The sequence below is a fragment of the Microcoleus sp. Pol1C5 genome (assembly GCF_036701115.1).
Classification (GTDB): domain Bacteria; phylum Cyanobacteriota; class Cyanobacteriia; order Cyanobacteriales; family Microcoleaceae; genus Microcoleus.
Map to the genome: position 1 here is coordinate 1 of NZ_JAUBQE010000062.1, position 42,728 is coordinate 42,728.

The following is a 42,728-nucleotide window of genomic DNA, read 5'->3' on the forward strand; positions in this document are numbered from 1 at the left end:
CAGAGATTTTTGAGAAGAGTTATAATTCGCAAAGCCTTTGCCAGATAAGCTTTGCGAGTTTTGGGAGATGTCTATTGTCGATCGCCCAATTCACTTAAGGCGTTTTCATGGGGTCCAATAGTTGCCAACCCTGCATTGGATTGACTTTGACCATGACGAATAATCCAAATAGACACGGTTTGATATTCCCTCTCATTTAGGGTAAAAATCACTTCTAGGGCGTTGATGAATCACGGGATGAAAATAGATAACTGGGAAATTCCGAAAATGTTCTGAAGCGCGGGAGCATCTCTTATTTGTAAAAACACTTCTTCTGGCTCCATCCTTCTTCCTTCTTCCTTCTTACTCTTTCCTCCTGGCTCCTAACTCCAATTTTGGGCTTGGCTGCTTTCCTTGAGATGCTCCCTGAAGCGCTTGTTTCATTTTTTGCAGATTGAGTTGTTCATACCATAAATCCGCAACGCAGACTATTAAAATTGGCAGGTTTAAATAAATCACTTGAGACGATTCAATTGCTCGATCCGGTTCCTCAATAACTTGTATAAAAAGTTTAATCAGTCATTAGTTAACAGCGAAAAACTAATAACTAATGACTAATGACTAATTAATCTAAGAAGCCCATTAATGCCGAGCTATCGTCAATTTCGTTTGAGGCAATAGGGCGGTTTCCTCCCATTGTGGAGTAAACTTCATCAATGTGCAGAGTGCTGATGCCAATAGGGCGGGCACCGGACATACTGAACATTTCGCTGACTTGCATGGCGCTGGAACCGATCGGGCGATTGCCGAGTGTAGCAACCACTTCAAAGTCGCTGGATTCGACCGGGCGATTGCCTACAATGCCGTAGGTTTCGCTGATGTGCAGGGTGCTAGTGCCGATCGGGCGCTCCCCCGATATCGAGACGATCTCGCTGATGGTAAAATCGTCTGGCCCCACGGGGCGGTTGTCATGCAGGTGTGGCGGCTGATAAAGTTGAATTCCTGTTGCTTTGGCATCCGTGGGTTCTGTCGGTTGGCTTTTGGAACCTCCTTTGCCGCGGCGGGCGATCGCTTTGCCTTTGCCTGTACCTGTGCTCCTCGTATCCATAATTCTTTTCCTCGTTTATTGCTGTTGATTGCTGGGTTCGGACAACTGCTTTTGTGGGCTTTCTGCTTTCTATTTCGGCCGATGATTAAAATAATATTACAAAGTCTAACTATTTTTTTAACGAAATTGCAGAATCTCTGCATTTTTGTTAAGATTTATGGGTAATAGCTACATTTTCCTATGGTAACTGCGGCAGCATCTTTTCAATTGCAAGCGCCCTTCCAGCCCACAGGCGACCAACCGCTAGCGATCGAGCAACTTGTCAAAGGCATCGAAGCCGGGGATCGATTTCAAACCTTACTCGGCGCTACAGGTACGGGCAAAACCTTCTCCATTGCCTCGGTGATTGAAAAAGTTGGCAGACCCACCTTAGTCCTAGCACACAACAAAACCCTGGCAGCTCAACTGTGCAACGAACTGCGAAATTTTTTCCCGAACAATGCAGTCGAATACTTTGTGAGTTATTACGACTACTACCAACCTGAAGCATACATCGCCGTCACCGATACTTTCATTGAGAAAACAGCAGCAATTAACGACGAGATCGATATGTTGCGACACTCAGCCACGCGATCGCTCTTTGAACGCCGCGACGTAATTGTAGTTGCTTCAATTAGCTGCATCTACGGTTTGGGAATGCCCGCAGAATACCTGAAAGCGGCTATTCCTTTGCGAGTAGGAATGGAAGTCAACCAGCGACAAGTTTTGCGAGATTTAGTCAACGTTCAATACAGCCGCAACGATATAGATTTAGGCAGAGGCAAATTTCGCGTCAAAGGCGATGTTTTGGAAATCGGCCCCGCTTACGAAGATAGAATTATTCGCGTCGAATTCTTCGGCGACGAAATTGATGCCATTCGCTACGTTGACCCCGTAACAGGTAAAATCCTGCAAAGTTCAACGGCTTTAAATATTTATCCAGCGCGCCACTTTGTCACGGCAGAAGATAAATTAGAGGCTGCTTGCCAAGGGATAGAACTCGAATTAGAAGACCGACTGGCAGAATTTGAAAAACAGGGTAAACTATTAGAAGCTCAGCGGTTGGAACAGCGCACGCGCTACGATTTGGAAATGCTGCGCGAGGTAGGTTACTGCAACGGAGTCGAAAATTATTCGCGGCATTTAGCAGGGAGAAATGCGGGGGAACCGCCAGAATGTTTGATTGATTATTTCCCGAAAGATTGGATGTTGGTGATAGATGAATCTCACGTCACAGTGCCGCAAATTCGGGGGATGTACAACGGCGACCAAGCGCGCAAAAAAGTATTGATCGAACACGGTTTCCGCTTGCCCAGCGCGGCCGATAACCGCCCTTTAAAAGCAGAGGAATTCTGGGCAAAAGAGAATCAGTGCATCTTTGTTTCTGCTACGCCTGGCGATTGGGAAATGGAAATATCCGAAGGCAGAGTTGCAGAGCAAGTAATTCGCCCTACCGGAGTAGTAGATCCGACAATTTTTGTGCGCCCGACGGAAGGACAAATTGATGATTTGTTGGGGGAAATCAAGGAGAGAGTAAGTCGGGACGAGCGAGTGTTGGTGACGACTTTAACGAAGCGGATGGCGGAAGATTTAACCGAATATTTGCAGGAGAGGGCTATTAAAGTCCGGTATTTGCACTCGGAAATTCAGTCGATTCAACGCATCGAAATTATCCAAGATTTGCAGGATGGTAAATTTGATGTATTGATTGGTGTTAACTTGCTGCGGGAAGGTTTGGATTTGCCGGAAGTTTCGCTGGTGGTAATTTTGGATGCGGATAAAGAGGGGTTTTTGCGATCGGGACGTTCGTTGATTCAAACGATTGGAAGGGCGGCGCGGCACGTTCAGGGACAGGCTATTTTGTACGCGGATAATTTGACGGATAGTATGGTTAAGGCGATCGACGAAACGGATCGACGCCGGGGGATTCAGCTAGCGTACAATAAGATGCACGGGATTACGCCGCAGCCGATCGCGAAAAAGCGATCGAGTAATGCGATTTTGGCATTTTTAGATGTGTCGCGCAAGCTGAATTCTCAGCAGTTGGAGGAGGTTTACGAACAGGTAAACGAGTTATCTTTGGATGAGATTCCTCAGTTAATCGGGCGGTTGGAAGCGCAGATGAAGGCGGCAGCTAAGAAGTTGGAGTTTGAGGAGGCGGGTAAATTGCGCGATCGGATTAAGCATTTGCGGGATAAGCTATTGGGACATTAAGCTTGTTGTCAGGGAATTGAGGGGGATTTTTAACCGCAGATGCACGCAGATAAACGCTGATGAAGGGAGAATTTAAAAGCCTAACATGGCTTTTAGTCGATTGACGATCGGCTGATACTCTTCTGCGGTTAAATCTCCTCGGTAGCCCAAAACACGCTTTATGTCTACAGCGCGTATTTGATCCAGCAACACAGTAGAGTCATAGCGTAGGTTTCCCATTCCCGCCTGAAGCTGCGGATATAGCGTTGAGTTTCGTGTCGCCCAATCTCCTTGTTGTGTCGTCAAGGGAACAACTATTACCAACGAAAACCGCGTTATTCCTGTGACATTTGGCAAAGCTACAATTACCGCAGGTCGAGTGTTTTCCTGTTCGCGACCGGGGGGAATTTGAGCCGGGAAGTTAACTAGCACTACAGCCCTCACCTGCAAAAAATTAGGTGGCTGACTCACAAATTTTCTCTACCTTTTTATTGCCAAGGTCGATCGGGTTTGTTTCTTTAATCCGCCACGCAGCATAGGCTAGAACTTCTTTAAAGTCTTCTTCTTCAAGTTCTGGATAAGTTTGGCGTATTTCTGCTATCGAATAGTGAGACGCCATCATTGAGATGATAGTTTCAATTGGTATGGGTAAGTTGCGAATGCAAGGTTTTCCCGCCATGAATTGTGAATCGGAGGTAATTCTAGTAAATTGCTGGGTATCTTCTTTGCTAGTCGTTGCACTTTGATTGTCGAGAATTACCATTCCAACTCCCGGAATAAAACGCACAGGCTTTGTGCCTTCGAGGGGGTCTACATCTCCCCAATCATAGGGGGGAATTTCATTATCGACGAGGTAAAGTTGACGCCAAGGCGATTTTGCCAATGCTTCCTCGGAAATGTCAGGAAAAAATATTAGCACTTCTGCGATGCCAACGGGAAAACCATTGAGTTTGCTCAACCCATCTATAATGGCGGCTAGGACGGATAAGTTTAGGTGGCTGAGGTTTTCGGCTTTTTCGATCAGTTGGTATACGGTTTCAGGATTGAGTGTTTCGCCCACAGCTTCGACTAAGTTTTCGGGGGTGAAACCTCGACATTTCAAGTATTCGGCTAGTTGTAAGCGAATTGTACTCATGGGTTTAGTTGAGAAAGATTTTAGGGTGAAGTGCGATCGCCCTTTATCATTGTCGTATTTTTTGGATGGGAAGGGCGATCGTACTTTTTACCAGCTTCCTAGTTCTTCGGATGAATATTCGCGTTCCAAGGAGTCCGCTTTTGATGAACCATTGTTATCCCAGGAATCTGACTCGTATTCCCATCCACGGTTTTTATCTTTCCGATCCTCATCCTCAGAGTGTAAGCGTTCTAAGGTAGTCACTCTGTCTTTGAGTTTTTGCATACCGCGCTGAATGTCCGAGAGTATAAGCTCTTGACTAGGGTATGACCCATAAACCATACGGGCTATCTCCCAACCATGAGGATGATCGAGCAGCTTTTCGAGTAGCGTTCGCGCGTGATTTTGTGGTATCATTATTTTGCATAAATTAAATAACATCCAGAATCCTGAGAACGGGTTAATGCAGTTCAATACTACAGTTCTAGAATTCATTGTTTGAATAGAGCGTCCTTAACACCTCCAAGTAGTAGGGACGTTCTTTATTTATTATTAGCACATTAGCTGGCTAGTAGTCAACAAAATTTTTGCGATAAATTATCAATCTTTTTTGTTTATCCTGTGTTATCAGTACAGGAAAACGGGATAGAGAAAAACGAAACAGGATAGGAAATGAGATAGTAATTGAATGTGAGGTATTAATTAACTTAATTAAGGAGTGAAACCGCAAAGCGGGTATTTAGCGTTAAATCCTGCATAGCCACAATTACCCTAAATCCCCATTAGGGATTGAAACAGCTTTATTCTCTGTCAAAAGCGCACCGGGGTGCGTTTTTGAGTGGCAATTAACTTAAATCTCTATTAGGGACTGAAACCGATACATTTAGCAAGATGTGGGACGGAACTTTTAAAAATGCAGTTAACCTAAATATTTATTAGGGATTGAAACTTGTCCGTCATTATTTTAAAAAAGGCCGAGCGCCCTTAACACCACCCAAACCAACTACTTGCTCAATACCACAGCATCCGTACTGCTAGCAAAAGCCGGACGAATAAATTCCTCCTTCTCTTCCAGCGTGATGTAACCCTTATCTACAGCTAGCTGCATCACTTCCTGAAGAAAACCTCTCAGCGCATCTAATACTTGAGTGCGATCGCATTCAAAAACCTTTTCCCAACCAGAAGTTGCAAACTTCCTCAACTAAAACTTACGCAGGGGAACTCAGAAACCGGGTTTTTTGCGATAAAACTTCGTTACAGCTCGCAGATTCACTAAAAAACCCGGTTTCTTGGGCGGAGTGCGTAAGTTCTGTTTATGTAATTTTCGGATATTAAAGTGGTAAGTTGGGTTTTGTTACCTAAACCCAACCTACTAATAAACTTACGGTGTCGGATTCGGATACTTAGCGTGCACCGCATCGATTTCCGCTACAATCTCCCGATCCAAATTCACCTCCAAACTACCGATATTTTCCTCCAACTGTTCGAGACTTGTTGCACCGATAATTGTGCTCGTAACAAACCAGCGCGATCGCACATACGCCAAAGCCATCTGCGCCGGACTTATCCCATGTTTCCCCGCAATCTCAACATACGCTTTCACCGCATCGTTCAGATTAGTTTTATCGTAACGCTGACCAAATCCCGCAAATAAAGCCAACCTAGAATTTTCGGGAATTCCATTCAAGTATTTACCCGTTAACATCCCAAACCCCAAAGGACTGTAAGCCATCAATCCCACATTCTTAAAGCGGCAAGTTTCTGCTAAATTTAGGTGAAACGTCCGATTGCTCAAACTGAAAGCATTCTGAATCGAAACAACTTTCGGCAAACCGTGTTTTTCCGCCAACGTGCAAAACTCGCAAACTCCCCACGGCGTCTCGTTGCTCAAACCCAAATAGCGAATTTTGCCAGCTTTTATTAAGTCAGCAAATACTTCTAACTGTTCCAAAATCGGTACAGTTTCGTGCTCTTGGGCGATGTCGTAATCCGGCGCGCCAAATAGCGGCACGTAGCGATCGGGCCAGTGGATCTGATACAGGTCGATGTAGTCAGTTTGCAAGCGCTTCAGGCTGTCATTCAGGGCTTTTTCGACATTTGGGCGATCGATCTGATTTTTCCCTTCCCGAATCCACTTTAATCGAGTGCTTCTGCCCGCCACTTTAGTCGCTATAATGACTTTATCCCGCTGCTGTTTCGCCAACCATTCGCCGATATATTCCTCTGTTTTTCCCTGAGTTTCCGCCTTTCCAGGGACGGGATACATTTCTGCCGTATCGATAAAGTTGATGCCTCTATCGATCGCAAAATCGAGCTGTTGGGCCGCTTCCTCAACGGTATTCTGCTGGCCGTAAGTCATCGTGCCCAAACAGATTTCCGATACTGATAAGTCGCTGTCGCCGAGTTTTTTGTATTCCATGATTGCGATTGCTTGCTGCAAAATTATCTGCTTCTATATTACCGAAAAAAAATCATTTATTTGCTGAGTCAAAAAAAGTACATGAGGCGCAGCTCTTCCGTAAAAAATCTCCATTTCCCCTCTGCTACTGTGCGCCCTCTGCGGTTAAAATATTTTAAAAGCTATTTGCCCTTAAATGTTAATATAAATAATTAGGTTCCGATAGTTTATGAGTAAGCGCCCGCCAAAAGTTCCGTTTGTAAATCTCTCCCTGCAACACCAGCCAATCCACTCCCAAATAGCAGAAGCTATTGGAAAAATTATCCAGGAAGGAGACTTTATTTTAGGTCAATCACTGACAGAATTTGAAACAGCATTTGCAGCAGCTTCAGGAGTAAAATACGGCGTAGGAGTGGCTTGTGGAACAGATGCGATCGCTCTGGGACTCCAAGCTTGCGGCATTAATCCGGGCGACGAAATTATCATACCCGCTAACACTTTTATCGCCACCGCGATCGCCGTCCTCCAAGCCAAAGCTGTACCTATTCTTGTAGATTGCGACCCCGAAACCGCCCTGATTGACCTCACAGCAGCCGAAACAGCAGTTACCTCGAAAACTAAAGCAATTATACCCGTACACCTCTACGGTCAAATGGTATCGCCAGGGCAGCTTTTAGATTTTGCGAATCGCCACGATTTAATCATATTTGAAGATGCCGCCCAAGCGCATCTAGCTTCCAAAGAAGGATACCGCGCGGGTTCCATTGGTAAAGCAGCAGCGTTCAGTTTTTATCCCAGCAAAAACCTCGGTTCTTTTGGCGACGGCGGGATGTTAATTACTAACGATGCACAACTCGCAGAAAAAATGCGAACTCTCCGCAATTACGGAGCACCCAGTAAATATTTGCACACAGAAATCGGTACCAACAGCCGCCTCGACAATTTGCAAGCCGCCGTGCTCAATATTAAATTACCTTACTTAGAAAAATGGAATCGCGATCGCACCGACGCTGCCCAACACTACAATACTCTACTAGCACCATTGAAACACAAAGGCATTGTACCGATCGCCAACCACAGCAGCAGCGGTCACATTTATCACCTCTATGTTATCAAAATTACTGAGGAAAGCTCGATCGACCGGAACACCCTTCAGGAAAAACTCGCCCAACACGGCATTCAAACAGGCATACACTATCCCCTACCTTGTCACCTGCAACCCGCCTACCAAAACTTAGGCAATCGGGGCGACTTCCCCCGCGCAGAAACCCTGTGCCAACAAATTTTATCATTGCCAATGTATCCCGGATTGAGCAATACTCAGATCGAGCAAGTTGTTCGGGCGATCGTACTATCATTGAATTGCTAATTGTTCATAAAATTTATGCTGGAGGTGTTTCAAGCAGTAGGGTGCGGTTCTCAAAGCGTTTTGGTGTGGAATTAACAAATCTTTAACTCACAGTTTAAAACCCGAAAGCGTTGCGAATCCAGCGCGGCAATCTTAAAACTTCTCAAACCATGCACATCCAGCGCAAAATTCGCATTGTTTTCAAGCGATACCTACTGGCGGAAGGTATCACGGTTCTCCTAGTGCTGCTGTACGCCCCCCTGCTAGTACACTGGTACGACGGCTGGCTCAACAAAAGCATCAGCCTCGAACACGAATATTTCAGCCACGGACTAATTGGTTTGCCCTACGCAGGTTATATTGCTTGGATGAACCGAAAGTGCTGGCGCAGCTTGCCCAACTCACCGCATCCTTTGGGAGGCTTTTTGCTGGTACTAGCCACGCTTTTTTATCTGAGTCGCTTGAGCGATTTAGTAAATTTATCCCTCCCCCTAATGCTGGCCAGCATTTGCTTATCTTTAAAAGGAATTCCCGGCTTACAATTGCAGGCGATGCCGCTTTTGTTCGTATTTCTGGCCTCGCCGAACCACATTCCTTACCTCATAGAACCCTACGCCTTGCCCTTACAGCAATTCATTGCTGAAGCATCAGGCTGGATATTAATTAAGATTGGTATCAACGTGAGAGTGGAAGAAATTTATCTGTACGTAAACGAGCGCATTGTAGAAGTTGCTCCACACTGTGCAGGCTTGAAAATGCTGTTTACCAGTCTTTACGTCAGCTTAATTCTGCTGGATTGGACGGGAGTTTGGAACTCTCGCAAAAAAAGTCTTTTGTTTTTAGTGATTACATCCATTCTTAGCATCACTTCCAACATTTTTCGCAATACTTTGCTAACTTACTTTCACGGAACCGACAGAGAGGCGCTTTTTATTTGGCTACACGCCGGATGGGGGGGAGATTTATATTCTGCTTGTATACTAGGGTTATTGGTACTTCTCCTCAACGGGATGGAAAAGTATTTCCCAAGTCAGTCTGGCAATTAATGAAACAGATGATTTCAGCACAGAAACTACTGCGGCGGTATCAATTATCTAAAATTATGGTACTGGTGTTTTTGCTGGTATTAGTTGGGGCAGTAGCAATTCCCGGCTACGCGACGGGAAGGTGGCCTTGGACAAACCCGCCAACCCTTGCCAACCTCAAGCAATTAAGAAGTGTGCGCCAAAACGGGATAAAAATTCCTGGGTGGCAGGTTATAGCCGTTCAGAATAACGTCCAAATTGGCACTCACAGATGGTTAGTGGAAGAAATTAAAAAGGATAAAACAATTGCCATTTTATTGCTGTTGCCTCAAAATTACCCCAAAAACCAGCCCCAAGTGGAATGGCTAGATATCGATGGATTTCACCGATGGCAAACCGATTCTCATCGTACTTTGAGGTTTACAGTTAAATTAGCACCAATACCCGACCAGCCACCGCCTACTGTCGAGGCGAGGTTTTTCCGAAGCTGGACTCCCCAACAAACTTTTGCTGTCGTGCAGTGGTACGCTTGGCCTAACGGGGGTTCTCCAGCAACCAGCCGCTGGTTTTGGGAAGACAGCATTGCTAGACTCTCGAACCGCCGCGCCTCTTGGGTTGCTGTCAGTATCATCCTTCCCATTCAACCGCAGGGCGACATTAAGATAGCTCAACCCTTGCTCGAATCTCTCGGTGAAAGTGTTCAGGCTAAATTAATTACAGAAACTTTTCGGTTTGAGTAAGCAGGTAGGTGCAAATAAATCAGCCTAGGGCGTGAGCCGATTTTGCCAAAATCAATTGCTTCCTAGTAAATATCAGGATTCAACTCGCCCATAAAATATCTTATTGTTTTTTCTCCTCGCTATATTTAGATGAAACTTACAACTCACGTCATTATTCAAAATAATACTTTTTTAAATCCTCTGAAAATGCGGGAAAAATCCACAATGAAAAATCGCCTCGCTTTTTCATTGGCAGGCCTGTATTCAACTGCTTGGACTATATCTTTTGCTGCTGTATTCTGGGGTTTTAATAGCAAAAATTTTTCGGAAACGGCTTTAGCTCAATCTGTTGTTCCAAGAGACGAGCGGCTTGTGGCGCCACCGCCATTGCAGGTCCCGCCACCCCCGCCTGCCAATTTCAACCGGGATATTAACCCAGCTTTTCGGAATCGGCCCTACCGCCTGGGCCCGGGAGACCAGATTGCTGTTCAAGTTCAGCGCTTCCCAGAGCTAGGTTTTACAGGTCCAATCAGCCCTGAAGGCGTAATTGTACTGCCGCTAATCGGAACAGTAAATGTGCGCGGTCTTACCGTCGAAGAATCACAGCAGCGCCTCCGGGAGCGCTTTGGTCAATTTATTAAAAATCCTCAAGTCTCGGCTGCTTTGCTGGTTCAGCGCCCCGTAGTGGTGACGGTGACGGGGGAAGTGGCAAGACCGGGTTTTTATCCGCTGCAAACCCCCCAGCTTCCTGCGGCTCTGGCGGCGGCTGCTGGGACTAATCCTACGGCGGAACTGCGGGCGGTGCGGGTGCGGCGGACTCTGCCGGGAGGTGCTGTCGCTGAACAAGTTGTTGATATTTTGACACCGTTGCAAACTGGTATTGCTCCACCGGATTTGCGTTTGGAAGATGGAGATGCGATCGTCGTACCATATAAACAGGTTACGCCCGATCGCAAATCCGATCAAGATTTAGCATCTAGGTACAGCCTCGCTGCTGCTGCTGTCCCCGTCCAAATCACTGTTACCGGAGAAGTCAGCAAACCTGGTTTTTACACGCTTCCGGCGGGTTCGGGTCGAATTTCGGCTGCTTTGGTGATTGCGGGGGGAGTGACGGGAAAAGCCGATTTACGGGAGGTAAGAGTGCGGCGGACGCTGATGGACGGTTCCTCGGTGGAGGAACCAATCGACCTCTACACTCCCCTAGCAAACGCTAACGATTTGTTCGATTTTCCTTTGGCATCAGGAGATGTGATTGTCATCCCGGAATTGGACGCTAGTACCAAAAACCTAGATTACGACCAAGCTCTTGTTTCGCGGTCTACTCTGATTAAACCCAGGATCTACGTTCGAGTTTTGAGTTACGCTAGTGGTGGTTTGACCTCGTTCTACGTAGAAAATGGCAGCAGGTTTTTGGATGCTCTCAACAACTTGCCTGTTAATCTTGCTAACTTGCGGAAAATAGCCCTGATTCGGTTCGACGAAAAGCAAGGTAGAGCAATCAACCGTTCGATAGATGCTAAAGCTGCTTTGGAGGGCAATGTTTCTCAGAACCCGATGCTCGAAGATAATGATGTGATTGTTATTGGTAGGAATTTGGTAGAGCGCATTGGTTATGTAATCAATACTTTTACTCGACCATTCCGGGATACTTTGGGATTTATTCTGTTCTTTGAGCAGTTGAGAAATGGGGTAACAGATTTGTTCGGCCCGTCACGTAATGATAGGTAGTCATACCATTTTATATTGGCGATGGGCAATGATTTATAGGATACGAGTTTAGATCACGAACCTACGGTTGCAGGTTTTTAGGGGATTGGTAGAATTAGTCAGTAGTCATTAGTTATCGTTAACAATTAGCAATCTAAAATCTAAAATCTAAAATCTAAAATCGTCATGACTTTATCCGTTGTCAAACGTTATTTAATTGCTTTCGACCAATACAAATGGGTGGGACTGGCTACTTTCGCGGTGACTGTGGGCGTGTCGGGAGTAGTGGCCCTGCAGCCAAAGGCAGCGCCAGTTTACGTTGCAATAGGTACGCTGGCCTACGACAGACCGAGCGTGATTTTTTCATCGACTACTACTAAAATTCAACAGGAAGGACAAGAAATAACTAAAGATATGCTGCTGGATACAAGGGTGGTTGAACCAGCAGCAGAAAAACTCATCAAACCGGAACAAAAATTAAACAAAGAAGAAGCGGCAGAAAAAGTACAAGCTTTGGCTAAAAAGCTGGCAAAAGATGTGCAAGTAAAGATGCCCAGTAAGAATAATGACCCCAGCGCTTTGATTCAAATATTGTACAAAAATGCCGATCGTAAACAAGCAGAAGCGGTAGTAAAGACGCTGATGAACGAAATGGTCCAACACAGCAAAAGTATTAATACTTCTAGACTGCGAGAAACGATCACCCAAATTAACCAGCGTTTGCCAAAAGTAACTCAGGAACTCAGAGAGACGGAAGCAAAACTGGAAGCCTACGAAAAACGAGAAGGAACTTCAATTTTAGCTGCTCAGAGCGGTGCTTTGCCGCTAGCGATTACCAGCAGCCAACAGGAGCAGCGGCAACTCCGCGTGCAGTTGGGAGGAATTGAAGCTCAAATTAACAGTTTGCAGGAGCGCTTGGGATTGAATGTGGAGCAAGCTTACGTCGCTCAAGCACTCTCTGCCGATCCAATTATTGCCCAACTGCGAGTACAATTATTTTCGATCGAATCTCAGCTCAAAATTCTCCGCAGCGACTTGCAGGAGGAACACCCGAAAATTGTAGAATTGCTCAAACAAAAACTTGCTTTTGAGCAGCAGTTGCAGCAGCGGCAATCTGAGGTACTCGGCGGTAACGGGGTGGCTGCTCCGCTCAGAAGTGCCGCTCGAATTCGGGTAGACTCTTCTTTAGATCCTGCCAGACAGCAGTTAGCTCAAACTTTGATTGCTTTGCAAACGCAGCGGGATACGCTGCAACAGCAACTCCAAGGAATCGAGAAAACTGAAAAAGAATTGCGTCGAGAACACGCGACAATCCCTAACAAGCAGTTAGAACAAGCGCGGTTAGCGCAACAAGTGGCGTTCAAAAAAGCTCTCTACGACAAGATGCAGTCGGCTTTGGTAGATGCTGAGGCGGCGGTAGCTGAGACAACGGGGAGTTTGAGAATCGCCCAATGGCCGCAAACTGATGACGTTGAGTCAAACAAGAGAGGTTTGCCCGTGATGCTGGCGGTGGGCGGATTTGTGGGATTGCTGCTGGGCGGGGGGTTGATATTTTTGTTGGGGATGCTCAACGGCAAGTTTTACAGTTGGGAAGAAGTGCGGGCGGCTTTGGTGGAAAAAGAGGTGCCGATACTGGGAGTTTTGCCTGAAGTGACGGTGTTTGATTCCTACGGCGATGAAATAATGCCGCTGGCCTTGGAGGCAAATTCTCCCTATTTGGAATTTTACGAGCGGTTGCGTACTAATTTGCGCCGGATCGGGAACAAACCGGTGAAGGTGGTGTTGCTGACTTCGGCGGCGCCTTTGGAGGGGAAAAGTTTTAGTGCTTACAATTTGGCAATTGCATCGGCTCGATCGGGTAAACGGACTTTGCTAATTGAAGCAGATTTGCGATCGCCTTCTAACGTTGAATCTTTGAAAATTTCTGCAGATCCTCTGGCGACGGTGGAACCTTTGCACTATTACGGCAATATTAGCGAGTGCGTCCTTTTGGTTCCAGAGGTAGAGAATCTATACGTTGTGCCGAGTCCCGGCTTTTTGCGGCAAGCCTCTGCCGTACTAGAATCAAGCGAAATGCGGAGATTGTTTGAGGATGTTCGCAACCGCTTTGATTTTGTGGTGGTGGATTCTCCGGCTTTGAGCGAGTGCAACGACGCGCTGACGCTGGAACCGTACACGGACGGTATGATTTTGGTGGCGCGGCCTGGTTACACTTTGTCTAGTATGTTGTCTGAGGCTGCGGATCAGTTGCTGGAATCTGAGGATGAGGAGTCGCATAAATCCGGGCCGCGGCTGTTGGGAGCGATTATTAACGGTGCTGATATTCCGGTGAAGTTCCGCAATGATCTTGATGAATTGGAGTTGCCTTGGAGTGCGATCGGCGATCGCGCGATCGAAGTGCGATCGAGGCAATTACCACAGCCGTCAAAGCCTAAAAACAAGGCTATTAATAGTAAATTGAGATAATTTATTTGGCTTGATTCTTGTAAAGCAATCCTCAACCAAATGTGAATATTTTGTAGGTGCAACCTAAGCAGCTTAAGCCGAAAGCACCGTTAACAGCCAGTCGATTTGAGATTTGAGATTTGAGATTGAAAAATTGACTCCACAGATGAATCTGGGAGCTTGAACTTCGGTCTAAAATTTTTCGCTTGTCAACAGTGAACAGTCAACAGTCAAAAGTCAAGCTCAACAGTCATTACTTGAAAATGAGTCGATCGCACTATTGATTGGATTCCGGGCGTTTCTGGTGTTTGCTCTGGATAAACTGTTCCAAATCGGCGATCGCATCTTCAAAATCCGACAAATTAATTTTCGCAGGTCTAGTCTTCTTCGGCTGACTCGAAGACTTAGCCTGATGCGGTGGAGATTGAGGTTGTGCAGCTTGACTGCTGTTCGATTCTATAGAATCGAACAATTCATCCAGGGACTCAAAAAATGATTGAGCCGAGGCCCGGCGTAAATCTTTCTGGTCGTCGTCATCCGTCATAAACCACTCCATAGAGTCCAAAAGTTGCCAACAAAGTCTGTCCGCCCAGGCGCGTGCAGATATTAGACCTGAAAACCGACTAAAACAAGCAGGGGGACAGAATTTAACCGGGTGGTGGGAATGCCTGCGGCCCAAGTTGCTGCCCCAATATCAAACCTGCTGCGGGCATTGTCAGCCTTCAAACTGTATTTAACTGTACACCCGCCTACTGAGTGATTTGAGACTTTGTGTAGACCCAGCTCCAAATCATCGACCCTGAAAAAATCTCAGTTAGGGCTCTTTCGTTGTCTAATTAACCCTAGTCTAGTCGAGAATAAGGAGACAGGACTTATGCAACTATTACCGCTGTTCAAGGGTTGCGATGGCAACGCGCCACCTCGAAAGGACGGAGAGACGGTGTTTTTTGCTTGAGTCCTAAGATTTCAAAGGCATTAGGAGATTTTAAGGTGACTCAGGGATTTGATTACGATTTAGCAATTATCGGCGCTGGCGTGGGCGGACACGGCGCGGCCATACACGCGGTTAGCTGCGGGCTGAAAGTGGCAATTATCGAAGCGGGGGACATGGGGGGGACTTGCGTCAACCGCGGCTGCATTCCCTCGAAGGCGCTGTTGGCGGCTTCGGGGCGAGTGCGAGATTTGCGGAATGCCCACCACCTGAAGACTTTGGGAATTCAATTGGGTAGTGTGGATTTCGATCGCGGGGCGATCGCCAATCACGCTAATACTATTGTTAGCAAACTTCGCGGCGACTTGACCAACAGCCTCAAACGTTTGAACGTGGATGTCATCCAAGGTTGGGGCAAAATTGCCAGTGCTCAAAAAATTACCATCGAAACCGATAAAGGCGAGAAAACTATTACCGCCAAGGATATTATTCTCGCTCCTGGTTCGGTTCCCTTCGTCCCCCCTGGGATAGAAATTGACGGCAAAACTGTATTTACCAGCGACGATGCTGTTAGGTTGGAATCGCTGCCGAAGTGGATCGCAATTATTGGCAGCGGTTATATCGGTTTGGAGTTTTCGGATATTTACACGGCCCTAGGCTGCGAAATTACGATGATTGAAGCTCTAGATCAGTTGATGCCGACTTTTGACCCGGATATTGCTAAGTTGGCAGAACGAGTGTTAATTGCACCCCGCGATATTGAAACAAAAGTGGGTGTTTTGGCTAAGAAGATTATTCCTGGTTCGCCAGTAATTATTGAATTAGCTGATTTCAAAACGAAGGAAGTTGTCGAAGTTTTGGAAGTAGATGCTTGTTTGGTAGCAACTGGTCGGGTGCCGGTGAGCAAGAATTTGGGGTTAGAAACTGTTGGCGTGGAAACGATGCGCGGTTATATCCCAGTTAACGATAAGATGCAGGTTTTGGCAGCGGGAGAACCGGTGCAAAATTTGTGGGCGATCGGCGATGTTAATGGCAAGATGATGTTAGCGCATTCTGCGTCTGCTCAGGGAATTGCTGCGGTGGAAAATATTTGTGGCCGTGCCCGCGAAGTTGACTATTTGAGTATCCCGGCGGCGGCGTTTACTCACCCGGAAATTAGCTATGTGGGGATGACTGAACCTGCTGCCAAAGAGTTAGGAAAAACTGAAGGGTTTGAGGTCGGTTCTGTCAAGAGTTATTTTAAGGGAAATTCTAAGGCTATTGCGGAGGGTGAAACCGACGGTATGGCTAAGGTGATTTACCGGAAAGATACTGGGGAGTTGTTGGGAGTTCACATTTTCGGTTTGCATGCTTCGGATTTGATTCAGGAGGCGGCAAATGCGATCGCCCAGCGCGATTCTGTTAACAATTTAGCATTCCGAGTTCACACTCACCCGACGCTTTCGGAAGTGTTGGATGAGGCGTTTAAACGGGCGGCTGGAGCGGGAAGTCATTAATTTGTAGGGGCTGTTTTCTTGTTTTATATCCCCGACTTGTTGAGTAAGTCGGGGATTTCGGTATTCTGTTTTAGGGCAGTGGTAGAGCAAGTTAAAGGTGATGAAAGTGCTCGCAATTGCATCTTTTAGCATTCTCCAGAACAGGCAAGATGCCTGTTCCACAAAGAGTAAGTTTTTTTGTGGGGTGGGCATCCTGCCCGCCCGTAAAAGGCTTATTGAGAAATGACATTCCCTCTTTGCGAATGTTCCGCAATAAAGGCCCGTTATAGTGCGTAAATCGCTGTTCGTCCATAAACAGACAGCTAACGATTTCATCATTTTGGAGCGACAAATCGGCTCGAATGTGGCTGGTTCTTTTAATTTATTCGCCTGGGTTTACTTGCCCTTTGAGGACGACTAAAATATCAATGTCAGAGTCGGGGCGTGCATCGCTTCTGGCTTGGGAACCGTAGAGCACCATTTGGGTGAGGCGATCGCCGTAGAGTTGCTCGAAGTGCGATCGTAATTGCATCAGTATGTTCTTAAGTTTATCGTTAATGCTCATATTTGTAGTAAATGATTGGAGGGCGATCGGGATTGTTTCGTTATACCAAATATCCCACTCCGATTTTCTCCTACTCACAATAGCTTGTCTCATCAATGGTTGTCAAAGCGGTAAATTTCCCTAGGGTCTGGGAGAAACAGAATTAGTGATACTCAAAAAAAAAGCGATCGCACTTCAATAATAGAAGGGCGATCGCTTTTTCAGCAGCTAAGTCAATTCTCAGAAATACCAGAGCAACATAGCCTGTGTCTAGCATTTTTAGGTCATGGATTTAAAGACTATTGGAGTTGAGCTGCTTCAATTATAGCCTTGACCATATTAATAGCTTCCTTGATAGGTATTTGACCACTTTCGATAGCCCTCATTAAATCCTGAGCCTCTTTAGGGCTAATTAAATTAAGCCTAACTGGTTCTTTCAAAGAAACAATAAATTTTGTCTTGTCACTCTCTCCAAGCTTAGATGCCCTTTCTTTTGTTTCAACCTCTCTTAGCTGTTCTTTGAGCTGTTGGAGCATTTCTGCTTTTTTCCCTTCGTTGAAAGTGCCATCAAAAAAGATCCTCTTTGCTCCAACGAGAGCTGCTGCACCTAATGCTGCACCACCAACAACCAATCCTACTGGGGGTGCAACGGCTACTAGCCCAAACAATATGGATGTACCGCCGAAAGCCGCAACAGCAGCACCAGCAGCACCAGCACCTACCACACCAATCCCAATATCAGCTAAAATTCCTAGCTTATCATGAGGATTTTTTTCCAATTGCTCGATCGCTTTAAGGATTTGCTCCTTAGTTAGGGTTTTATTTCCTGACATATTAAGCCTCCTGAGTGTTTCAAATTTTCTTATTTAAGCAGTGATAACGTGGCTAAAAACTGCATTAAAAACATCAATCATTAGTTGAAAAAACAATTGGGCGATTTGAATAAAGTCTTGTGTTACTCCAACTATGCCATCTACTTGACGGTAGCCTTGATCTAGTCTATGTCCAGCGATCGCACCAACAGTTATACCTAGCACTGCTGCCAATGGCGCTAACACTGGGCCTATAATTGGTACTGAACTTGCCAATAGCCCCACAGCAGCTCCTAGAGCAATGCCAGTAGCTAAATTAGGATGTGCCTTGACAAACTCGATAATTTTGATCAGAACAATTTTCCCTACAGCCAAAACTTTGTTACCAGCTTTTTTCGTGTAGCTAGCTAACTCGTGCAATCTGATGGTGACTTCGTGGGGCAAGCCGCAATCATTTAACCAGACATACAACTCGCTACTACTCATTGAATCGGCATCTACTTGCCAGAGAGCCATTTTTAAGTTTGCTTGGGGGAGGGATAATGCTTGTGCAGTCATTTTTTTCCTATGGGAAAGCTATAATAGTGCCTCTTAAATATGATTGTCACTATAAAATCTCAGTCTTGTCCAGTCGGAAAAAGTAGGCTCAAGTAGGCACTTTTATATTATTTGCCATTTACCCACGCCAGAAAAAGCTGGACAAACTCGATCGGGTCGGAAAAAGTCGGATCGAGTAGGATATAATAGGCAAAACCCCAGCATCAACCCGACCTATGGACGTTCAAGAAGTCTTAAAACTTGCCGACGACCTAGTTTTTATCAATACGGGAAAACACTTAGACAATCTGCAAGAAAGGATACTGCGGGGAACTTTACAAGGTCAGAAATACTCAAAAATAGCAGATGAATCTCACTGTAGTGAAGGTCACATTAAAGATATTGCCTCTGCATTATGGAAGCTACTATCAGAAGTATTAGGCGAAGAAGTCAATAAAGGAAACTTTAGAGTCAGATTGGAGCAAGTAAAATTCTCAAATCTCTGGAACTTCAATAAAGATATTGTACAAATTGGTGAAGTCAACTTCTGTGAAAATAATTCACAGTCCCCAAAAGTCCCCAATTCACCCACCGATGAAGAACCTCTAAACAAAGGCAACACTGAACCACAATTGCGTCAATTCTTAGCTGAAATGCCTAAGTCGGGAATTTTCTACAATCGCACATCCCAACTCGCCACCCTCAAACAGTGGATTCTCCACGAAAACACCAGCCTACTGGGCATAGCCGGCATAGTCGGCATTGGCAAAACCGCACTCGCCGCACAACTTGTCCAACAAATCAAAGATGAATTTGATTTCGTCATCTGGCGAAGTCTCGCGACATCTCCACCCCTCTCAATACTTCAAACAAATATAATTCAATTCTTCTGTAGGGGCGGTGCCCCCGTGCCCGCCCCTAATGCCGATGGCGTGGTTGTCCCAGAGAATGGGGCAACCACAGGGGGATTGCCCCTACTGGATTACTTGCAAAAATACCGCTGTCTGCTGATACTCGATGACGTACAAATGATAAACAGCAGCGGACAACTCGCTGGTAATTACCAACTTGGATACGAAGATTACGGCACACTATTCAGACAAGTAGGAGAATTATCTCACAATAGTTGTTTAGTGTTGCTCAGTTCGGAAAAGCCTAGAGAAATCGCCGCATTAGAAGGTAGCAACCAGCCAGTTCGCTCATTACAACTGAATGGTTTAGGTGCTGAAGCGGGGGAAATCCTTAGAGAAAAAGGTTTAGCTGAACATGAAAAATGGTCAGAACTAATTGAACAATACAGAGGCAATCCCTTGTGGTTAAAAATAGTTGCTACAATGATTCAAGATTTATTTAACGGCAGCCTATCGGAATTTTTGTCTGACGATCCACTATTTTTAGGTGATTTAGAATTATTACTGAATAACCCATTTAATCGTTTATCCGAGTCAGAAAAACAGGTAATGTCATGGCTAGCGAGTGAAACCGCGCCAGTTTCCCTCTCAAAAGTGCCCGATAATCTGCCATTATCTCGATCGCAATTTTTGAAAGTTATGCAATCCTTGGGACGGCGCTCATTAGTTGAAAAAATCCCGGAGCGCGATCGCACATTTTTTACCCTTGCACCGGTACTAAAAGAGTATGTCAAAACTAACTATTCCCGCCCAAACATAGAAAAAGAAGCCCGATCGCCCTTTTAGTAAAATTGGGGTTTTAGCCATTCGCACTTAAATTTTATAGAATTAGGTATCTGCAAAACACCTGAACGATCGCTCAATGCACGTTATCAGTCGCAAAAAATTAAGAGACTACTGCCAAAATCATGCTGATTCCTGCGAAGCCCTCGATGATTGGTACAAGATTGCTAGTCAAGCCAACTGGACTAAACTTATTGAAGTTCAAACTATTTATCCTCAAGCTGAAGCCGTTGGAAATTTTACAATTTTCAACATCAAAGGAAATAAATATCGCTTAATCGTAAGTCTTAACTATCAAAAGCAGATGGTTTATATCAAGTACATTTTGACTCACGCAGAATATGAAAAAGACAACTGGAAAAATGACCCTTACTTTTGACTCCGACAGGTACAGCAGCCTGCTATCTCAATATCAACCTCGAATCATCAAAAATGAAGATGAAAACGAGACTTTTTTAGAAATAGTTGAAAACTTGCTCTGTCGGAAAAATCTAACTCCCGAAGAAGATACTCTGTTAGAACTTTTAGTCAAACTAATTGAGGATTATGAAGAAACTCACTATCAACTGAATGCTTCAAGTCCCCACTCAAGACTTCTTCATTTGATGGATGCTAGAAGTTTAGAAATAGCAGATTTGGTAGAAATTATTGGCACAGTTGAGACGGTAACTGAAATCGTTAACGGTCAGCTAGAAATTAGCAAAAAACAAGCTGAGGCTTTGGGAAAATTTTTTCATGTAAATCCGGGTTTGTTTCTGTTTGATTAATCGTAATAGAAACTTCTATCATAATAATAGATTGACACTTGTGGCGATCGCCCTTTATCCCCGTATCATGCTTCAAATCCGCCGCCTTCCCCCCAGCACCTCTTCTTAAAAAACTTCCTGCGAGCAATCTGAGCCCTTGTTGCTGTCGGGTTTTGTCAACTGGCATTTTAGGCCGATCGCACAGCAGCCGATTCAGCAACACTCTCTTCATCTTTCTCGCTCAAACCAGTTCCAAATTCAGTATATTGCCGCACATTAGGATGTCGAAAACCGAGTACAATATCTTCTTTAGGAATACCTGCTGCAAGTAAATCAGTCGCCACTCCTTCTTCGGTATCATCATATTGAATCCAAATTTTATCGCCGATTAAATTGATGTGAATGGGTGTGGCGTGAAGGTATTTGTCCTCATTCCAACCAATATCCAAGACTAAGTAGCTTCCTCGTTCATCATCAAAGAGAACTTGGGAATTATATCCGTCCGGTATGGCAGCGCGGTAGTTGGCGTGTTCTTGCAGTAGGGTTTTGATAATTTCTTGGTATCTTAATCGGGTATCCATTGAACTATCGCCTCACTTTGATCGTCAAAAACAATCAGTTTTACAATCTGATTTTTTAATAACACTTGTCCTAATTCTATGGTAAATACGCTATTAAAAGTTGGTTGAGAAATTGCCAAATAGAGACTTCTATCGCTCCGCATTTCATTAAGCACTTGGCGGTAAAGAATGTACTGCCCCAAAGCCTGCTCCAAATCTTTTACATCCGATCGTCCCACAAAACTCTTGACCTCAACAACAATTTTTTGGGTTCCTTTTTCGGCATTAATTAGACGCTCTGCACCCAAGTCTGCCGATAAACGCTTGCGACCAATTTGCAGGGGAAATGGATCGTGAGTAATTATCCAGCCATCCTTTTGTAAGGCACGCTTAACTGTATCGTGATAAATATCTTTAGCTGGCACGCATTAGCTCTCAGGCTAGGAGGATTTACTGTAACCATTATATAATACGTTGACACTTGTTACGATCGCCCTTTATCCGCCTATCATGCTTCAAATCCGTCGCCGTCCCCCCAGCACATCCGTCTCCGTCCTCTACCTCAGCTACCAAATCGCCGTACCCGACGCCGAACCCCAGCACATCCTCGAAGAAATCGTCTGGCAAAAAGAAGCTGAAGTCGCCCAAAAACGCGATCGCACTCCCTTATCCGAACTTCACAAAAAACTCCCCTTTGCACCGCCAACTCGCGACTTTCTTGCCGCCCTTAAAAACGGTAAAACCACACCCGCTATCATCGCCGAAGTTAAAAAAGCTTCTCCCAGCAAAGGCGTAATTCGCGAAGATTTCGACCCAGTGGCGATCGCCCTAGCTTACCAACAAAACGGCGCCAGTTGCATCTCCGTACTCACCGATGAAAAGTTCTTTCAAGGCAGCTTCGACAACCTCGCTAAAATCCGTGCCGCCGTCGATTTACCCTTACTTTGCAAAGAGTTTATTATCTATCCCTACCAAATTTATCTCGCCCGGATTCACGGCGCGGATGCTGTATTGTTAATCGCAGCCATTCTATCTGACAAAGACTTACAATATTTTGTGAAAATTGTCAAGACATTGGGCATGACAGCTTTGATAGAAGTTCACACTCTCGAAGAACTCGATCGAGTATTAACCCTACAAGGCGTCAACCTAATCGGTATCAACAACCGCAACCTAGCAGACTTTTCCGTCAGCCTAGAAACTACCACTCAACTATTAGCCGATCGACAAACCGAAATCCAAGCAAAAGGCATCCTCATCGTCAGCGAGTCAGGAATCCACACTCCCGACGACTTAAATCAAGTTGCCAGCGCCGGCGCCCAAGCCGTTCTCATCGGTGAATCCCTAGTCAAACAGCCCGATCCGGGTGCAGCTTTAGCCTCGCTGGCAGATCGCCCTCCGAGCCTGTGAAAGGCGAGACCGCTTGACAAACCACCCTTAATTCTGATAAAAAATGATTAAGTAGGTAAATAATGAGAATTTCTAGCCTGCATCGACTCAAGCGCTTGACTGTAAAAAAAATAGCACTCAAAGCTATATTGCATAGAAATATTTTGCCAGAAAGCAATTAAATCTATTCTGTAAGCGGGTCGATCGCCAAATTTAGCGTGTCCAACGCACCCAGCCCCGAATATTCTATCGGCAAAGCAGGGGTTGCTGTACGGTTAGAAAACAAATAAAAAATCGGGCATCTAATGTTCACCTGTGATGCCTCATGCAATTGCAATGGGGTATCGGTTCGCTGAGGTATATTAGCTTTCATGGAGCCAATCCCCCTTCCTTCGTACATTCATTATGAATTGCTACTTCAATTGTTAGAACGCAAAACGATGTTTGCTGTCAGTCCACAATCGCCGCAGCAGCAACAAGTGCACCAACTTATTATTACACTGCGTAAAGCCCTTGCCATTCAAAAGCAATTAGAACAAAGCTGCGAGCGATCGAACTTAGCGGTAGAACACCGCTGGTCTCTAAATGAAATTAACCACAAGGGAGTTAAAAGTTAAAAAAGTTAGAGTAGCGACGTGACGTATCGTATTTGATTTATTCTATATAACTCCCACAGAAAAACTTAGGACAATATCATGGACAACAAATTAATGCTGATGATTCCCGGCCCGACGCCGGTACCTGAAGCGGCCTTGTTAGCGATGGCAAAACACCCGATGGGCCACCGCAGCAAGGAATTTGACGGGATTTTTGCAGAATGTACCGAAAATTTGAAATGGCTGCACCAAACTAAAAGTGACGTGCTGAGTTTAACCGTTTCCGGTACCGGCGCGATGGAAGCTGGGATAATTAATTTCCTGAGTGCGGGCGATCGAGTTTTAGTGGGCACTAACGGCAAATTTGGCGAACGTTGGGCCGAAGTCGCCGAAGCTTACGGTTTAAACGCCGAAATTATTAAAGCCGAGTGGGGCCAACCTTTAGACCCCGAACACTTCCGCGAAAAACTCGAAGCAGATACAGAGAAGCAAATCAAAGCTGTCATCATCACCCACTCGGAAACCTCTACCGGCGTCCTCAACGACCTCGAAACCATCAACCGCCACGTTAAAGCCCACGGTGAAGCTTTAATTATGGTCGATGCCGTCACTAGCTTAGGCGCTGTCAATATTCCGATGGACGCTTGGGGAATCGATGTCATTGCTTCGGGTTCTCAGAAAGCTTACATGATTCCTCCTGGTTTGGGTTTTGTGGCCGTCAGTCCCAAAGCTTGGGAAGCTTACAAAACTGCGAAACTGCCCCGCTATTATTTGGATTTGGGTAAATATAGCAAAGACGCTGCCAAAAATACCACTCCTTTTACTCCCCCTGTCAATATGTTTTTCGCCCTGCAAGCATCGCTGCAGATGATGAAAACAGAAGGGTTGGAAAATGTTTTCGCGCGACACAAACGTTTAATGACAACTACTCGCGCTGCTGTAAAAGCTTTAGGTTTGCCGTTGTTTGCTGCTGACGATGCCGCCAGCCCTGCGATTACTTCGGTTATGCCGCCAGCATCCGTAGATGCTCAAAAAGTGCGGACTTTGATGAGAAAGAGATTTGACATTGCTCTCGCCGACGGACAAGACCATTTGAAAGGTAAAATCTTCCGAATCGGTCATTTGGGCTTTGTGTGCGATCGCGATATTCTAGCAGCAATTTCCTCTTTAGAAGTCGTGTTGCGAGAATTGGGTCATGAAGGCTACACTCCTGGTGCCGGCGTTGCCGCTGCTGCGAAGTTCTTGGCTGAATCCTAAACTCAGTTGTTAAAGGATTTTGGATTTTTGATACTCTCTAAAATCTAAAATCCTTTTAATATGCTTCGGATAACCAATCAAAGATTTTATCCAACTGTTCGAGAGTGACTAAACCGTATTGCCACAGAACCATCGGCAAGGAATTCGGGTCTTTATCGCGCTGCCGCTGTTTGTTATCGCCGACACGTTCGGCGACAGCAATTGACGCGGGCGAAATTGCCAAATCTTCTTGTAAAAATCGAATTAATCGAGTGTATTTAGCGGGTGCCATGTGATTTCACCTCTAAGTATAGGACACCATTTTCTGATGTGAACCTGATGTTTTTGATGAGTAATAAGCCAGTTTTAAATTTGTCTTGTTACCGTCGATAGCTTTTAAAACGCTATTAACGCTTGAACTGCCAAACGTAATGCTGAGTGCGAGCGCACAAGCTAACCTTTCCCAAAAAGTGAAAGGTTTTGCAATTTTGCTGATGTCGGCCCGATCGACTTGCGATCGCGATCGAACTTAAACTGAATACCTCGGCATCTTTGCAGCGCGAATCAGAATTTATTCTGCTACCTAAAACTACTAAACCAGGTTCAGAGTTTAACTTCATCTGCCGAAATGCAGAATCCGCAAATCTACTTCGGCAAAATTAGTTAGATATTTCGATCGAACCCAAAACTGCTACCAGAAGTTAAGTTTGCCAATTACCGCCAATTAACTTGGCTCGTAGCATATTACTTTAGATAGGTTTAGTAGATTTAGCTCGATCGTCAGAACTTCCAGAGAATTTCTTTTCGTGTTGCTATACCTTGAGGCTGAGTATCGTCTCTCAGGATTGGTAACGAGTCGCTGACTCGTCTCATACCTGCGACCAACAATCTACAGCTTCCGGAAACAAGCTCAAGTCCTGACTGGCTGAGATCGACATCGTAGCAAATCTTCGGGTGTTTGTACTGAATCTTACATTAATATTCTAATAGATTTAATCAATTTTTGTAAAGTTTCTAAATTTTCGCCGGTATTCCGAAGGCAGGGGGCTCTCTGGGCGATGGAAAGCGGGGGATTGTGTCTGTCTGCAGGTTTTACTGAAACAGTCCGAAGTTTTACTGAAAAAACTCGATTTCAAGACGATCGCCCACTTTGACACCGAGTTCAGCAGCCCGCCCGCCCCGGAGTTCAATAACTCGATCGACAGCAGTATCGGGCCCGTAGGTAGGACAAGGATCTGCAGTACAAGGAGGTGCAGAAACTTCGATCGCCTCAACCACCCCATCCCGGACAAAAATCATATCCAGAGAAATCTTGCAATTTTTCATCCAAAAATTGACCCGCCGCGCCGCTTTAAACTCAAACAGCATTCCTCTGTCATCCGGCAAAGAAGTTCTGTACATTAAACCCATAGCCTGCTGTTCCGGTGTTTTCGCCACTTCGAGTTCGATTGGGCGATCGCCTATCCGAGCTCTAGCAGAAACAGGCAGCACTTGACCCGATGTTTTCGCCGTCGGAGACTGATTCGCCAAAATACCAGTAGCACCAGCATTCGCCACAGGTAAAGTCGGCGAACATCCCAGCAAAAATATACTTACTCCAATACCGAGCAAAGTAGCTAAATAATTCATATTGATTTTAGATTTTAGATTTTAGATTGGTAATTGACCATTGGACATTGGAACTAGCCAACAGTCAACAGTCAACTGACTGCTTCAAGCTTCTCGCATCACATAGCCAACACCGCGCACAGTCTGAATCAAACGCTTTTCGCCCTCATCTTCAATCTTGAGTCGCAGATAGCGGATGTAAACCTCAATTACATTCGACTCGCCCAAAAAGTCGTAACCCCAAACATTTTCCAGAATTTGTTCCCGAGTCAAAACCTCGCGGGGATGTTCCATCAAATACTTTAGCAGCTCAAATTCCTTCATCGTCAGGTCGATCGCCCGTCCATTGCGTAGAGCCCGCCTAGAGGCCAAATCCAAAACTAAATCGCCAAACCTCAATTGTTCGTTGCTGCTGTTATCCGGCTGCAAATACAAGCGCACCAACTGCAAAAACTCCTCAGTGCGGTAAGGTTTAAGAAAATAATCATCCGCCCCAGCTTCCAGACAAGCTACGCGATCGTCAACTGTATCACGACCGACCAGTAGCAGCACCGGCACTCGATTGCCAATACTTCTAAGGTAAGAACACAGTGACAGCCCCGACTCAGCGCCAAGTATCCGGTCAATTACAATCAAAGCAGGCTGCAATTCACGGGCTAAATTTTGGCCGGTGGCGGTGTTAGAAGCTACTACCGGTTCGTAGCCGGAGGATTTTAAGTCGAGACTCAAGTGTCCGGCGAGAACTTCGTCTGTTTCAACTAGCAGGACACAGGGATTGCGATCGAGAGTAATTGCTGCCATTGAATTGACCTGTGAAGACCATAACTGTTCTAGCACGTCTTAAGGAATAGAGGGAGAGGGGGAGAGAGGGAGAGGGGGAAAGTGGGAGAATGGGAGAATTACCAATTACCAATTAAGCTATTTGGCATTTAAATTGAAGCTTGCTCGCCCCGGGCTATCCTGCCCGCCCCACAAGAGTTTAAGTAAAAAGTAGTTTACAAATTAAATGCGCTACAGCTTACCAATTAAAAAATTGAATAATTTATGAGCATCATCGTATTCGGCAGTATCAACATCGACCTAGCAGCAAAAACTCCCCGGTTGCCACAGCCAGGGGAAACTACCATCGGTAGCAATTTTTTCACAGCAGGCGGCGGCAAAGGAGCAAATCAAGCCGTCGCCGCCGCCCGTCTCGGCACTTCCACCCACATCATCGGTCGCGTCGGTAACGATAAATTTGCTGAAGAATTATTGACAAATTTACAATCTTATGGTGTAAATACAGACAATGTATTAATAGACCAAAACACTCATTCAGGAGTGGCAATTATCGCCGTAGACGAGACAGGTCAAAATAATATTATTGTGATTCCTGGCGCGAACAATAATGTCGGTGAAGCAGATATAGAACGTCTTCAAAAACTGTTAACAGCAGCTACATCCTTGCTGTTACAGTTAGAAATTCCCCTGGAAATTGTCCAAAAAGCTGCGAAAGCTGCTCGTCAAGCGGGGGTGCGAGTTATTCTCGATCCAGCACCGGCTAGGGCGGATTTGCCACTGGAACTTTATCCGCTAATTGACATTATCACGCCGAATGAAGTGGAAGCGGGCCAGTTAGTCGGTTTTCGGGTGAATGACACGGAAACAGCGATTGTAGCTGCCAAACACTTGCAGGAGCGTGGGGTCAAGAATGTTATTGTCAAGTTGGGCGATCGTGGGGCTGTTGCTGTTACTGCCGATGAAACCTTTTTTGTACCGGCTTTTGCTGTGGAGGCGATCGACACTGTGGCCGCTGGCGATGCTTTTAACGGCGGCTTGGCCTCTGCATTAGATGCCGGTCTGTCCTTGTCAGAGGCGGTGCGGTGGGGCGCAGCAGCGGGCGCTTTGTGCACAACTAAAGTGGGTGCTCAAGGTGCTATGCCCGATCGGGCAACTTTTGATAAATTTTTGCAGAATTTAATTTAAATTTATGAGAAGGAGTCAGAAGACAGAATTAAGAATTCAGAATTCCCCAGGCATGAAGTCAGGGGTTCCGGTAAGGAAATATTTTTTTATTGTCTCATATTAAAATCGGAGGCTTTAAACCTCGATTATCCATCCTGTCCCACAGAACCCATTCTTGATTCTGGGTTCTGAATTGTGAATTTTTCTTTGGTAAGGTGCGCCGAAGAGCACCCTACGTTAACTTTCCAAACGCGCATTACTGGAACTTGTAAGGTGCGCCGCATAGCACCCTACTTGTCTACTTTTCTGGCCGCTGAATAATTGTTTCAGCTACCCGCCGCTTGACTTTTGGATCGATACCAATCAGCCGCACGTATTCGCCGCCGTGTTCCGCCAAACAAGTTTCTAAAGATGCAACCACATCTTTTTCCTGTGCACTGTTAATCGTCGCGCAACTTTGCCAAGAACCAGTCTTAAATCGGCGATTATCTGCATATTCCATGCCTATTTTGCAGCCTCTTGCTAATAACTGTTTTACTTGTTCCAATACCTCAGAACTCAGCCGCGCCGCATGACCGTTACCACTTTCAGAACTTGTTGGCTCGACGTAAGCCTTATAATATTTCGATGACGGGTCGTTTAATTGACTTTGCGTTGGGACAGCAGCCGGAGAATTGGGGGTTCCTTGAACGTTGAACAGGCGCGATTGGTTGTATTCATCTACTAAGCGCATTTCCTGAATCCGCTTTTGTTGACCCACCATCAAATTGCCCATTTCTAATAAATGAGCGAGGCTGAAATTCGGGTTCTGGAAATCGGGCGCTGCTTCCAAAGTGTTTACCAAACGCTTGGAAACTCGCTCAATTCCTACTTGGTGAATGAATTCGCGGATTTGTTCGTCATAAATGCGCGATCGCAAAGCGCTAAAAAAGTCGATCGCCTGATCGGGAAAATGATCGACTAACCCCACAATCTCGGTTTTGGACAATTTGTCAGACTCAAAAATTCCCCCAACAATGCCAATTTTATCATCCCGGCTGGGTTCCCAATAAAACTTTTCCATCCGCCCGTCGCGAATCAGCGGCGCGTACAGCGTAGAAAAATCATTTCCGGTGACAATAATCGGCACTCGGTGCAGCGGCGTACTGTCATAACTTCCCGGTAACTGCACGTTAGTTGGATTGTCAGCAATATTCATCAGAGTCGCATTGACCATCTGAGTATTGACAGTATATTGAGTAGTAGTATCGAACCTGCCAGCACCGGCATCCAAATCGTTAATAAAAATGGCGCACATCTCGCCGCGCACCCGAATTTGCTCCGCCGCTTCCCGGTAGCGCAAGCGAATTAAACGCGCCGGATCTCCGGCATCCGGGCTTTCTAATTCCCCACCAGATATCATCACCGGTTCAAAGCCCATCCGCCGAAAAACCAGTTCGGTTTGAAAAGTTTTGCCTTCTCCTTTGCGGCCGTGAATTCCCAAAATTAGGGGAACTCTTACCCCGGGCAAATTTAAAAAGTTCTTAGTGACGTGCACCGCAACTTTATCGAGAAAGTTAGGAGAAATGTAATAACTCATCAGTAGATTTGTGAGGGATTAATTGAAGTTACTGTTATGATTTTATGACAAAACTAACAGCCTGCACCGCTAACCTGGATTTTTACCGTACAATCGAGGTCTGAATATTATGTGTTAAGGAGCGATTCGTGAGTCCAGAAACCTTACTAAAAGAACCAAACGTGCAAGCCGAAGCCAGTCTCTTCAGTTCTGAGAGCTTCGACAGCTATGTAATGACAACTTACGGGCGTTTTGCGATCGCCCTAGAACGGGGCCTCGGCTGCCGCGTTTGGGATACCGAGGGCCGCGAATATCTCGATTTTGTGGCTGGTATTGCTACCTGCACTCTGGGACACGCCCACCCAGCAATGATTGCAGCGGTAACTCAGCAAATTCAGACCCTGCACCACGTTTCTAATCTTTATTACATCCCCGTACAGGGCGAGCTGGCAAAGTGGCTTGTAGACCATTCTTGCGCGGACAGAGCCTTCTTTTGCAACTCCGGCGCGGAAGCTAATGAAGCGGCAATTAAACTCGCCCGCAAGTACGCCCACGAAAAATTAAATATCTCGAATCCGACAATCATTACCGCTGTTGCGAGTTTCCACGGGCGGACTTTGGCGACAATTACGGCAACGGGACAGCCTAAATATCAGAAGGGTTTTAGCCCTTTGGTTCCCGGATTTCACTACGTGCCGTACAACGATATTAGTGCGATCGAAAGTGCGATCGAGCAACTCGACAAAGACGAACGCCAAGTAGCAGCAATTATGCTGGAAGCCCTGCAAGGCGAAGGCGGAGTTCGCCCCGGAGAGCTCGCCTACTTCCAGCGCATTCGGGAAATTTGCGACGAAAAAGGCATTTTGCTGATTCTCGACGAAGTGCAAGTCGGGATGGGACGCAGCGGCAAATACTGGGGCTACGAAAACCTCGGCATTGAACCGGATATCTTTACGTCTGCCAAAGGATTGGGCGGCGGTATCCCGATCGGCGCTATGCTGTGCAAATCTTTCTGCGATGTATTTGAACCGGGAAGTCACGCCAGCACTTTCGGCGGCAATCCTTTTGCTTGCGCTGTAGCTTTGTGCGTTTGCCAAACTTTAGAACGGGAAAACCTTCTAGAAAACGTGCAGCAGCGCGGGGAACAGTTGAAAGCAGGCCTCAACAAGTTGGCGGCCGCATATCCGCATTTAATTGCTGAGGTGCGCGGCTGGGGTTTGATTGTCGGGATGGAATTGCAAGCTGATGTCGAACTTACATCCGCTGATATCGTCAAATCTGCGATCGCCGCAGGAGTTTTGTTGGTTCCAGCAGGGCCGAAAGTGCTGAGATTTGTCCCGCCGCTGATTGTTACTGCCGCTGAAGTCGATCGAGCTCTGCTGGCAGTGGAGTCAGCCTTGCGCTCTCAAGCGGTACAGTAAAATCTACGGAGTGGATTTTTGTTATTTGTAGCGCTGAAACTCGCGCAATATCCTAGATAACTCACTTAGTCCAGGACACACTCTTCCTCAGAAACCGGGTTTCTTTCGAGATTCCTCGTTACCAAACCCAATAGTTTCCCAGAAGCCCGGTTTTTTGGCCTAAGTCCGATCGGGGTATAAAGTAAACCCGCCCCGCTGCAAGTCTGTCAGGGCGGGTTTGTCAAATTTAGAACTGTCTGTGAAACCCGCCCCGAAAGACTGACGGTGTTTTGAACTGCGATTTTACTAAAGAGCAGCGCGCAAAATTATACTATTAGCCATTGCAGGTGCTAGTTTCGCTATGTGAGTGTCTGTTGGGTGTGAATCGTGGTTTAACTATTGCGCGCCCTTCCAACTCAACTGAGTACCGTTATAGTGGGAAGGGAGGGTGACGACGATTGCATCCTCAAGTAATTTTGGGGCTCGCTTTCAACAGAGAAAATATGTAATCCTCGTCACAAAATTTTTTCGTAATGCTTTGATCGTCAACTGTATATTGTGAGAGAATAGAAGAATTAAGGAGGTGATGTTGATTGCTACACAAGGCTATCCAAGTTCGTTTGTATCCTACCCAAAATCAACAAATACAAGTAGCTTCAACTTTTGGGGGTGCGCGTTGGTGGTCTAATTACGATCTAAATAAATCAATTGAAGTTTATAAAAAAACTGGTAAAGGACGTGGCTGCTCCGGCCTCAACACACTTTTGCCTGCTCTCAAAAAATCCGATGGAAGTGTAGGGTTAAGTCAGTATTACAGCAAATTTGGGCAAGCTGCTACGCTCAACTTAACGACTGCATACAAAAAGTTTTTTGATGAAATGGCTGGGTTTTATAAGTTACCATATCAAGCTAAAAAACTGTTATTTCAGTATCCTAAAAACGTTAAATTTGTGTGTATTATAATTTTAAATTATAGGAGAATGACTCCGAAAGAAATAAAGAGATATAGATTAATTGATGGTAAAATTCAGACTTCAATTATTAGTAAAAAATATTCAGGGAAATATCGGGCATCTATACTGACTGAAATCAAAGCTGAGAACCAGAGAACAAAAGAAGGTAGGATTGCGGGTAGTGATTTAGTATTGAAATACTTTGCTATTGTCCCCGATGATGAAAAAGTATCTAAATATGACGACTTTTATGCTAAGCATTTTGCCAAGCACGAGAAGAACTTGAAGCCCAAGCAGCCAAAGTTTACAAGCCAGCAGAAAAGAAGTAATTGTGAAGACAAATATAGAAAAGCTGTTGCCAAGGTATGCGAAAGGTTTAGGAATGGGTGGCAAGATTTTCTACATAAACTTAGTTATAAGTTGGTCAGCGATCGCCTCGCGGTCATAGTAGAAAACTTTCATTTCTGGAACGGGATTAGCAATCAAAATTTGACGAAAGCAAGATCGGATGAGGTTTTGAGAAGTTTTACAAACTTCTTAGCCTACAAGTTGGAACGCAAAGGCGGGAACTTAGTCGAGATTGATAGAGGGGTTTCCAGTTCTAAACTCTGTTCTAATTGTTTCTATCAAATGACCGAGATGCCATTAGACATGAGGGAAGGGACTTGTCCTCACTGTGCTACCGCTCGCGCTCGCGAGAAGAAAGCAGGGATAAATATGAAAGCAGAAGGTATCAAAATACTAAAGGCGGAAGGTTCAGCCATTTCGGCTTTAGGATGCGAGGTAAGACCCAAGCTGCGACGAAAGTCTAAGCTAAGGCACTCGCCTATGAGTACAGAAGCCCCTACTATATTCGGTACTACGATTTAGCGGTGGGTAGTTCACTTGGTTGCACGGAAGCAGCGCTCCTATGGTTAATAGTTTGGCGGAATGCACGATGGACGAACAGCGTCGCAAAACTGATTTTAATATGCTCCAAGCGCTGCTGGAAAATCCTGGGGACTCAGGAATAGATTTGATTTTGAGGACGAACCCAAAGTCGATCGACTTTGGGTTCGTGCAAACGCTTTATTTGGAAGAAGTGGTACTGACGCGAGAAAGCTTGCTGAAAGCTGCAAAATTTTTCCAAAGGGCGATCGCACCCTTAGAATCTGCAAAAGGGAATTATAAATTGCCCGCAACCGGGGCAGCCTATCTGGCTTTTTTAGCTGAAGTATTGCAGGCAGTGGCGCGCGGCGCTGATACGCAGCACCTGTACTCGCTTCTGAGAAACAATTTAGACAAACTCGACCAGAATTTCGCACAACTGCTGCGCCACTGGGCCACTTTGGTGCTCCCTGCAGCCAAAGAATCCGAGACGAGGCGCATTGCAGCGTTAATCGGCAATCTGAGCAACAAAATAGGGCGCTTTCCCCTCGGCAGCAAAGCTCACAACTTGGAAATCGAAATTGCCGGTTACGAAACAGTTGCTAAGGTGTTTACCCGCAAAGACTTTCCCCAAGAATGGGCGGTGATGCAAAACAATCTGGGCAACGCTTATAGCGATCGCCCCAAAGGTGATAAGGCTCAAAATATCGAACAGGCGATCGCTTGCTTTGAAAATGCCCTACAAGTACGCACGCCCGAACAGTACCCGGAACAGTGGGCGACGCTGCAAAACAATCTAGGCAACGCTTACAGCGAGCGTCTCAGGGGAGATCTGGCAGACAATCTAGAACACGCGATCGCCTGCTATCAAAACGCGCTGCGAGTTCGCACCCGCGAAACTTTCGGGGAAGAGTGGGCGAGCACTCAAAACAATCTCGGCCGTGCTTACAGCCGCCGGCTGCGGGGCGACAAAGCCCAAAATCTGGAACTGGCAGTCGCTTGCTACCAGAATGCTTTGCAAGTCTACAACCGCAAGGTGTTTCCCCGGCGTTGGGCTACAACTCAAAATAATTTGGCAAATGCTTACTGCGAGTTGCTGCGGGGCAACCGAGCTGAAAATCTCGAATACGCGGTTACGTGCTATCAGAGAGCTTTGCAGGTGCGGACTCGGGAAGCTTTTCCCCAGCAGTGGGCGACGACTCAAAGGAATTTGGGCCGGGTGTTTGTCGATCGCATCAAAGGCGATCCGGTGGAAAATTTGGAAATGGCGATCGCCTGCTATCAAAATGCTTTACAAGTCTACACCCGCATCAAGTTTCCCGAAGCCTGGGCTTCGATCCAAACTTACCTCGGTAGGATCTACAGTCGGCGGGTGAAAGGGGAAAAAGCCGAAAATATGGAAATGGCGATCGCCTGCTATCAAAATGCTTTGCTGTTTTGCAACCGCCAAAAATCTCCAGAACGCTGGGCAATGCTGTGTGCCTACCTCGGCCGCGCTTTCTGCGAACACGTGAAAGGGGAAAAAAACCGCAACCTCAAAAGCGCGATCGCCTGCTATCAAAATGCGGCCGAAGTCTACACCAAGCAGGCATATCCCAACCGCTGGGCAATGCTGCAAATTTATCTCGGCAGGGCTTATTCGCAACTGACGGAGGCGGAAAACTTGTCCCACATGGAAAGCGCGATCGGCTGCTATCACAGCGCCTGTCAAGTCTACACTCGCGAAACCTATCCCCACCGCTGGGCTGAAATTTTATTTTATTTGGGTCAAGCTTACCGAGTTCGAGGCGACTTGCTTCGCGCCTACGGGGTTTTTACTGCTGCTGTCGATACTGTGGAATTTTTGCGTTGCGAAGTTGGGGCTGATACAGTCGATTTTGGCGATCGGACGAGTACCGAAAAAGTCAAATTAACCCGCACTTGGGCGGGACTCTATAAATGCCTGGTGCAAGTTTGCTTGGAACTCGGCGCTAGCCAACCTGAATATTACGCTAAGGCTCTGGAATACGCTGAACGCCACAAAAATCGGAATTTGGTAGAAATGCTGGTTAAATGCCACTTGACTCCGAAAGCCGAAATTCCTGCAGCGGTGCGAAGCGAGTTGGAGTCGCTGCGACTGGAAATAGCGGGGGAACAGCGGCACCAAGAACAGGGAGAACCTGAGACGAACACGACCTTGATTTCTGAGGGCGATAGCCAAGGTTTGAACAGCGGTTCTCTGATGCCGAACTCGGACTTCATGCACTTAAATCAATTGTGGAAGCAGTTTGATAGGTTGATTGCGCGGGAGGTGCAGGCAAACGATCCTTTCTTCAGCCTAGCTCACAAAGTTGAACCGATCGCTTTCGAGCAAATTCGCCAATTGTTGCCTGATGACAATTGCGCTGCTGTGGCGTGGGCGAGTTTGGGGGAGTTGCTGGTTGCTTTTGTGGTGGTAAAGAGTGCACAATATCCCACCGTTCACCTGTGTTCCCCGCAAAATGCTTTGGCTGCCGAAACTTGGGCCCAGGAGTACCTCAGCGCTTATTCTGAACAAAAAGGTCGCTGGATCAATCATCTCCCGGCTCGCCTCAAACGCTTGGCTGCGATACTGGAAATCGATCGAGTGGTGGCGCTGATTCCGGAGAATTGCGATCGGCTGATTTTTGTGCCGCACCGATTTTTGCACGCTTTGCCACTCCACGCTTTGCCTTTGGCGGGGAGAGACGGGTTTGAGGAGGGTGGGGGAATATTTAGGTCTGGGTGGAGCGATCGCAGCGGTTTTGATGTGGAAACCTACAGCCTTTCGGATTTTTCTCAAAGTTCGTCTTTTAGCGAGGTTGCAGCGCCTGCTGCTTATTTGAGCGATCGATTTGCCGGAGGAATTCGCTATGCTCCTAGCTGTCAGCTATTGCTGTTGAGACAAAGTGCACGCGGAGCGGCTATCGGTCGGTACAGACCCGGTTTGCAGCACCTTTTAGCAATCCCAACTTTCACCAGAGATGCGTTCTACAGCAACATTGAAATCGGCAATATTTCCCAGTATTTTGCAAGTACAGAAGTTGTGCGCCATAAGCCGGCAATTAAAGAGGCTTTTTCCAAAGAAATGTCTGCTAATAATGGGAATTTGCCTCAGCAAATAGGGCAGTTGCCGCAGAAAAAATGCGCTCATTTTGCTTGTTTGAGTTTGCTTAATTTGGCTTGGCCTCTGAAATCCGCCGTGTTTTTGAGGAATGATTCTCTGAGTTTAGAGGAAATTTTTAATCTGGATTTGCGGCAATATTTTTTAGTTACTTTATCGGGTTGCGAAATTGCCGCCGGCGGAGTTAGCGGTGCTGGAGGAGATTTTGTGGGTTTGTCGGCGGGTTTGTTGTATGCTGGCACCTCTAGTGTGGTTAGCAGTCTTTGGAAGGTGAACGATGTTTCTACGCTGCTGCTGACAAGCAAGTTTTATGAAAATCTGGGACGGTTTTCTCGGTTGCAGGTGGGAGATGTGGCGACCGCGCTGGGAGACGCTCAAAGGTGGCTGCGGGATTTGACTGGCGAGGAATTGGAGGTGTTGCTGGCGGATTTTCAACCTCAAATTTCGCAAATGTTCGATCGGCTTTCTCAAAGTTCTCGCCTGATTGCGGAGGCTTCTTTGCAGCAAATTCGCAACCGCAAACCCTATCCTTTTGCCAATCCTTATTATTGGGCGGCTTTTACTGCGGCTGGGGTTTAGTGATTAGTTATTAGTGATTAGTCATTTAAAAACCCGAAACTGACAACTTATTTAAAATTGTCAGTTTCGGGTAAAAATTCAACAAATTACAGCAAAAGTTTAGGATTTTTTGCCGAAAATTTGTTCTTTCAAGGCTTGAATTTCTTGACCTAATTGTTGCCTGTTGGACGATCGCAGCAAATAGCGGTAGACAAACCACACGGTGTATCCGATACCAATTAGCTCAAATGTGGGTGCTAAAAGGGGGATGTCGTTGAGTTCGTCTATTACGCCCAAAAGCACTTTCAAAGAGACAATCGAGGCTACAATTACACCGATAACAGTCAGGGGACTTTTGTACTGTTCGTAAAAGCTGCCGATGTAAGCGGGAAACTCAGACAAAATTGCGATAATTTGTTCTTTGATCTGCTGGGTCTGACTTGGTGTTTCGTCGGTAATTATGACTTTTGTGGTATCGCTGGAACTGTCTGCTTCACTTCCGGCAGGAATTTCGGTAATGATAACGGTTGTTTCTGGTTCGTTTGATGAAGTCATTTCTCCACTCGCAATAGTTTTTTGCTGGTTGGCGGCAGGTATTTCAACTGCTGCTGCGACTGTTTCAAGAGCCGGTATTTCGACTGCTGCAACCTCCCCGTCGGTTGGTTCAAGAGCCGACACTTCGCCTGTTTCTGAAGTCGGTATTTCGACTGCTGTAACTTCCACTGCTTGTTCGACAGTCGGCGTTTCGACTGTTTCGATCGCAAGTTTTTCCACTTCTGAAACCTCTGCTGCTGATGGTTCAACAACCGGGGTTTCGACTGTTTCAAGAGTCGGTGTTTCGACTTTTGAAACCTCCACTGCTGACTGTTCTGTAGCAGAACTTTCGGCGACTATTTCTGCGTGTGGTTGTTCTGGGGTAGGAGTTTCGTCCGCGACACCAACAGCAGGCCCATTCAAGTTGCTAATGGCATCAAGCAAACGGGTTTTAGCCGTTCCTCGCTGGTGAAGGATTACCCAAGATTCTATCAGGTCGGGGCCGTGCATTGCACCTGTCAGAGCTGCTCTGAGCGATCGCATAATTAGCCCTTTGTTAAGATTTTTCTCTTTACTGAGCTTTTTAGTGATTTTCTGAGCTTCCGCTGCTGTCAGGGACGAATGACTTTCCATAGCTTCTACAACTGCTTGTAAAGCCTGTGCAGCCCCTGTTTGCTGCAACTGTGCGAGTGCTTCTTCTTCGTATTCCACCGTGGTGGAGAAGAATACCTTACACATATCCACAGCATCGGTTAAGCGAACGAGACTCGGGCCGATTAAAGCAGCTATTTGTTCGAGCCAGGGGCGATCGGCCTCCAAGTCAAACTCATAACCGCCTTTCTGCCACCAATAAGGTATCAGCAAATCTGTCAATTGCGGCACTGGCATTTTGTGCAGGTATTGACTGTTTAGCCAATTGAGTTTATCCCAATCAAATTTTGCACCAGCTTTGTTGACTCGATAGAATGTAAATAATTCTGCTGCTTCCGACAGTGTAAATATTTCCTGCGTTGAATCCGGCGGAGTCCAACCGAGCAAAGTCATGTAATTAACTAAAGCTTCGGGCAGGTAGCCCATATCTTTGAAGTCAGAAATCGAGGTTACGCCGTCGCGTTTAGAAAGCTTTTGCCCTTGGGAGTTTAAAATCAGCGGCGTGTGGCCAAATTCTGGGATTGTCGCGCCCAAAGCTTCGTAGAGCAATATTTGTTTGGGAGTATTGCCGATGTGATCTTCGCCGCGGATGACGTGGGTGATGCCCATGTCGATGTCATCGACAACTACGGCGAGGTTGTAGAGTGGTTGGCCGATGACGCCGCCGCTGGATGCACGGGCAATTACCATATCGCCGCCGAGGTCGCTACCTTTCCAGGTTACGGTGTCGCGTACCATGTCGTTCCACGCGATCGTGCGATCGTCGTCGATGATAAACCGAATCACAGCTTGTCGCCCTTCGCCTTCAAAAGCTGCGCGCTCTTTGCTTGTCAAGTTGCGGTGTCGGTTGTCGTAGCGGGGGGCTTGTTTGTTGGCTTTTTGTGCTTCCCGCATTTCGTCGAGTTCTTCCGACGTGGTGTAGCAGCGGTAGGCGAGTCCATTGTCTAAAAGGGTTTGGACTGCTCGGCGGTATATTTCCAGACGCTGTGACTGAAAACTCGGGCCTTCGTCCCACTCCATACCCAGCCAGGTGAGTCCTTCGAGGATGTTATCGGTGTATTCGCTTTTAGAACGTTCTACGTCTGTGTCTTCTACCCGCAGGATGAATTTTCCGCCTTGGTTGCGGGCAAACAGCCAGTTAAATACGGCGGTTCTGGCGGTACCGATGTGTAGGTTTCCGGTGGGACTGGGCGCTAGACGGACTCTGACATTCATGTAGATTTTTGCTTTTAGATTGGGCGATTTACGGGTTGGGGGAATAGCTGATGTTTAAGACTTCAAATTTTATTATATTTTGTTGCCGAATTAACAGTTGTGCTTGGCAGGTGCTTTGCCTCGATTTGTTTGATATTCGACTATCGGGCGATCGGGCGAAAGTCTCCGGCAAGGCAGGAGAGGGCATCTTGATGATATTAGCTTGCGGGTGGCCCAGACTGGATTCACCTTTGGGACTATTTTTCACACCACAAATAACTGCTTTAGGAGTACCCAAGGCGCACCTGATAACTATTGATGCTTGTAAAATGTTTGTGTGCGATCGACGAAATTAAAATATATTTCCCTATGTCTGCTGCTAAAACCGAGTTTTCCGAATCTGTTGCGCCCTCACCCGAGTCTGCTGCGCCTGCTTGGCAGATTGAGTTACTGTACGACGGTGAATGTCCTCTGTGCGTGCGGGAGGTTAATTTCTTGAAAAAACGCGATGCGGGGCGAGGTTTAGTGTCGTTTGTGGATATCGCGGATGATGGCTACAACCCGAAGACCCACGGCGGAATCGACTACGAAACGGCCATGGGTCGGATTCATGCGATATTACCCGACGGTACGGCAATTAAAAATGTGGAGGTTTTTCGTCGCACCTACGAGATTTTAGGTATGGGATGGATTTATGCAGTTACTAAGTTACCAGTGCTCGGGGCGATCGCCAATTGGCTGTACGGAATTTGGGCAGACTGGCGGCTGAAGCTGACGGGAAGGCCGGATTTAGCAACTATTATGAGCGATCGAACTCAGCGGATCGAGTGCGAAAGTCAGGGCCGCTGCCGACCAAACTCGAAATGAGTCATATTTGGTATGTGCGATCGGTCTATCAGAAGATGTCAGCAGAAACAGAGTGCAACTAACATTAAATATGGACTACTATTAAAGGTCAAAAAAAATGCAAGATGCAGGCTATACAGTCTTCATGGGCTTCGGTGGTCTCTGGATACTTATGGGAATTGCCGCTGTGATTTTCCTGTTCAAATCCGACGGTCAAAAACTTAGGTTTGGCAAATGGGGACTGCTAGTTGCGATTCCGATTCTCGTGCCCATCGCCCTGGTTTTGACATATCAGATAGCGCGACCCTTTATTTCCTCGCACCTTTAAGCGCTGCTGCGAATAGATCTTTAAATTTAATTATAGGCAAAGATTGTGGGGAACTTGTGAGGAAAGTTGTAGGAAAGGGGGATAAATGTTAGGAGTCGTTGATGGGGGTGGGGGGAGAATCGGCTACAACCTCACGCTGGCTTAACTTTAAGGCTTTACGGATCACCTTGTACTACACCCTCACCGATAACTCAGGTGGTACAACGACCAAGATAAGTGGCGGCACATAACTTTTGGAACTCTACCAAAGGCTTGGGTCAGTCCGCTGTGATCGCTAACGCGGACTCAAATTATATATTACAATGCACTACAAAAAGTAAGCTAGATAGATTATCTTTAACTTTAATCAATAACTGACAACCTACGCTATGTCACAATTTAAGGCTGTCCCATTGTTGAATGCAGAAGACTTTGAGAGGTATCAATGGACAGAGATACTAGACAAAGTAAACCCTAAGCAATGCTGGAATTACTACGATAAATTTCAAGCGAAAGCCAAAGCCTATGAATTATCTGGTGACACGCTAGGGCAAGAAATTTTCAAATTTTTGAGTGAAATTACCTCTGTTTTCATGGAGCCTTTTGGATTGAATAGTACCTCTACTTTAGAAGAGACTATTTTACCAGAGACTATGTTAGGGGTTTTATCCGACGATCAACTCGCTTTGTTAAGAGAGTTAGTTTTAACGGTAATCGATCCCGAAATGCGGGCAAGAATAGCTGATATCCTCTGGATTTGTAAACGAGATCCAGAAAGGAGTAGACCAATTCAGATGGCTAAAGTGGCTGTAGAGTCATATCTTCAAGCTGCTAAAAATCTTGAAAACACAGAAAATCAGAAAACTTGCCATGAAAGGCTACAGCGAGCAGCACAATTAGCCCCTCTAGTTGATGGGAAGAACTGTACAGAAATGCGCTGCATAGTTATTTCTCACATTGAGCAACTTATAGATCGTTATGCAGTTGTAGAAGATGAGTTTATAACAGGTAGTGCAATGCAGGTACTTCAGGAGGATTTAAGGAAAAGCCTCAGTGTTATTAAGAGTAACAACCTTCCAAGCTATGCAGCAAAGTATGCAGCGGTTGCCGCTCAGAAGGCAGTTTTTGCAGAAAAATTTCAAGACTACCATAAAGCTTTTTTTCAGAAGATAGCGTACCGCCAGATAGAAAGCGAGTGGTACAAGATAGTTAATGATAAAGAGGCTGAACGTAATGCAAGATTGTATATTGCAGAAGTTGAGGTTTGGTATGCTCAACAGGCATTAGTTAGAAATGAGCCTAATTCCTACATGGTAGCTGCTGGGAGACTTAAAAATGCAATCGCAGTCTTCAGGAAGATTGAAGATACCTTTGGAAAAAAACAATATACCTCCGACCGCATACAAGAATTACACAAACAAATGCTTGATAACCAGAGAGAAGGAATGTCTATAATGGTTACTATTCCTATTGCTAAACCCGAGAGTTTTGATGACCATGAAATGCAAAAAGTAGCAAGAGATATTGTGCGAGGTAAGCCATTACGTGATGCCCTGTACTCTCTGGCATTTGGACGCAAGCTAATTCGGGAGCGGGCAGATATTCAGGTAGAAGCAAAAGCAGAGAAAAGTTTTCATTTAATTCCAACAGCTTTTATAGATGAAGAGGGAAAAACAAAAGCTATTAGTGGAGATGGCGAAGATAGTTTAGAGAATTCAATGTTTAGAATCGCTACTTTCTATCAGTGCTGGTATGCGCTAAATTTTATTGTTCCTGCTTGCAATCAAATTTGTTATGAGCATAATGTGCATTTGGAAGATTTATCTTTTGTCGTTGTTGAGAATCCATTTATTCCAAAAGGGCGTGAACCTCTTTATGCAAGAGGTTTATTAGCTGGCTTACAGGGAGATCCAGTAATTGCGGCACATCTATTAATTCCACAGCTAGAAAACTCCTTGCGTCATATTTTGAAGCAAAACGACTTTATTACGTCCCATCTCACTTCTGCCATGATTCAGGATGATTACACTCTCAATAAAGTTCTCGATTTGCCTGATTTAAAGCAGGTTTTGAATGAAAATATAATTTTTACTCTCAAGGGTTTACTCGTTGAACGAATGGGTTCTAATCTCAGAAATGAGATTTGTCATGGCTTATTTACTCACAATCAATTCTTTACACCACAACTAGCCTATCTCTGGTGGTTAACGCTGTACTTGTGTCTCCTCGTACCAACTTACAGACAATGGGTTGAGAATGAAGATCAATGATAGAGATAGAGTGATACTACTGCTGCAATCGCACCACCAATCTCAAAGTAACACCCCACCAAGAATATCATGCCAACTTAACTCTGAAGACCAACAGATAGGGTCTTGGTCGCGTCCCACCGAGGAATCAGCAGCATAAAAACTAAATTCTACAGAAAGTTTCTGCATATCTCCCTGTAAGCGGATGACATACGGAAAGTCTCCAGATGTCACCTGATTTGAGATGATATCGAGAGACTTCCGTATGTCTACCCATGTATTGAGTAGTGAAATGTTCAACTACCCATTGATTTATAATCAATAAGAGGCGTTGCTGAATTTATGTATGATGTAGCGATCAAGAGCCAAAAACATTATTCAAAACAGGATGGAATCTTTAGCT

General features: G+C 45.8%; 40 protein-coding genes and 1 pseudogene. 21 read left to right on the forward strand and 20 right to left on the reverse strand.

All coding sequences use genetic code 11. The features are described 5' to 3' along the window. Positions 1-604: 604 nt before the first annotated feature. Entirely contained in the window at positions 605-1,087 is a 483-nt protein-coding gene (locus tag QUA23_RS26500) for a hypothetical protein (RefSeq protein WP_333037907.1), read from the reverse strand. A gap of 180 nt (positions 1,088-1,267) precedes the next feature. On the opposite strand from QUA23_RS26500, the gene uvrB reads away from it, so the two are divergent. Next, entirely contained in the window at positions 1,268-3,280 is a 2,013-nt protein-coding gene (uvrB, locus tag QUA23_RS26505) for an excinuclease ABC subunit UvrB (RefSeq protein ID WP_333037910.1), read from the forward strand. Positions 3,281-3,352: 72 nt separating this feature from the next. On the opposite strand, the gene QUA23_RS26510 is transcribed toward uvrB, so the two are convergent. The 4 genes from QUA23_RS26510 to QUA23_RS26525 all read right to left on the reverse strand — a co-directional run bounded on the left by QUA23_RS26510 (position 3,353) and on the right by QUA23_RS26525 (position 6,792). Then, positions 3,353-3,730, reverse strand: coding sequence for a type II toxin-antitoxin system PemK/MazF family toxin (locus QUA23_RS26510; protein WP_333078876.1), 378 nt, complete (start codon positions 3,728-3,730; stop codon positions 3,353-3,355). Next, positions 3,714-4,394 carry a DUF433 domain-containing protein gene (locus QUA23_RS26515; RefSeq protein WP_333078875.1) on the reverse strand — a complete coding sequence of 227 codons (681 nt, stop codon included), beginning with the start codon at positions 4,392-4,394 and terminating at the stop codon, positions 3,714-3,716. Before QUA23_RS26515 ends, QUA23_RS26510 begins: the two co-directional genes overlap by 17 nt. Before the next feature lie 982 nt (positions 4,395-5,376). After that, positions 5,377-5,574: a hypothetical protein gene (locus QUA23_RS26520; protein WP_333078873.1), complete on the reverse strand. Its 198-nt coding sequence runs from the start codon at positions 5,572-5,574 to the stop codon at positions 5,377-5,379. A 180-nt stretch (positions 5,575-5,754) separates the two neighbouring features. Beyond that, a complete protein-coding gene (locus tag QUA23_RS26525) occupies positions 5,755-6,792 on the reverse strand; it encodes an NADP(H)-dependent aldo-keto reductase (protein WP_333078872.1) in 1,038 nt (345 codons plus the stop codon). Between the two features lie 208 nt (positions 6,793-7,000). Between QUA23_RS26525 and QUA23_RS26530 the strand changes: the two genes are divergently transcribed. The 5 genes from QUA23_RS26530 (at position 7,001) to QUA23_RS26550 (ending at position 14,036) form a co-directional block, all read left to right on the forward strand. After that, positions 7,001-8,140 carry a DegT/DnrJ/EryC1/StrS family aminotransferase gene (locus QUA23_RS26530; protein ID WP_333078871.1) on the forward strand — a complete coding sequence of 380 codons (1,140 nt, stop codon included), beginning with the start codon at positions 7,001-7,003 and terminating at the stop codon, positions 8,138-8,140. A 149-nt stretch (positions 8,141-8,289) separates the two neighbouring features. Further along, on the forward strand, positions 8,290-9,165 hold the full coding sequence (gene crtB, locus QUA23_RS26535; RefSeq protein WP_333078878.1) for a cyanoexosortase B: 876 nt from the start codon (positions 8,290-8,292) through the stop codon (positions 9,163-9,165). Then, positions 9,165-9,884 carry a cyanoexosortase B system-associated protein gene (locus QUA23_RS26540; RefSeq protein WP_333078870.1) on the forward strand — a complete coding sequence of 240 codons (720 nt, stop codon included), beginning with the start codon at positions 9,165-9,167 and terminating at the stop codon, positions 9,882-9,884. Before crtB ends, QUA23_RS26540 begins: the two co-directional genes overlap by 1 nt. Positions 9,885-10,013: 129 nt before the next feature. Then, positions 10,014-11,591 carry a polysaccharide biosynthesis/export family protein gene (locus tag QUA23_RS26545; protein WP_333078869.1) on the forward strand — a complete coding sequence of 526 codons (1,578 nt, stop codon included), beginning with the start codon at positions 10,014-10,016 and terminating at the stop codon, positions 11,589-11,591. Between the two features lie 165 nt (positions 11,592-11,756). Further along, positions 11,757-14,036 carry an AAA family ATPase gene (locus tag QUA23_RS26550; protein ID WP_333078868.1) on the forward strand — a complete coding sequence of 760 codons (2,280 nt, stop codon included), beginning with the start codon at positions 11,757-11,759 and terminating at the stop codon, positions 14,034-14,036. Between the two features lie 256 nt (positions 14,037-14,292). On the opposite strand, the gene QUA23_RS26555 is transcribed toward QUA23_RS26550, so the two are convergent. Further along, positions 14,293-14,559 carry a hypothetical protein gene (locus tag QUA23_RS26555; protein ID WP_333078867.1) on the reverse strand — a complete coding sequence of 89 codons (267 nt, stop codon included), beginning with the start codon at positions 14,557-14,559 and terminating at the stop codon, positions 14,293-14,295. 446 nt (positions 14,560-15,005) lie between these two features. Between QUA23_RS26555 and lpdA the strand changes: the two genes are divergently transcribed. Next, on the forward strand, positions 15,006-16,442 hold the full coding sequence (gene lpdA / locus QUA23_RS26560) for a dihydrolipoyl dehydrogenase (RefSeq protein ID WP_333078866.1): 1,437 nt from the start codon (positions 15,006-15,008) through the stop codon (positions 16,440-16,442). Positions 16,443-16,803: 361 nt separating this feature from the next. Here the strand turns inward: lpdA and QUA23_RS26565 are convergent, their stop codons facing one another. The 3 genes from QUA23_RS26565 to QUA23_RS26575 all read right to left on the reverse strand — a co-directional run bounded on the left by QUA23_RS26565 (position 16,804) and on the right by QUA23_RS26575 (position 18,335). After that, positions 16,804-17,064, reverse strand: a complete 261-nt coding sequence (locus QUA23_RS26565; protein WP_333078865.1) for a nucleotidyltransferase domain-containing protein — start codon at positions 17,062-17,064, stop codon at positions 16,804-16,806. A 200-nt stretch (positions 17,065-17,264) separates the two neighbouring features. Beyond that, positions 17,265-17,798, reverse strand: coding sequence for a hypothetical protein (locus QUA23_RS26570; RefSeq protein ID WP_333078864.1), 534 nt, complete (start codon positions 17,796-17,798; stop codon positions 17,265-17,267). A 33-nt stretch (positions 17,799-17,831) separates the two neighbouring features. Next, on the reverse strand, positions 17,832-18,335 hold the full coding sequence (locus tag QUA23_RS26575) for a hypothetical protein (protein ID WP_333078863.1): 504 nt from the start codon (positions 18,333-18,335) through the stop codon (positions 17,832-17,834). 215 nt (positions 18,336-18,550) lie between these two features. Between QUA23_RS26575 and QUA23_RS26580 the strand changes: the two genes are divergently transcribed. The 3 genes from QUA23_RS26580 (at position 18,551) to QUA23_RS26590 (ending at position 20,775) form a co-directional block, all read left to right on the forward strand. Next, on the forward strand, positions 18,551-20,011 hold the full coding sequence (locus QUA23_RS26580; protein ID WP_333078862.1) for an NB-ARC domain-containing protein: 1,461 nt from the start codon (positions 18,551-18,553) through the stop codon (positions 20,009-20,011). Between the two features lie 76 nt (positions 20,012-20,087). Beyond that, positions 20,088-20,387, forward strand: a complete 300-nt coding sequence (locus tag QUA23_RS26585) for a type II toxin-antitoxin system HigB family toxin (protein ID WP_333078861.1) — start codon at positions 20,088-20,090, stop codon at positions 20,385-20,387. Beyond that, the gene (locus QUA23_RS26590) at positions 20,371-20,775 is read left to right on the forward strand and encodes a transcriptional regulator (RefSeq protein WP_333078859.1); all 405 of its coding nucleotides are present in this window, start codon (positions 20,371-20,373) and stop codon (positions 20,773-20,775) included. The genes QUA23_RS26585 and QUA23_RS26590 overlap by 17 nt, the downstream gene beginning before the upstream one ends. Positions 20,776-20,942: 167 nt before the next feature. Here QUA23_RS26590 and QUA23_RS26595 read toward each other — a convergent pair whose 3' ends face one another. Beyond that, entirely contained in the window at positions 20,943-21,335 is a 393-nt protein-coding gene (locus QUA23_RS26595; protein WP_333078858.1) for a XisI protein, read from the reverse strand. After that, positions 21,320-21,739 (reverse strand): element excision factor XisH family protein, encoded by a 420-nt coding sequence (locus QUA23_RS26600; protein WP_333078857.1) that lies wholly within the window; start codon positions 21,737-21,739, stop codon positions 21,320-21,322. The genes QUA23_RS26595 and QUA23_RS26600 overlap by 16 nt, the downstream gene beginning before the upstream one ends. 85 nt (positions 21,740-21,824) lie before the next feature. Here QUA23_RS26600 and trpC point away from each other — a divergent pair, with 85 nt between their 5' ends. Continuing rightward, on the forward strand, positions 21,825-22,724 hold the full coding sequence (trpC, locus tag QUA23_RS26605) for an indole-3-glycerol phosphate synthase TrpC (RefSeq protein ID WP_333078856.1): 900 nt from the start codon (positions 21,825-21,827) through the stop codon (positions 22,722-22,724). Between the two features lie 163 nt (positions 22,725-22,887). On the opposite strand, the gene QUA23_RS26610 is transcribed toward trpC, so the two are convergent. Continuing rightward, complete coding sequence (locus QUA23_RS26610; protein ID WP_333037958.1) at positions 22,888-23,076, reverse strand: hypothetical protein; 189 nt, start codon at positions 23,074-23,076, stop codon at positions 22,888-22,890. Here QUA23_RS26610 and QUA23_RS26615 point away from each other — a divergent pair. Then, on the forward strand, positions 23,075-23,320 hold the full coding sequence (locus QUA23_RS26615) for a DUF5340 domain-containing protein (protein WP_041623669.1): 246 nt from the start codon (positions 23,075-23,077) through the stop codon (positions 23,318-23,320). The genes QUA23_RS26610 and QUA23_RS26615 overlap by 2 nt on opposite strands. A gap of 78 nt (positions 23,321-23,398) precedes the next feature. Then, the gene (locus QUA23_RS26620; RefSeq protein WP_333078855.1) at positions 23,399-24,556 is read left to right on the forward strand and encodes an alanine--glyoxylate aminotransferase family protein; all 1,158 of its coding nucleotides are present in this window, start codon (positions 23,399-23,401) and stop codon (positions 24,554-24,556) included. 55 nt (positions 24,557-24,611) lie between these two features. On the opposite strand, the gene QUA23_RS26625 is transcribed toward QUA23_RS26620, so the two are convergent. The 4 genes from QUA23_RS26625 to nblR form a co-directional block, all read right to left on the reverse strand. Continuing rightward, positions 24,612-24,827, reverse strand: a complete 216-nt coding sequence (locus tag QUA23_RS26625) for a DUF2949 domain-containing protein (RefSeq protein WP_333078854.1) — start codon at positions 24,825-24,827, stop codon at positions 24,612-24,614. Between the two features lie 115 nt (positions 24,828-24,942). Beyond that, a complete protein-coding gene (locus QUA23_RS26630) occupies positions 24,943-25,155 on the reverse strand; it encodes a hypothetical protein (RefSeq protein WP_333093947.1) in 213 nt (70 codons plus the stop codon). A gap of 493 nt (positions 25,156-25,648) precedes the next feature. After that, entirely contained in the window at positions 25,649-26,164 is a 516-nt protein-coding gene (locus QUA23_RS26635; RefSeq protein ID WP_333078853.1) for a DUF192 domain-containing protein, read from the reverse strand. A gap of 84 nt (positions 26,165-26,248) precedes the next feature. After that, positions 26,249-26,944 (reverse strand): response regulator transcription factor NblR, encoded by a 696-nt coding sequence (gene nblR, locus QUA23_RS26640; protein ID WP_333037968.1) that lies wholly within the window; start codon positions 26,942-26,944, stop codon positions 26,249-26,251. Between the two features lie 243 nt (positions 26,945-27,187). Here nblR and rbsK point away from each other — a divergent pair, with 243 nt between their 5' ends. Continuing rightward, entirely contained in the window at positions 27,188-28,108 is a 921-nt protein-coding gene (rbsK, locus tag QUA23_RS26645; RefSeq protein ID WP_333078852.1) for a ribokinase, read from the forward strand. 277 nt (positions 28,109-28,385) lie between these two features. On the opposite strand, the gene QUA23_RS26650 is transcribed toward rbsK, so the two are convergent. Beyond that, positions 28,386-29,666, reverse strand: a complete 1,281-nt coding sequence (locus QUA23_RS26650; protein WP_333078851.1) for a ribulose bisphosphate carboxylase small subunit — start codon at positions 29,664-29,666, stop codon at positions 28,386-28,388. Positions 29,667-29,794: 128 nt separating this feature from the next. On the opposite strand from QUA23_RS26650, the gene QUA23_RS26655 reads away from it, so the two are divergent. The 3 genes from QUA23_RS26655 to QUA23_RS26665 all read left to right on the forward strand — a co-directional run bounded on the left by QUA23_RS26655 (position 29,795) and on the right by QUA23_RS26665 (position 36,565). Beyond that, a complete protein-coding gene (locus tag QUA23_RS26655) occupies positions 29,795-31,066 on the forward strand; it encodes an aspartate aminotransferase family protein (protein WP_333078850.1) in 1,272 nt (423 codons plus the stop codon). 572 nt (positions 31,067-31,638) lie between these two features. Next, positions 31,639-32,868: a transposase gene (locus QUA23_RS26660; protein ID WP_333078849.1), complete on the forward strand. Its 1,230-nt coding sequence runs from the start codon at positions 31,639-31,641 to the stop codon at positions 32,866-32,868. Positions 32,869-32,908: 40 nt separating this feature from the next. Further along, on the forward strand, positions 32,909-36,565 hold the full coding sequence (locus QUA23_RS26665; protein WP_333078848.1) for a CHAT domain-containing tetratricopeptide repeat protein: 3,657 nt from the start codon (positions 32,909-32,911) through the stop codon (positions 36,563-36,565). 99 nt (positions 36,566-36,664) lie between these two features. Here the strand turns inward: QUA23_RS26665 and QUA23_RS26670 are convergent, their stop codons facing one another. Together QUA23_RS26670 and gltX are read right to left on the reverse strand one after the other, a co-directional pair. After that, positions 36,665-37,099: a CAAD domain-containing protein gene (locus QUA23_RS26670; protein WP_333078877.1), complete on the reverse strand. Its 435-nt coding sequence runs from the start codon at positions 37,097-37,099 to the stop codon at positions 36,665-36,667. Between the two features lie 420 nt (positions 37,100-37,519). Further along, positions 37,520-38,944, reverse strand: a pseudogene (gltX, locus tag QUA23_RS26675) (glutamate--tRNA ligase); the annotation flags it as partial. A gap of 50 nt (positions 38,945-38,994) precedes the next feature. Here gltX and QUA23_RS26680 point away from each other — a divergent pair. The 4 genes from QUA23_RS26680 (at position 38,995) to QUA23_RS26695 (ending at position 42,346) form a co-directional block, all read left to right on the forward strand. Continuing rightward, entirely contained in the window at positions 38,995-39,279 is a 285-nt protein-coding gene (locus QUA23_RS26680) for a hypothetical protein (protein ID WP_333078847.1), read from the forward strand. A 13-nt stretch (positions 39,280-39,292) separates the two neighbouring features. Next, positions 39,293-39,790, forward strand: coding sequence for a DUF393 domain-containing protein (locus QUA23_RS26685; protein ID WP_333078846.1), 498 nt, complete (start codon positions 39,293-39,295; stop codon positions 39,788-39,790). A 97-nt stretch (positions 39,791-39,887) separates the two neighbouring features. Next, on the forward strand, positions 39,888-40,097 hold the full coding sequence (locus tag QUA23_RS26690; protein ID WP_333078845.1) for a hypothetical protein: 210 nt from the start codon (positions 39,888-39,890) through the stop codon (positions 40,095-40,097). Between the two features lie 368 nt (positions 40,098-40,465). Further along, positions 40,466-42,346 (forward strand): DUF4209 domain-containing protein, encoded by a 1,881-nt coding sequence (locus QUA23_RS26695; RefSeq protein ID WP_333078844.1) that lies wholly within the window; start codon positions 40,466-40,468, stop codon positions 42,344-42,346. Between the two features lie 42 nt (positions 42,347-42,388). Here QUA23_RS26695 and QUA23_RS26700 read toward each other — a convergent pair whose 3' ends face one another. Next, positions 42,389-42,625: a hypothetical protein gene (locus QUA23_RS26700; RefSeq protein ID WP_333078843.1), complete on the reverse strand. Its 237-nt coding sequence runs from the start codon at positions 42,623-42,625 to the stop codon at positions 42,389-42,391. Between the last annotated feature and the right edge of the window lie 103 nt (positions 42,626-42,728).

Bases quoted from the DNA above. Each gene is read 5' to 3' on its own strand.
- QUA23_RS26500 (WP_333037907.1), bottom strand. From the start codon at position 1,087: ATGGATACGAGGAGCACAGGTACAGGCAAAGGCAAAGCGATCGCCCGC.
- uvrB (WP_333037910.1), top strand. From the start codon at position 1,268: ATGGTAACTGCGGCAGCATCTTTTCAATTGCAAGCGCCCTTCCAGCCC.
- QUA23_RS26515 (WP_333078875.1), bottom strand. From the start codon at position 4,394: ATGAGTACAATTCGCTTACAACTAGCCGAATACTTGAAATGTCGAGGT.
- QUA23_RS26525 (WP_333078872.1), bottom strand. From the start codon at position 6,792: ATGGAATACAAAAAACTCGGCGACAGCGACTTATCAGTATCGGAAATC.
- QUA23_RS26530 (WP_333078871.1), top strand. From the start codon at position 7,001: ATGAGTAAGCGCCCGCCAAAAGTTCCGTTTGTAAATCTCTCCCTGCAA.
- crtB (WP_333078878.1), top strand. From the start codon at position 8,290: ATGCACATCCAGCGCAAAATTCGCATTGTTTTCAAGCGATACCTACTG.
- QUA23_RS26540 (WP_333078870.1), top strand. From the start codon at position 9,165: ATGAAACAGATGATTTCAGCACAGAAACTACTGCGGCGGTATCAATTA.
- QUA23_RS26545 (WP_333078869.1), top strand. From the start codon at position 10,014: ATGAAACTTACAACTCACGTCATTATTCAAAATAATACTTTTTTAAAT.
- QUA23_RS26550 (WP_333078868.1), top strand. From the start codon at position 11,757: ATGACTTTATCCGTTGTCAAACGTTATTTAATTGCTTTCGACCAATAC.
- QUA23_RS26555 (WP_333078867.1), bottom strand. From the start codon at position 14,559: ATGACGGATGACGACGACCAGAAAGATTTACGCCGGGCCTCGGCTCAA.
- QUA23_RS26570 (WP_333078864.1), bottom strand. From the start codon at position 17,798: ATGTCAGGAAATAAAACCCTAACTAAGGAGCAAATCCTTAAAGCGATC.
- QUA23_RS26575 (WP_333078863.1), bottom strand. From the start codon at position 18,335: ATGACTGCACAAGCATTATCCCTCCCCCAAGCAAACTTAAAAATGGCT.
- QUA23_RS26580 (WP_333078862.1), top strand. From the start codon at position 18,551: ATGGACGTTCAAGAAGTCTTAAAACTTGCCGACGACCTAGTTTTTATC.
- QUA23_RS26585 (WP_333078861.1), top strand. From the start codon at position 20,088: ATGCACGTTATCAGTCGCAAAAAATTAAGAGACTACTGCCAAAATCAT.
- QUA23_RS26590 (WP_333078859.1), top strand. From the start codon at position 20,371: ATGACCCTTACTTTTGACTCCGACAGGTACAGCAGCCTGCTATCTCAA.
- QUA23_RS26595 (WP_333078858.1), bottom strand. From the start codon at position 21,335: ATGGATACCCGATTAAGATACCAAGAAATTATCAAAACCCTACTGCAA.
- trpC (WP_333078856.1), top strand. From the start codon at position 21,825: ATGCTTCAAATCCGTCGCCGTCCCCCCAGCACATCCGTCTCCGTCCTC.
- QUA23_RS26615 (WP_041623669.1), top strand. From the start codon at position 23,075: ATGGAGCCAATCCCCCTTCCTTCGTACATTCATTATGAATTGCTACTT.
- QUA23_RS26610 (WP_333037958.1), bottom strand. From the start codon at position 23,076: ATGAAAGCTAATATACCTCAGCGAACCGATACCCCATTGCAATTGCAT.
- QUA23_RS26620 (WP_333078855.1), top strand. From the start codon at position 23,399: ATGGACAACAAATTAATGCTGATGATTCCCGGCCCGACGCCGGTACCT.
- QUA23_RS26625 (WP_333078854.1), bottom strand. From the start codon at position 24,827: ATGGCACCCGCTAAATACACTCGATTAATTCGATTTTTACAAGAAGAT.
- QUA23_RS26630 (WP_333093947.1), bottom strand. From the start codon at position 25,155: ATGAAGTTAAACTCTGAACCTGGTTTAGTAGTTTTAGGTAGCAGAATA.
- QUA23_RS26635 (WP_333078853.1), bottom strand. From the start codon at position 26,164: ATGAATTATTTAGCTACTTTGCTCGGTATTGGAGTAAGTATATTTTTG.
- nblR (WP_333037968.1), bottom strand. From the start codon at position 26,944: ATGGCAGCAATTACTCTCGATCGCAATCCCTGTGTCCTGCTAGTTGAA.
- rbsK (WP_333078852.1), top strand. From the start codon at position 27,188: ATGAGCATCATCGTATTCGGCAGTATCAACATCGACCTAGCAGCAAAA.
- QUA23_RS26650 (WP_333078851.1), bottom strand. From the start codon at position 29,666: ATGAGTTATTACATTTCTCCTAACTTTCTCGATAAAGTTGCGGTGCAC.
- QUA23_RS26665 (WP_333078848.1), top strand. From the start codon at position 32,909: ATGGTTAATAGTTTGGCGGAATGCACGATGGACGAACAGCGTCGCAAA.
- QUA23_RS26670 (WP_333078877.1), bottom strand. From the start codon at position 37,099: ATGACTTCATCAAACGAACCAGAAACAACCGTTATCATTACCGAAATT.
- QUA23_RS26680 (WP_333078847.1), top strand. From the start codon at position 38,995: ATGTTTAAGACTTCAAATTTTATTATATTTTGTTGCCGAATTAACAGT.
- QUA23_RS26685 (WP_333078846.1), top strand. From the start codon at position 39,293: ATGTCTGCTGCTAAAACCGAGTTTTCCGAATCTGTTGCGCCCTCACCC.
- QUA23_RS26690 (WP_333078845.1), top strand. From the start codon at position 39,888: ATGCAAGATGCAGGCTATACAGTCTTCATGGGCTTCGGTGGTCTCTGG.
- QUA23_RS26695 (WP_333078844.1), top strand. From the start codon at position 40,466: ATGTCACAATTTAAGGCTGTCCCATTGTTGAATGCAGAAGACTTTGAG.